The organism is Mesorhizobium sp. B1-1-5 (genome assembly GCF_006443065.1).
Classification (GTDB): Bacteria; Pseudomonadota; Alphaproteobacteria; order Rhizobiales; family Rhizobiaceae; genus Mesorhizobium.
Map to the genome: position 1 here is coordinate 1 of NZ_VFWS01000028.1, position 49,568 is coordinate 49,568.

The 49,568-nt window shown below is 64.5% G+C and carries 47 protein-coding genes, 1 tRNA gene and 2 pseudogenes; 25 read left to right on the forward strand and 25 right to left on the reverse strand.

The genetic code is table 11. The features are described from left to right. The first annotated feature begins 106 nt into the window (after positions 1 to 106). Positions 107 to 1,258, forward strand: a complete 1,152-nt coding sequence (locus FJ980_RS12160) for a gamma-butyrobetaine dioxygenase (RefSeq protein ID WP_140543127.1) — start codon at positions 107 to 109, stop codon at positions 1,256 to 1,258. Beyond that, on the forward strand, positions 1,255 to 1,845 hold the full coding sequence (locus FJ980_RS12165; RefSeq protein ID WP_140543128.1) for an HD domain-containing protein: 591 nt from the start codon (positions 1,255 to 1,257) through the stop codon (positions 1,843 to 1,845). Before FJ980_RS12160 ends, FJ980_RS12165 begins: the two co-directional genes overlap by 4 nt. 52 nt (positions 1,846 to 1,897) lie before the next feature. On the opposite strand, the gene FJ980_RS12170 is transcribed toward FJ980_RS12165, so the two are convergent. After that, the gene (locus tag FJ980_RS12170) at positions 1,898 to 3,706 is read right to left on the reverse strand and encodes an NAD(P)/FAD-dependent oxidoreductase (RefSeq protein WP_140543129.1); all 1,809 of its coding nucleotides are present in this window, start codon (positions 3,704 to 3,706) and stop codon (positions 1,898 to 1,900) included. 584 nt (positions 3,707 to 4,290) lie between these two features. Here FJ980_RS12170 and FJ980_RS12175 point away from each other — a divergent pair. The 10 genes from FJ980_RS12175 to FJ980_RS12220 all read left to right on the forward strand — a co-directional run bounded on the left by FJ980_RS12175 (position 4,291) and on the right by FJ980_RS12220 (position 16,228). Then, the gene (locus FJ980_RS12175) at positions 4,291 to 6,072 is read left to right on the forward strand and encodes an acetolactate synthase 3 large subunit (protein ID WP_140543130.1); all 1,782 of its coding nucleotides are present in this window, start codon (positions 4,291 to 4,293) and stop codon (positions 6,070 to 6,072) included. A gap of 24 nt (positions 6,073 to 6,096) precedes the next feature. Further along, entirely contained in the window at positions 6,097 to 7,083 is a 987-nt protein-coding gene (locus FJ980_RS12180) for a hypothetical protein (protein WP_140543131.1), read from the forward strand. Positions 7,084 to 7,139: 56 nt separating this feature from the next. After that, positions 7,140 to 7,715 (forward strand): acetolactate synthase small subunit, encoded by a 576-nt coding sequence (ilvN, locus tag FJ980_RS12185; protein WP_027169049.1) that lies wholly within the window; start codon positions 7,140 to 7,142, stop codon positions 7,713 to 7,715. 106 nt (positions 7,716 to 7,821) lie between these two features. Continuing rightward, entirely contained in the window at positions 7,822 to 8,418 is a 597-nt protein-coding gene (locus FJ980_RS12190) for a LysE family translocator (RefSeq protein ID WP_140543132.1), read from the forward strand. Positions 8,419 to 8,839: 421 nt separating this feature from the next. Next, the gene (locus tag FJ980_RS12195; protein WP_140543133.1) at positions 8,840 to 10,144 is read left to right on the forward strand and encodes an efflux RND transporter periplasmic adaptor subunit; all 1,305 of its coding nucleotides are present in this window, start codon (positions 8,840 to 8,842) and stop codon (positions 10,142 to 10,144) included. Then, on the forward strand, positions 10,141 to 13,293 hold the full coding sequence (locus tag FJ980_RS12200) for an efflux RND transporter permease subunit (RefSeq protein WP_140543134.1): 3,153 nt from the start codon (positions 10,141 to 10,143) through the stop codon (positions 13,291 to 13,293). The genes FJ980_RS12195 and FJ980_RS12200 overlap by 4 nt, the downstream gene beginning before the upstream one ends. Before the next feature lie 64 nt (positions 13,294 to 13,357). Beyond that, the gene (nthA, locus tag FJ980_RS12205) at positions 13,358 to 13,975 is read left to right on the forward strand and encodes a nitrile hydratase subunit alpha (RefSeq protein ID WP_140543135.1); all 618 of its coding nucleotides are present in this window, start codon (positions 13,358 to 13,360) and stop codon (positions 13,973 to 13,975) included. Then, a complete protein-coding gene (nthB, locus tag FJ980_RS12210; protein ID WP_140543136.1) occupies positions 13,972 to 14,631 on the forward strand; it encodes a nitrile hydratase subunit beta in 660 nt (219 codons plus the stop codon). The genes nthA and nthB overlap by 4 nt, the downstream gene beginning before the upstream one ends. Next, the gene (locus tag FJ980_RS12215) at positions 14,618 to 14,968 is read left to right on the forward strand and encodes a nitrile hydratase accessory protein (RefSeq protein WP_140543137.1); all 351 of its coding nucleotides are present in this window, start codon (positions 14,618 to 14,620) and stop codon (positions 14,966 to 14,968) included. The genes nthB and FJ980_RS12215 overlap by 14 nt, the downstream gene beginning before the upstream one ends. Positions 14,969 to 15,100: 132 nt before the next feature. Then, positions 15,101 to 16,228, forward strand: a complete 1,128-nt coding sequence (locus tag FJ980_RS12220; protein ID WP_140543138.1) for an ATP-dependent RecD-like DNA helicase — start codon at positions 15,101 to 15,103, stop codon at positions 16,226 to 16,228. Positions 16,229 to 16,343: 115 nt separating this feature from the next. Here FJ980_RS12220 and FJ980_RS12225 read toward each other — a convergent pair whose 3' ends face one another. Continuing rightward, a complete protein-coding gene (locus tag FJ980_RS12225) occupies positions 16,344 to 16,739 on the reverse strand; it encodes an STAS/SEC14 domain-containing protein (protein WP_181175949.1) in 396 nt (131 codons plus the stop codon). A gap of 109 nt (positions 16,740 to 16,848) precedes the next feature. Between FJ980_RS12225 and FJ980_RS12230 the strand changes: the two genes are divergently transcribed. The 3 genes from FJ980_RS12230 (at position 16,849) to FJ980_RS12240 (ending at position 21,647) form a co-directional block, all read left to right on the forward strand. After that, positions 16,849 to 17,589, forward strand: coding sequence for a pyridoxine 5'-phosphate synthase (locus FJ980_RS12230; RefSeq protein ID WP_140543139.1), 741 nt, complete (start codon positions 16,849 to 16,851; stop codon positions 17,587 to 17,589). 86 nt (positions 17,590 to 17,675) lie between these two features. Next, complete coding sequence (locus tag FJ980_RS12235; protein ID WP_140543140.1) at positions 17,676 to 19,589, forward strand: potassium transporter Kup; 1,914 nt, start codon at positions 17,676 to 17,678, stop codon at positions 19,587 to 19,589. 141 nt (positions 19,590 to 19,730) lie between these two features. Next, the gene (locus FJ980_RS12240) at positions 19,731 to 21,647 is read left to right on the forward strand and encodes a potassium transporter Kup (protein WP_140543141.1); all 1,917 of its coding nucleotides are present in this window, start codon (positions 19,731 to 19,733) and stop codon (positions 21,645 to 21,647) included. A 145-nt stretch (positions 21,648 to 21,792) separates the two neighbouring features. Here FJ980_RS12240 and FJ980_RS12245 read toward each other — a convergent pair whose 3' ends face one another. Then, positions 21,793 to 22,686 (reverse strand): SDR family oxidoreductase, encoded by an 894-nt coding sequence (locus FJ980_RS12245; protein ID WP_140543142.1) that lies wholly within the window; start codon positions 22,684 to 22,686, stop codon positions 21,793 to 21,795. A gap of 273 nt (positions 22,687 to 22,959) precedes the next feature. Here FJ980_RS12245 and FJ980_RS12250 point away from each other — a divergent pair, with 273 nt between their 5' ends. Both FJ980_RS12250 and FJ980_RS12255 read left to right on the forward strand, forming a co-directional pair. Next, positions 22,960 to 23,370 (forward strand): helix-turn-helix domain-containing protein, encoded by a 411-nt coding sequence (locus FJ980_RS12250; RefSeq protein ID WP_140543143.1) that lies wholly within the window; start codon positions 22,960 to 22,962, stop codon positions 23,368 to 23,370. 81 nt (positions 23,371 to 23,451) lie between these two features. Continuing rightward, on the forward strand, positions 23,452 to 24,681 hold the full coding sequence (locus FJ980_RS12255; RefSeq protein WP_140543144.1) for an NAD(P)/FAD-dependent oxidoreductase: 1,230 nt from the start codon (positions 23,452 to 23,454) through the stop codon (positions 24,679 to 24,681). Here FJ980_RS12255 and FJ980_RS12260 read toward each other — a convergent pair. Together FJ980_RS12260 and FJ980_RS12265 are read right to left on the reverse strand one after the other, a co-directional pair. Further along, positions 24,635 to 25,354, reverse strand: coding sequence for a glutathione S-transferase family protein (locus tag FJ980_RS12260; protein WP_140543145.1), 720 nt, complete (start codon positions 25,352 to 25,354; stop codon positions 24,635 to 24,637). The genes FJ980_RS12255 and FJ980_RS12260 overlap by 47 nt on opposite strands. Continuing rightward, on the reverse strand, positions 25,355 to 25,660 hold the full coding sequence (locus FJ980_RS12265; protein WP_140543146.1) for a Rieske (2Fe-2S) protein: 306 nt from the start codon (positions 25,658 to 25,660) through the stop codon (positions 25,355 to 25,357). Positions 25,661 to 25,756: 96 nt separating this feature from the next. On the opposite strand from FJ980_RS12265, the gene FJ980_RS12270 reads away from it, so the two are divergent. Beyond that, the gene (locus FJ980_RS12270) at positions 25,757 to 26,212 is read left to right on the forward strand and encodes a MarR family winged helix-turn-helix transcriptional regulator (RefSeq protein ID WP_140543147.1); all 456 of its coding nucleotides are present in this window, start codon (positions 25,757 to 25,759) and stop codon (positions 26,210 to 26,212) included. A 21-nt stretch (positions 26,213 to 26,233) separates the two neighbouring features. Here the strand turns inward: FJ980_RS12270 and FJ980_RS12275 are convergent, their stop codons facing one another. Continuing rightward, positions 26,234 to 26,665 (reverse strand): DUF1772 domain-containing protein, encoded by a 432-nt coding sequence (locus FJ980_RS12275; protein ID WP_181164842.1) that lies wholly within the window; start codon positions 26,663 to 26,665, stop codon positions 26,234 to 26,236. 121 nt (positions 26,666 to 26,786) lie between these two features. Between FJ980_RS12275 and FJ980_RS12280 the strand changes: the two genes are divergently transcribed. Together FJ980_RS12280 and ilvC are read left to right on the forward strand one after the other, a co-directional pair. Continuing rightward, complete coding sequence (locus FJ980_RS12280) at positions 26,787 to 27,440, forward strand: TetR/AcrR family transcriptional regulator (RefSeq protein WP_140543149.1); 654 nt, start codon at positions 26,787 to 26,789, stop codon at positions 27,438 to 27,440. A gap of 25 nt (positions 27,441 to 27,465) precedes the next feature. Continuing rightward, positions 27,466 to 28,485, forward strand: a complete 1,020-nt coding sequence (gene ilvC, locus FJ980_RS12285) for a ketol-acid reductoisomerase (protein ID WP_140543150.1) — start codon at positions 27,466 to 27,468, stop codon at positions 28,483 to 28,485. A gap of 184 nt (positions 28,486 to 28,669) precedes the next feature. Here the strand turns inward: ilvC and FJ980_RS12290 are convergent, their stop codons facing one another. Together FJ980_RS12290 and FJ980_RS12295 are read right to left on the reverse strand one after the other, a co-directional pair. Then, on the reverse strand, positions 28,670 to 28,954 hold the full coding sequence (locus FJ980_RS12290; RefSeq protein ID WP_140543151.1) for a PilZ domain-containing protein: 285 nt from the start codon (positions 28,952 to 28,954) through the stop codon (positions 28,670 to 28,672). A gap of 170 nt (positions 28,955 to 29,124) precedes the next feature. After that, positions 29,125 to 29,712 carry a BA14K family protein gene (locus tag FJ980_RS12295; protein WP_140543152.1) on the reverse strand — a complete coding sequence of 196 codons (588 nt, stop codon included), beginning with the start codon at positions 29,710 to 29,712 and terminating at the stop codon, positions 29,125 to 29,127. A gap of 167 nt (positions 29,713 to 29,879) precedes the next feature. Between FJ980_RS12295 and FJ980_RS12300 the strand changes: the two genes are divergently transcribed. Next, positions 29,880 to 30,992 (forward strand): endonuclease/exonuclease/phosphatase family protein, encoded by a 1,113-nt coding sequence (locus FJ980_RS12300; RefSeq protein WP_140543153.1) that lies wholly within the window; start codon positions 29,880 to 29,882, stop codon positions 30,990 to 30,992. 5 nt (positions 30,993 to 30,997) lie between these two features. Next, positions 30,998 to 31,714, forward strand: coding sequence for a hypothetical protein (locus FJ980_RS12305; protein WP_140543169.1), 717 nt, complete (start codon positions 30,998 to 31,000; stop codon positions 31,712 to 31,714). 73 nt (positions 31,715 to 31,787) lie between these two features. On the opposite strand, the gene FJ980_RS12310 is transcribed toward FJ980_RS12305, so the two are convergent. From FJ980_RS12310 to FJ980_RS12320, 3 genes are read right to left on the reverse strand one after another with little or no spacing between them, the layout of a single operon-like run. Then, on the reverse strand, positions 31,788 to 33,005 hold the full coding sequence (locus tag FJ980_RS12310; RefSeq protein ID WP_140543154.1) for an ABC transporter permease: 1,218 nt from the start codon (positions 33,003 to 33,005) through the stop codon (positions 31,788 to 31,790). Further along, complete coding sequence (locus tag FJ980_RS12315) at positions 33,002 to 33,706, reverse strand: ABC transporter ATP-binding protein (protein ID WP_140543155.1); 705 nt, start codon at positions 33,704 to 33,706, stop codon at positions 33,002 to 33,004. The genes FJ980_RS12310 and FJ980_RS12315 overlap by 4 nt, the downstream gene beginning before the upstream one ends. Before the next feature lie 4 nt (positions 33,707 to 33,710). Further along, the gene (locus FJ980_RS12320; protein WP_140543156.1) at positions 33,711 to 34,997 is read right to left on the reverse strand and encodes an efflux RND transporter periplasmic adaptor subunit; all 1,287 of its coding nucleotides are present in this window, start codon (positions 34,995 to 34,997) and stop codon (positions 33,711 to 33,713) included. Between the two features lie 133 nt (positions 34,998 to 35,130). Here FJ980_RS12320 and FJ980_RS12325 point away from each other — a divergent pair, with 133 nt between their 5' ends. After that, on the forward strand, positions 35,131 to 36,033 hold the full coding sequence (locus FJ980_RS12325; RefSeq protein ID WP_140543157.1) for a PhzF family phenazine biosynthesis protein: 903 nt from the start codon (positions 35,131 to 35,133) through the stop codon (positions 36,031 to 36,033). A 162-nt stretch (positions 36,034 to 36,195) separates the two neighbouring features. Further along, positions 36,196 to 36,271 (forward strand) — tRNA-Lys (locus tag FJ980_RS12330). Between the two features lie 36 nt (positions 36,272 to 36,307). On the opposite strand, the gene FJ980_RS12335 is transcribed toward FJ980_RS12330, so the two are convergent. From FJ980_RS12335 to cbiE, 9 genes and pseudogenes are all read right to left on the reverse strand, one after another. Beyond that, positions 36,308 to 36,568: a hypothetical protein gene (locus FJ980_RS12335; RefSeq protein ID WP_140543158.1), complete on the reverse strand. Its 261-nt coding sequence runs from the start codon at positions 36,566 to 36,568 to the stop codon at positions 36,308 to 36,310. A gap of 223 nt (positions 36,569 to 36,791) precedes the next feature. Further along, positions 36,792 to 37,802 (reverse strand): nicotinate-nucleotide--dimethylbenzimidazole phosphoribosyltransferase, encoded by a 1,011-nt coding sequence (gene cobT, locus FJ980_RS12340; protein WP_140543159.1) that lies wholly within the window; start codon positions 37,800 to 37,802, stop codon positions 36,792 to 36,794. A 24-nt stretch (positions 37,803 to 37,826) separates the two neighbouring features. Continuing rightward, entirely contained in the window at positions 37,827 to 38,594 is a 768-nt protein-coding gene (cobS, locus tag FJ980_RS12345) for an adenosylcobinamide-GDP ribazoletransferase (protein WP_140543160.1), read from the reverse strand. Continuing rightward, on the reverse strand, positions 38,591 to 39,907 hold the full coding sequence (locus FJ980_RS12350) for a cobyrinate a,c-diamide synthase (protein ID WP_140543161.1): 1,317 nt from the start codon (positions 39,905 to 39,907) through the stop codon (positions 38,591 to 38,593). The genes cobS and FJ980_RS12350 overlap by 4 nt, the downstream gene beginning before the upstream one ends. After that, positions 39,904 to 40,719, reverse strand: a complete 816-nt coding sequence (gene cobA, locus FJ980_RS12355) for a uroporphyrinogen-III C-methyltransferase (protein WP_140543162.1) — start codon at positions 40,717 to 40,719, stop codon at positions 39,904 to 39,906. The genes FJ980_RS12350 and cobA overlap by 4 nt, the downstream gene beginning before the upstream one ends. After that, complete coding sequence (gene cobM, locus FJ980_RS12360) at positions 40,716 to 41,480, reverse strand: precorrin-4 C(11)-methyltransferase (RefSeq protein ID WP_140543163.1); 765 nt, start codon at positions 41,478 to 41,480, stop codon at positions 40,716 to 40,718. Before cobM ends, cobA begins: the two co-directional genes overlap by 4 nt. Next, positions 41,477 to 41,623: pseudogene (locus FJ980_RS35930) on the reverse strand (cobalamin biosynthesis protein); the annotation flags it as partial. The pseudogene FJ980_RS35930 and the gene cobM, both read right to left, overlap by 4 nt. A 159-nt stretch (positions 41,624 to 41,782) precedes the next feature. Continuing rightward, positions 41,783 to 41,977: pseudogene (locus FJ980_RS35935) on the reverse strand (cobalamin biosynthesis protein); the annotation flags it as partial. Then, positions 41,974 to 43,215 (reverse strand): precorrin-6y C5,15-methyltransferase (decarboxylating) subunit CbiE, encoded by a 1,242-nt coding sequence (gene cbiE / locus FJ980_RS12375; protein ID WP_140543164.1) that lies wholly within the window; start codon positions 43,213 to 43,215, stop codon positions 41,974 to 41,976. The gene cbiE and the pseudogene FJ980_RS35935, both read right to left, overlap by 4 nt. A gap of 1 nt (position 43,216) precedes the next feature. Between cbiE and FJ980_RS12380 the strand changes: the two genes are divergently transcribed. Beyond that, positions 43,217 to 43,984 (forward strand): cobalt-precorrin-6A reductase, encoded by a 768-nt coding sequence (locus FJ980_RS12380; RefSeq protein WP_140543170.1) that lies wholly within the window; start codon positions 43,217 to 43,219, stop codon positions 43,982 to 43,984. Here FJ980_RS12380 and FJ980_RS12385 read toward each other — a convergent pair. From FJ980_RS12385 to FJ980_RS12405, 5 genes are all read right to left on the reverse strand, one after another. Beyond that, a complete protein-coding gene (locus tag FJ980_RS12385) occupies positions 43,948 to 44,712 on the reverse strand; it encodes a precorrin-3B C(17)-methyltransferase (RefSeq protein WP_140543165.1) in 765 nt (254 codons plus the stop codon). The two genes, FJ980_RS12380 and FJ980_RS12385, sit on opposite strands and share 37 nt — an antisense overlap. Further along, positions 44,709 to 45,458, reverse strand: a complete 750-nt coding sequence (locus FJ980_RS12390; protein WP_140543166.1) for a precorrin-2 C(20)-methyltransferase — start codon at positions 45,456 to 45,458, stop codon at positions 44,709 to 44,711. Before FJ980_RS12390 ends, FJ980_RS12385 begins: the two co-directional genes overlap by 4 nt. Then, a complete protein-coding gene (locus tag FJ980_RS12395) occupies positions 45,455 to 46,087 on the reverse strand; it encodes a precorrin-8X methylmutase (RefSeq protein WP_140543167.1) in 633 nt (210 codons plus the stop codon). Before FJ980_RS12395 ends, FJ980_RS12390 begins: the two co-directional genes overlap by 4 nt. After that, positions 46,088 to 47,563 (reverse strand): precorrin-3B synthase, encoded by a 1,476-nt coding sequence (gene cobG / locus FJ980_RS12400; RefSeq protein WP_140543168.1) that lies wholly within the window; start codon positions 47,561 to 47,563, stop codon positions 46,088 to 46,090. Then, positions 47,560 to 49,568 (reverse strand): cobaltochelatase subunit CobN (locus FJ980_RS12405; RefSeq protein ID WP_181181177.1); only part of this gene is annotated, 2,009 nt, incomplete at its 5' end. The genes cobG and FJ980_RS12405, both read right to left, overlap by 4 nt.

Here is a 49,568-nt window from a genome sequence, read left to right on the forward strand (position 1 = left end):
TGGTTTCACGGAAATGAACGGAAAATCTTGCACCAAGACAAACGGCAACCTTTCAAAATCCCTGTGTCGGAGAACTAGTGGCGGGTGAAGGATAGGAGCTTTCGGAATGTTGGGGACGGCAACGCTAGACGACGACGGACGCGTGATCGAGCTTTGCTGGAAGGACGGAACGGTGAGCCGCTTCCACGCGATATGGCTGCGCGACAACGCGCTGGACGACAAGACGCGCAGCGCCGGCAACGGACAGCGGCTGATCACCATCCTCGATATTCCCCCCGAGACGCGGATCGGCGCGGCCGAGATCAAGGGCGAGCTGCTCGAGGTCACGTTCGTTCCCGAAGGCAAGGTCGTCAGCTTTCCCTCAAGCTGGCTCCGCGCTCATGCCTATGATCGCAAGGAGGTGCGCGAGCCTGGCTGGACGGCAAGCGACATAGAGCGCTGGACGAAAGCCACGATGCAGAAATCCGTGCCGCGCGCCGCCTATGCCGATGCCAGCCGCGACAGCAACGTCTTGCGGCAGTGGTTGGCCGCGGTCCGCAGCTTCGGCTTGGCCGTGATGGACGGCCTGCCTGCCGAATCCGGCGCGCTGTGCAAGGTGGCTGACCTTTTCGGCTATATAAGGGAGACCAATTACGGGCGCTGGTTTGAGGTGCGGGCCGAGGTCAATCCGAACAATCTCGCCTACACCAATCTCGGCCTGCAGGCGCATACCGACAATCCCTATCGCGATCCGGTGCCGACGCTGCAGATCCTGGCCTGCATCGAGAACACGGTGGAAGGCGGCGAGTCCAGCGTCGTCGACGGGTTCGCGGTGGCCGCCGCGCTTCAGTCGGAAAACCCGGACGGATTCCGGCTGCTCTCTTCCTATCCGGCGCGTTTCGAATATGCCGGCTCGTCGGGCGTGCGGCTCAAGTCCAAGCGGCCGATGATCGAGCTCGGGCCCGATGGCGAGCTCATCTGCATCCGCTTCAACAACCGCTCGCTGGCCCCGACCGTCGATGTGCCCTTCGCTGTGATGGACAAATATTATGCGGTCTATCGCCGGTTCGCCGAGCTGATCGAGGATCCTGCCTTCGAGGTCACGTTCAAGCTCGAGGCGGGGCAATGCTTCATCGTCGACAACACCCGCGTCATGCATGCGCGCAAGGCGTTTTCCGGCAGCGGCAAGCGCTGGCTGCAGGGCTGCTACGCCGACAAGGACGGCCTGCTGTCGACGCTTGCGGCGATCGAGCATGGTTTCAAGGAGGCGGCGGAATGAAGCCGGACGAATTGAGCTCAGGCAACATCGTCGAATTCATCGCCGATATTTTCGAGCGTCGCGGCGCCGAATCCTATCTCGGCGAGCCGGTCACGATGTCGGAGCATATGCTGCAGGGCGCGCGGCTGGCCGAGCAGGACGGCGCGCCGGAGGAGCTTGTGGCGGCGGCGCTGCTGCACGACATCGGCCACTACACCAGCGAGTTCGGCACCTATTCGCCTGACGATGTCGAGGACAAGCACCATGACGAGGCGGGCGGTGAGGTGCTGGCGCCGTTCTTCCCGCCGGTCATCGTCGAATGCGTCAGGCTGCATGTCTCGGCCAAGCGTTATCTGTGCGCCACCGATCCGACCTATTTCGGCAAGCTGTCGCCAGCTTCGGTGCATACGCTGTCGCTGCAGGGCGGGCCGATGAGCGCGAAGGAGGTGGCTGAGTTCCGCAGCAATCCCTTCCACGACGAAGCGGTGCGGGTGCGTATCTGGGACGAGGGCGGCAAAGTCGCCAACATGAAGACGCGGACCTTTCGCGACTACGTGCCCTTGCTCGATCGGGTGGTGAAGAAGTTCGCGGCTGAAAAGGCGGCATAGACGGCAGAAGCCCGGCCCGTTGGGCTTCTGCCATCCGCGAGAGCGCCGTGCGTCAGCTCTTGTGGTGCACCTCCTGCAGCCCGTAGACGGGCGTCGGCAGGCCAACTTGGCGCGCCTTCAGCTGCAGCGACAGATACTGCGAATAGTGGCGCGACTGGTGCAGGTTGCCGCCATGGAACCAGAGCGCTTCCTGCTGCGTCGGCTTCCACATGTTGCGCTGCTCGCCTTCCCAGGGACCCGGGTCTTTCGTCGTGGCGGAGCCGAGGCCCCAGACTTTGCCCACCTTGTCCGCTACCTCCTCCGAAATGAGGTCGGCGGCCCAGCCGTTCATCGAGCCGTAGCCGGTGGCATAGATGACGAGGTCGGCCGGCAATTCGGTGCCGTCGACGAATTTGACACCGGTTTCGGTGAGTTCCTGCACAGCGGCGCCCGGTCCGCTCTTCAGCTTGATCGAGCCGTCGATGACGAGGTCGCAGGCGCCGACATCGATGTAGTAGCCGGAGCCGCGGCGCAGATATTTCATGAACAGGCCCGAGCCGTCGTCGCCCCAATCGAGCATGAAGCCAGCCTTTTCCAGGTCGTCGTAGAATTTCGCGTCGCGCTCCCTCATCTGCCGGTAAAGCGGGATCTGGAACTCATGCAGGATGCGGTAGGGCAACGAAGCGAAGATCATGTCGGCCTTGCCCGTCGTCATGCCGTTCTCCACCGCCTGCTCGGAGTAGAGCGCACCAAGCCCGACATCCATCAGCGTGTCCGACTTGACGATGTGGGTCGACGAGCGCTGCACCATGGTCACATCGGCGCCGCCTTCCCACAGCGCCGCGCAGATGTCGTGGGCCGAGTTGTTGGAGCCGATGACCACCACCTTCTTGCCGCGGTATTTGTCCGGTCCGGGATGGGTCGAGGAGTGCTGCTGCTCGCCCTTGAAGATGTCCTGGCCTTTGTATTTCGGCCAGTTCGCCTTGCCCGACATGCCGGTCGCCAGCACCAGTTGCTTCGGCTTCAGCACGATCTCCTTGCCGCCGCGCTCGACGACGATCGTCCATTCCTTGGCCTTCTCGTCGTATTTGGCGGATTTGGCGGTGGTGGAAGACCAATAGTTCAGCTCCATCACCTTGGTGTACATTTCCAGCCAGTCGCCGATCTTGTCCTTGGGCGCGAAGACCGGCCAGTTCTTCGGAAAGTCGATATAGGGCAGGTGATCGTACCAGACCGGGTCGTGCAGGCAGAGCGACTTGTAGCGCTTGCGCCAGGAATCGCCCGGGCGCTCGTTCTTCTCGACGATGATGGCCGGCACACCGAGCTGCTTCAGCCGGGCGCCGAGCGCGATACCGCCCTGGCCGCCGCCGATGATCACGACATAGGGTTGCTTGGTGTGGCCGAGTTCGGCGATCTCGTCGTCGCGCTCCTCACGCCACGTCTTGCGGCCCTTGCCGTGGCCGTGCTTGGCGCCGAGCGGGCGGGTGAAGCCGGCCTTCTCCTCATGGCCTTTCAGCTCCGCCATGGTGGTGAGCAGGGTCCAGATCAGGTCGCCCTTGAACCGCACGAGGCCAAAGCCGCGGGCAACGCTCGTCTCGAAGGTGATCCAGGCAGTGGTGACGCCGCTGTCCTCGCTCGCTTCCTCGTCCTTGGCCACCGCCCATCCGGTCGGCCTGGTGCTGGCCAGCGTCGCCTGCAGCATGTCGCGGATCTGGTCCTGGCCCTCCATCGTCTTCAGGTTCCAGGTGAAGGTGACGAGGTCGCGCCAGTAGCAATCGGCCTGGAAGCAGTTGACGGCGCTGTCGATGTCGCCGGCTTCCAGCGCCTTGCCGAACTTGTCGAGCAGCGCCTGCGCCTTGGTGGTGGGTGTTCTCTCGAGCATTTGTTCTCCTCCACTTTGCTAGAGTCCGGCATGAGCAATAAGCAGCCTGCCAACCGCGACGCTCATGAGCGATTGCAATGAAATCAATCTGTTAGGGCGATATGGGCTTCGATCGGCCGTGCCGGGTCGAGTCGATGGGTACCGATGCAGCGCGGCCAGGATTGAACTATGACATCGTCGCGAGACGATCGCACGCCGGACACGACCTGCTCGATCTCGCGTATGTGCTCGCCAGCCATGCGTCCTCCTCGCACGTCTTTTGCCAGCGTATAGTGGTGCGTCGGAGAGCGACGCTCAACTGTACTATGGTAGCTGTGGGGTGGTAGCGCGCAGGTACCGTCTCTCACAGGCGAGTGAATTCGCGCTGGACCCCATTGACGAGCCCGCGTTTTGGCCCTTATTGTCCGCGCCCATGAAAACGGCACTCATTCTCGTAGGCTGGCGCGTGGGCAAGGCGGTGTAACCGCCGGGCGAAAACCTCCCATGCGCACCACACAGGCTCCCTCGGGGGCCTTTTTTATTGCCTTGAACACGACTAAACGACCAGCAAATCGCCAGGCGGCGAACATTACGGGACCAGACCGATGAGCAACGGACAGAACGAGCGGCGCGAAATGACGGGCGCCGAAATGGTGGTGCAGGCGCTGAAGGACAACGGCGTCAAGCATGTGTTCGGCTATCCGGGCGGTGCCGTGCTTCCGATCTACGACGAGATTTTCCAGCAGGACGACGTCGAGCACATTCTGGTGCGGCACGAGCAGGGCGCCGGCCACGCGGCCGAAGGCTATGCGCGCTCGACCGGCAAGGCCGGCGTCATGCTGGTGACGTCGGGCCCAGGCGCCACCAACGCGGTGACGCCGTTGCAGGACGCGCTGATGGATTCGATCCCGCTGGTCTGCCTGACTGGCCAGGTGCCGACCTCGCTGATCGGCTCCGACGCCTTCCAGGAATGCGACACGGTCGGCATCACGCGACCCTGCACCAAGCACAACTGGCTGGTGAAGGACGTCAACGAGCTCGCCGCCACCATCCATGAGGCCTTTCATGTCGCGACGACCGGCCGACCCGGCCCGGTCGTGGTCGATATTCCGAAGGACGTGCAGTTCGCCAAGGGCATCTACGTGCCGCCGCAGACGGCGCCGCGCACCAGCTACCAGCCGAAGGTCCAGGGCGACCTGGAAAAGGTGAAGGCCGCCGTCGAGCTGATGGCCGGCGCGAAGAGGCCGATCATCTATTCGGGCGGCGGCGTCATCAATTCCGGCGCGGAAGCCAGCCATCTGCTGCGCGAGCTGGTCGATCTCACCGGCTTTCCGATCACCTCGACGCTGATGGGCCTCGGCGCCTATCCGGCATCCGGCAAGAACTGGGTCGGGATGCTCGGCATGCACGGCACCTACGAAGCCAATATGGCCATGCATGACTGCGACGTGATGGTCTGCATCGGCGCGCGCTTCGACGATCGCATCACCGGCCGGCTCAACGCATTCTCGCCGAACTCGAAGAAGATCCACATCGATATCGACCCGTCGTCGATCAACAAAAACGTTCACACAGAGGTGCCGATTATCGGCGATGTCGGCCGGGTGCTCGAAGATATGGTGCGGCTGTGGCGGGCGACCGCCAAGGTCGACAAGAAGGCGCTCTATCCGTGGTGGGAGCAGATCGCGAAATGGCGGGCGCGGGATTCGCTCGCCTACAAGATGAACAACGACGTGATCATGCCGCAATACGCGATCCAGCGGCTCTACGAACTGACCAAAGATAAGGACACCTACATCACCACCGAAGTCGGCCAGCACCAGATGTGGGCGGCGCAGCACTATCATTTCGACAAGCCGAATCGTTGGATGACGTCCGGCGGTCTCGGCACGATGGGCTACGGCCTGCCGGCCGCGCTCGGCGTGCAGATCGCGCATCCCGACGCGCTGGTCATCGACATTGCCGGCGACGCTTCGGTGCAGATGACCATGCAGGAAATGAGCTCGGCGGTGCAGTATGAGGCGCCGATCAAGATCTTCATCCTCAACAATCAGTATATGGGCATGGTGCGCCAATGGCAGCAGCTGCTGCACGGCAACCGGCTGTCGCATTCCTATACCGAGGCGATGCCGGACTTCGTCAAGCTGGCGGAAGCCTATGGCGGCCACGGCATTCGCTGCGACAAGCCGGACGAGCTCGACGACGCGATCCGCGAGATGATCACGGTCAAGAAGCCGGTGTTGTTCGACTGCCGCGTGGCGACCTTGGCCAACTGCTTCCCGATGATCCCGTCGGGCAAGGCGCATAACGAGATGCTGCTGCCCGACGAGGCGACCGACGAGGCGGTGGCCAACGCCATCGATGCCAAGGGCAGGGAACTGGTGTAGTTATTTCCACACACGGGGTTCCACATGAAGAAGTCGGCAGGAACGTTTTGCTTAACGCTACCCCTCATACTAGCGGTGCTGGGCGCATTAGCGATCGTTCTTGTCGTCAACGACAAGTCAGTAGCTCAAGAAATCCGCAACGTGCGGGGAACAACCGTATCTTTGGCGCCGCCGGAAGGTTTTGAGCCTGCGACAGATTTTGCCGGTTTTGTGAACAATGGGATAAAGGGAACAATTTCTGTTACCGAATTGCCAAAAGAAGCATTCGGTGAGATGTCGGCACTTTTTTCAGATGTCCACAAGGTAAACGCAAAATTTTCTCAAGGCGGTATCAAAGTAAATACCCTTGAGTGGCTAGCAACAAATTCAGGGGAAACCATCCCGCTCATACACGGAACGCAGGACACCTTGGATGGCCGTTTTGACAAATGGATGGCTTTGTACGGTGGCACCAAGACAGCACTGGTCACTCTACAGGTTTGGGAACAAAACCGTCTCGAGGCTTCCATAGTAAGGGAAGTATTCGCCTCTGCAAAAACTGGACCTATCGCGTCTGAAGATGAGCAGCTTTCGCTCCTGCCGTTTCATCTCGATGTAAGCAAGCCTTTTCGGCTCGTGGGCACGCCCGCAGGGGCGGGAGCATTGCTCACAGTAGGTCCAAACGATGTGAACTCCGGCGATGTGCAACCAATCCTCGCTGTGGTTCACCAGACGGGGTCGATATCGGCGGGCAGTCTGGAAAAGATGGCGGAAACTCAACTTAGGATTACGTCAAGTTTCCGGGCAGCTGAGATTCGGTCTACCAAGCGGATAGAGTTTGCCGGTTCCGAAGGAGTTTTACTTGAGGGTACGGTAATGCTGAGCGGAAGTGTCAAGCAATTCTCTCAGCGCTTCAGTATTAGCAAAGATGGTTTCTTTTTGCGTATGATTGTGGTGGGCAATGAGGCGCAAATGCAGGAATTACATGATGCAGTCGAGCGGATTGCATCGTCAGTCACCTTCAAGAGCTGAGCATACTCGTCCTAGCCCTTTTGGATACAGAGAAAAACCGAGATAGAAAGTTATCCATGAACGCACAGCACCTTCAACCGACCGGCTCCGCCTATTTTATCGCCAAGGAAACCGAGAAGCCGGAAACGCACACGCTTTCCGTGCTGGTCGACAACGAGCCGGGCGTGCTTGCGCGCGTCATCGGCCTGTTCTCGGGCCGCGGCTACAACATCGAAAGCCTTACCGTTTCCGAGACCGAGCATGAGAAGCATCTGTCGCGCATCACCATCGTGACGCGCGGCACGCCGCATGTGATGGAGCAGATCAAGCATCAGCTCGAGCGCATCGTGCCGGTGCACAGGGTGGTCGACCTGACCGTGCGCTCGCATGAGCTAGGCCAGGAGCGGCCGCTGGAACGGGAGCTGGCGCTGGTCAAGGTCGCCGGCACGGGCGACGCCCGGGTCGAGGCGCTGAGGCTCGCCGACGCGTTCCGCGCCAGCGTGATCGACGCCAACACCGAGCATTTCATCTTCGAGATCACCGGCAAGGGGTCCAAGCTCGACCAGTTCATCGCCATCATGAAGCCGCTCGGCCTGGTCGAGATCTGCCGCACCGGCGTCGCCGCGATGAACCGCGGCCCGCAGGGAATGTGAAACAGGACGACCATCCTGTTTTCAAGCTTTGGCCCGGCGGTTGCCCGGTTCTGGCTTTTGCGCATTCGCTAAAGGACAGTAAGGCTGACATATCCGGGAGGATAACATGTCGCTCGACACATTCCTTGCCCTGTTGGTCTATGCCTTCGTGACTTCGATCACGCCGGGGCCGAACAACCTCATGCTGCTGGCTTCCGGCGTCAATTTCGGTATCGCCAGGACGGTTCCGCACATGCTGGGCATCAGCATCGGCTTCCTGGTCCTGCTGCTGGCCGTCGGCTTCGGGCTCGGCGCGGTGCTGACCGCGGTGCCGGCGCTGCATACGGCGCTGAAGATCGCCGGCGCCGCCTACCTGCTCTACCTCGCCTGGAAGATCGCCATGTCGCGCTCGATAAGCGACGGAAAAGGAGCGGAGGGGCGGCCGATGCGCTTCATCGACGCCGCCGCATTCCAGTGGGTGAACCCCAAGGCATGGGTGATGGCGATCACCGCGATGGCTGTCTACACCAATGCCGATCACCCGTTCGTCTCGGTGGCGCTGATCTCGATCGCCTTCACCATCGTCAACCTGCCCAGCGTTTCGGTGTGGGCCGGCTTCGGCACGGCGCTGCGCGGCTTCCTGTCGGATCCTGTGCGGCTGAAATGGTTCAATATCGCCATGGGTGTGCTCTTGGCGGCGACTCTGTGGCCAATGCTCCGTTAGATGTGCCGATATTCAGGTGAGGCCGGCCTGCAAACGCTGGCTTTCTGCGCTTCCGGTGCTCACGTACGAAAAGTACGCTCCGCTCCGGCCTTCGCCGGCCGAAGCCCTCATAAGTGTCTCCGCCCTATGAAGGCTACGGCTGGCGTAGGCCGGTTCTCGAAAACCATCGTTTTCGACTCGGCCTGACCTGAATCTCAACACATCTGACAGTTTTCGGACGGTCGCAGAGGCGTTCGTTGGGTTCGTTTGCCGGCTGCTTGGCTATTGTGCAGTGCACATTAAATCTTCGTAATGCCCCGTTTTGGCCCTTTTCGGCCAAAGCCTTGTCCTATCTACTCCACGAAAATCGCGGCACGAGGTCGTGAAGCGAGCTAGAATGGACCACCGGGATCGGCGTGTCGGGTAGAAGGCTTATTTGTCGATGCGCGGAAAAATTGCCTTTGCAGTTGTTGCGGTCGCCTGCCTGGCGGGCGCCGGGCTCTATCTTTCGCCCACGACGTTGGCCAAGGTCCAGCAGCTGATTTCGGGCAAGCAGGCTGGCGTGACCGCCGCGGACAAGACATCGAGCGGCGATAAAGCGGCCGGTGCCCCGGACAATGCGAAAAGCGACAATGCGAAAGGCAGTGGTCCGCGTTCGGCCTCGATCGTCTCCGCCACCGCGACGACCGCCGATTTTCCGATACGCCGCTATGCCATCGGCTTCGTCTCCTCACCGGAGGTGGTCAATATCAACGCCCGTGTTTCCAGCCAGATCGTGTCGATCGCGGCGAAGGACGGGCAGATGGTCAAGGCCGGCGATCTGCTCATTTCGCTCGATGACCGGGCGCTGAGGGCGCAACTCGCCAAGGATCAGGCGCAGCTCGCCAAGGACCAGGCGATGCTGGTGAGCGCCCAGGCCGATCTGCAGCGCGCCAAGGACCTCGTCGCCAAGCAGGCCGGCACGCAGCAGACCTACGATCAGGCGCTGGCGGCGCAGAAAGCCGCTGCCGCCACCATCGACGCCGACAAGGCGACCATCGATGCCGACACCGTGCAATTGAGCTATGCAGCGATTACGGCGCCGATCTCGGGCCGGCTCGGCGCGGTCAACGTCTCGGTCGGCGATCTCGTCACCACCAGCAACGGCAGTTCGAGCAGCTCGACGCCGCTGGTCACCATCACGCAGATGGATCCGCTGCAGGTGAACTTCACGCTGCCCGAGAGCAACCTTGCCCTGTTGCACAAGGCGCTCTCCGATCCACAGCAAGGCGACGTGACGCTGACCAAGACCGGCGATCCCACGCCGATCGGCAAGGGCACACTCGATTTCGTCGATTCCAGCGTCGATACGGCCTCCGGCACCATCGCCACGCGGGCGAGCATACCGAATTCGGATCTTTCGCTGTGGCCTGGGCAATATGTGAACGTGGTGCTCGAGGCCGGCATGATGCCGCAGATGACCTCGGTTCCGACGGTCGCGGTGCAGTCCAGCCAGAAGGGGCCGTTCGTCTATGTCGTCAAGCCGGACAACACCGTCGAGATGCGGCCGGTGCAGGTGGCGCTGACGGAGGGCCAAAACAGCGCCATCAGCGACGGTCTCAAGAGCGGCGAGAAGGTCGTCGTCGAAGGCCAGACACGGTTGAAAAACGGCGCGGCGGTGCATGAAGGCAAACCCGCCGCGGGATCCGGTGATCAGGCATCGCCCAAGGTCGCGGAGGCCGACAAGGCCGGCGGGGCGAGCCGATGATCTCCGAATTCTGCATCCGCAAGCCTGTCGCCACCCTTCTGATGTCGTTCGCACTCATCCTGGGCGGTATTTTTGCCTACAAGTTCCTGCCGGTGGCGGCGCTGCCCAGCGCCGAATTCCCGGTGGTCAATGTTTCGGCCAGCCTGCCCGGCGCTTCGCCGGAGACGATGGCGACATCGGTGGCGACGCCGCTGATCAAGCAATTCGCGACGATCGCCGGCATCGATTCGATCTCGACCACCAATTCGCTCGGCCAGACCTCGATCGCCATCCAGTTCGTGCTCAACCGTGACATCGATGCCGCGGCCGCGGACGTCCAGGCGGCGATCGCGCGCACGCAAAGATCGCTGCCGCCGGAAATGACCTCGCCGCCAAGCTATCGCAAGGTCAATCCGGCCGACGCGCCGATCCTCCTGATGTCGCTGGTCAGCGACACGATCCCGCTGACCGACCTCGACGCCTTCGCCGAAAATGTCATCTCGCCCTCGCTGTCGACCATCGACGGCGTGGCCCAGGTCTCGATCTTCGGCCAGCAGAAATATGCCGTGCGCATCCAGATCGATCCGACCGCGCTGGCCGCGCGCGGCATCTCGATCGATCAGCTGCAGGCCGCCATCACCTCGGCCAACAGCAACACCCCGCTCGGTGTTTTGCAGAACAACAAGCAGCAGCTGACGATTACCGCCAACACGCAGCTTACCGACGCCGCAGGCTTCTCCAACCTCATCATCGCCACCAAGAACGGCCGCCCGGTGCGGCTGGGCGACGTGACGCGCGTCGTCGATTCCGTGCAGACCACGACGACGGCGAGCTGGTATGATGGCACGCGCGCGATCATCATGGCCGTGCAGCGCCAGCCCGACGCCAACACCGTCGACGTCGTCGACAAGGTCAAGGCGATGCTGCCGTCCTTCCAGGAGCAGATGCCGGCCGCTGCCCAGATCAAGCTGCTCAACGACCGCTCGACATCGATCCGCCAGGCCGTCGACGACGTCCAGTTTACGCTGCTGTTGACCATCGCGCTTGTGGTGCTGGTGATCTTCGTGTTCCTGCGCAGGGTGACGGCGACGATCATCCCGGCGGTGGCGGTGCCGATCTCGCTGATCGCCACGCTTGGCGCGATGTTCCTGTTCGGCTTCTCGATCGACAACATCTCGCTGATGGGATTGACTTTGGCCGTCGGTCTTGTCGTCGACGACGCCATCGTCATGCTGGAAAACATCTTCCGCCATATGGAAGAGGACGGGCTGTCCGCCTTCGACGCTTCGCTGAAGGGGGCGCGCGAAATCGGCTTCACCATCATCTCGATCTCGATCTCGCTGGTGGCGGTGTTCATTCCGGTGCTGCTGATGGGCGGCGTCATCGGCCGCATCTTCAACGAATTCGCCGTCGTGGTGACCGTCGCCATCCTGGCCTCGATGTTCGTGTCGCTGACGCTGACGCCGATGCTCTGCTCGCGCCTGTTGTCGGTGACCAAGGCCGATCGCGAAAAGCATGCCCCCGGTCATAAGCCGGACCTCATCACGCGCGGCTACGACCGGATCCTGGGCTTCTGCCTGCGAAACACCTTCCTGGTGTTCCTCGTCTTCATCGCGACCGCCGCGGCGTCGGTGTGGGTGATCCAGGTCTCCCCGAAGGGCTTCTTTCCGCAGGAGGATATCGGCCAGATATCGGTGAGCACGATCGCGCGCCAGGACATTTCGTTCGACGCCATGGCGAAGCTGCAAGGGCAGGTGGCCAGCGTGTTTTCGAAGTCGCCCTATGTCGACCATGTGGCCTGGTCGGCGGGCAGCGGCAACAACGCGCTCAACCAGGGTCAGCTCTTCGTCCAGCTTAAGGGCAAGGACCAGCGGCCCAACATCGAGAAAGTGCTCTCCGATCTGAGACGCCAACTGGCGGGCGTGGCGGGCATCGAGACCTATATGCAGCCCGTGCAGAACCTGCGGCTCGGCTCGCGGTCGTCGGCAAGCGCCTATCAGCTCGTGGTGCAGGGGCTCGACACCGGCCAGACGGATATCTGGGCGCAGAAGCTGAACGACGCGATGGCCGCGGATCACACGAAATTCACCGATGTCACCAGCGACCTGCAGAACAACGCATCGCAGGCCTCGCTGGTGATCGACCGCGACAAGGCCGCCCAGCTCGGCATCGACACCAACACGCTGCGTTCCGCCCTCTATGGCGGCTTCGGCACCGACCAGGTTTCGACGATCTTCGGTTCGGCCGACAGCTACGAGGTCATCACCGAGCTCGATCCCAAGATCGAGTGGTCGCCCGAACGGATGCTCGCCATCCAGATGCGCACGGCGAGCGGCAGCCTTGTGCCTCTCGGCGCCTTCGCCCATGTCGACCGCACGGCCGGCGCGCTGACGATCAATCAGCTCGGTCAGCTTCCGGCGGTGACGATCTCCTACAACCTGCCGCAAGGCGTCTCGCTCGGCGACACGGTGACCCGCATCGACCAGCTCAAAGAACAGATCGGCATGCCGAAGGAGATCTCGACGAGCTTTGCCGGCACGGCCAAAACCTTCCAGGATTCGCTTGCCAACCAGGGCCTGCTGATCGGCGGCGCGATCCTGACGATCTATATCGTGCTCGGCATGCTTTATGAGAGCTTCATCCACCCGCTCACCATCCTCACCGGCCTGCCGTCGGCGGTGCTGGGCGCCGTGGTAGCGCTGCGCTTCGCAGGCATGGATCTGTCGGTGATCGCGGTGATCGGCATCCTGATGCTGATCGGCATCGTCAAGAAGAACGGCATCATGATGGTCGACGTCGCGCTGGAGCTCAGGCGGCAAGGCATGTCGGCGAGGGACTCCATTCACAAAGCCTGCCTGATGCGCTTCCGGCCGATCATGATGACGACGCTTGCCGCGTTGATGGGCACGTTCCCGATCGCGCTCGGCACCGGCGCCAGCGCCGAATTGCGCCAGCCGCTCGGGGTCGCGGTGGTCGGCGGCCTGCTCGCCTCGCAGGCGCTGACGCTGTTCGTGACGCCAGTGATCTACGTCTATTTCGAGAATTTCTCCGGCTGGCTGCTCGGCTTCTCGTCGAAGAAGAGCCGGCCGGCGCTGCATGTGGTGGAAAACGGCGAGCAACGCTCGCTGTTCGATGGCGAACCCGAGCCGCAGAAGACGGCAGCCGAGTAGATCGCTCCGACTGGCCCAAGCCGTGGCGCTTGCCGCCGGCCGCAGCCGATCCTAGTCTGTGGCCATGTCCCATGATCATGATCACGACAACGAGCTCGATCCGTTCGCGGCGCGCGTGCGCGCGCTGGAGACGATCCTGACCCAAAAGGGCCTGATCGACCCTGCGGCCATCGACGTCATCGTCGACACCTATGAGACGAAGATCGGTCCGCGCAACGGGGCGCGGGTGGTGGCGAAGGCCTGGAACGATCCTGACTATGCCGAATGGCTCAAGCGCGACGCGACGGCGGCGATCGCCTCGCTGGGCTACACCGGCCGCCAGGGCGAGCACATGCAGGCCGTGTTCAACACCGGGGAGACGCACAACCTCGTCGTCTGCACGCTCTGCTCCTGCTATCCGTGGTCGGTGCTTGGCCTGCCGCCGGTGTGGTACAAGGCGCCGCCTTACCGCTCCCGGGCGGTGATCGATCCGCGCGGCGTGCTGGAGGAGTTCGGACTGACACTGCCGGCGCAGACGAAAATCCGCGTCTGGGATTCCACCGCCGAGCTTCGCTACCTCGTGGTGCCGATGCGTCCCAAGGGAACCGAGGGCTGGAGCGAAGAGCAGCTCGCCGGGCTGGTCAGCCGCGACGCGATGATCGGCACCGCGCTTGCCAAAGAGCCGGAAGGGGAGCTGGCATGAACGGACCGCAGGATCTCGGCGGGCAGATGGGTTTCGGGCCGGTCGCGCCCGAGAAGGACGAGCCCTATTTCCATGCTGCTTGGGAAAAGCGGGCGCTGGGTGTGACGCTGACGGCCGGTGCCATGGGCGCCTGGAATATCGACGAAAGCCGGCATGCGCGGGAATCGCTGCATCCCGCCGACTATTATTCCTCGAGCTACTACCAGATCTGGATCAAGGCGCTGGAAACGCTCCTGAAACGCCACGGCTTCATCACCGAGCGCGACCTTGCCGCCGGCAAGGCCGTCGATCCCGCCGCGACGCCGAAGAGAGTGCTGAAGGCGGCGGATGTGCCCGCGGTGCTCGCCAAGGGCGGGCCTTGCAACCGGCCGGTCGCCACGCCGGCGCGTTTTCAGCCGGGCGATCGCGTGCGGACGAAGAATTTCAACCCGACCGCACATACGCGCCTGCCGCGCTATGCGCGCGGCAAGCGCGGGAGGATCAAGGCGGTGCGGGATGGTTTCGTCTTCCCCGACAGCAATGCGCACGGCAAGGGCGAAAACCCGCAATGGGTCTACACCGTGGTCTTCGACGGGGGCGAAATCTGGGGCGAAGGCGCCGATCCGACGCTCAGCGTCTCGATCGATGCCTGGGAGAGCTATCTTGAGCCGGCATGAAGGTGCGTTGCCGGCCGGTTTCGACGAGCCGGTCTTCGCCGAGCCGTGGCAGGCCGAAGCCTTCGCCCTGACGGTTGCGCTGCACGACAAAGGCCTGTTCTCGTGGAGCGAATGGGCGGAGGCGCTTTCGGCCGAGGTGAAGCAGCCAGGCGCGGCAACGGACGGTCACGATTACTACGAGCATTGGCTGGCGGCGCTGGAGAAGCTGTTGTCCAGGAAGGGTGTCGCCCGCAAGGGTGAGGTCGACGAGCTCGCTGCCGCCTGGGAACGTGCCGCGCATGCGACGCCGCATGGCAAGCCGATCCTGTTGGAGAATGATCCAGGCGCAGTCCGATAGATCGTCTTTGTTCTCTTTACGTTCCGGTTGGCGCCTGATAGCCTGAGTTGACGAGGCTCGCGCTCGCAGCCGGCAACGGTCGAGATGGCGGCCAATCTTGTCTTTCGTCAGCGAATCCGGTCTGTCGCACTGATGGAATTTTCTCCCCAACAGGACGAGGCTCTGAAGGCGGTCGGGCGCTGGCTCAAAGAGGGCCGGCCACAGGTCTTTCGGCTGTTCGGCTATGCCGGCACCGGCAAGACGACGCTGGCGCGCTATTTCGCCGAGCATGTCGACGGCCAGGTACAGTTCGCCGCCTTCACCGGCAAGGCGGCGCAGGTGCTGCGCTCGAAAGGGGCGACCAACGCCCGCACCATCCATTCGCTGATCTATAGGCCGAAGGGCGAGGAATCGGTCGAGGACGAAGTCACCGGCAAGACATCGATGTCGCCGACCTTCTCGCTCAACCGGCAAAGCCCGATTTCGCGCGCCAAGCTCGTCGTCATCGACGAATGCTCGATGGTCGACGAGCAGCTCGGTCGCGACCTGCAGAGTTTCGGCACGCCGATCCTGGTGCTGGGCGATCCGGCGCAGCTGCCGCCGATATCGGGCGGCGGCTTCTTCACCGAACACGAACCGGATGTGCTGTTAACCGAAATCCACCGCCAGGCGCGCGACAATCCCATCATCCGGCTGGCGCTCGATGTGCGCGAGGGCCGCGAATTCATGCATGGCGACTATGGCGCGGCGCAGGTGATCGGCAGGGAAGCTGTCAACCAGGAGCTGGTTCTCAAGGCCGACCAGGTGCTGGTCGGCACCAACCGCACGCGCAGGCGCTACAATCAAAGGCTGCGCGAGCTGAAAGGGTTCAATGCCGACTTCCCGCAAGCCGGCGACAAGCTGGTCTGCCTGCGCAACGATCCGGCCAAGGGGCTGCTCAACGGTTCGCTGTGGAAGGTGATGACCTCGTCGCGCGAGACGGTGAAACCTGGCATCAACCTTTTGGTCTCGCCGGAAGAGGACGACCCCGACCGCGGCGTCGCCAAGATCAAGCTGCTCAAGGCGGCATTCGAGGATCCCGATGCCGAGATCCCCTGGCAGCAGAAGAAACGCTTCGACGATTTCGACTACGGCTATGCGCTGACCGTGCACAAGGCGCAGGGCTCGCAATGGAACGACGTGGTGCTGTTCGACGAGAGCTGGGCGTTCAAGGAAACCAGGCAGCGCTGGCTCTACACCGCCATCACCCGGGCCGCCGAGCGGCTGACGGTGGTGCGCTGACGACTAAAGCGGTTCACCGTTTCACGGAAACGGCGAACCGCTCCATCTCCTTGTTTTGGCGCAATTCCGGACGGAAAACCGCTGCGCACTTTTCCTGGAATTGCCCCAGCGAATGTCATGTCGGGCGCGCGCCAAGCCATTGCCAGGCGGCTTCCTCGTCGTCGACGCCAAAGCGCCTGAATTCGAAAGGCAGCGTCTTGGGGAAAAGGCCGGCGACGAGGGGGGCCCAACTCGGCTCGCCGATGGCCGCGCAGCGCACGACATGTTGCATCGCGTCGGCCACGCCCTGCTTGAGCGTGTCTTGCTTGATATTGGCCCAGTCGACGCTTTCCTCGTCGGTCAACCTGACCAGCACGTCGATCCTGGGATGCAGCGCGTAGGCGGCCTCCAGCAGTCCGAACAGGTTTTCCGCATCGGCCGGCGAGACATCGCCGACGACGTCGATGGCGAAAAGCGCATCGCGGTTGGTCTCGATGCGGCGGATCGCCGGCACGGCTTCGAGGAAATTCACTGGCAATTCCTTATGTTAGCCTCCATCTATCCCCTGGAACACGCGAAACCCTCTATCTGTTCCCGTCAAAGGCGCTATAGATGCGCGCCGATCCACTGGACCTCAGTTCATGCCCGCCAAGCTTTCGGTCAATCTCAACGCCGTCGCCATGCTGCGCAACCGTCGCGACCTGCCATGGCCGAGTGTGACCGGACTTGGCCGCATAGCGCTTGCCGCCGGCGCGCACGGGCTGACGGTGCATCCCCGCCCTGACGAGCGGCACACCAGGCATTCCGACCTGCCGGAGATCAGGGCGCTGATCGATGACGAGTTTCCGGGCGCGGAGTTCAACATCGAGGGCTATCCGACCGAGGATTTCCTGGCGCTTGTCGAAAAGAACCAGCCCGAGCAAGTGACGCTGGTGCCGGACGACCCTGCGCAGGCGACATCTGACCATGGCTGGAACTTCGTCGCCCAGGCGGCGTTCCTCACTCCGATCGTCAAGCGGTTGAAGAAGGGCGGGTTTCGCGTGTCTTTGTTCTCCGACGCCGATCCTGATGGGGTGAACGCGGCGCGCGATACCGGCGCCGACCGCATCGAGCTCTATACCGGGCCATATGGAGGTTACCATTCCGATTCCGCAAAGGCGGCGAAAGAACTGGAAAGGTTGGGAAAAACCGCTGATGCGGCGTTCGCGGCCGGGCTCGGTGTCAATGCCGGCCACGATCTGACCGTGAAGAACCTGCCGCCGCTGGCCAAACGCATTCCGGCATTAGCCGAAGTATCGATCGGACATGGGTTGACAGCGGATGCGCTGGAGTATGGCATGGCCGGCACTGTCGGGCGGTTCTTGAAGGCCTGCGGATGGTAGGGCGCCTTGCGTAACTCCGGCAGTTTCGGTGCGTCCCGCGCGTTGCGGCGACGTCGAAGCGTGGCGAATCTGATGAAATGGGGTTCATGGTGCTAGCCAACGCCAGCGAGACGGAATCCCTCGAACGCTCGGGCCATGCCGAAACCGAGCGGCAGCACAGCACCAAGGTTCTCATGCTTGGCGCGCTGGGCGTCGTCTACGGCGATATCGGCACGAGCCCGATCTACGCCTTCCGCGAGGCGCTGCATGCCTCGTCGAGCTCGGTCGCCCGCTATGACGTGCTCGGCGTGCTGTCGCTGATCGTCTGGGCGCTCACCATCATCGTCACGATAAAATATGTCGCCTTCGTGCTCAGGGCCGACAACAAGGGCGAAGGCGGCACGCTGTCGCTGATGTCGCTGGCGCGCAGCGCCTACCCCCCGGGCTCGCGTCTCATCCTGGTGATCGGCCTTTGCGGCGCGGCATTGTTCTTCGGCGATTCGATCATCACGCCGGCGATCTCGGTGCTTTCGGCGGTTGAGGGCCTGAAAGTCGTCACCCCGGCGCTCGACGCCTACGTGGTCCCGATCACGCTGGTCATCCTGGCCGTGCTTTTCGCCGTGCAACGCTTCGGCACGGGCAAGGTGGCGGCGGTGTTCGGACCGGTGACGGCGACATGGTTCGTGGCCATCGGAGCGGCCGGCATCTATCATATCGTCGATGACCCGTCCGTTTTCCTGGCGATCAATCCCTATTACGCGATCTATTATCTCGCCACCACGCCGACGGGCGCCTTCGTCACCGTGGGTGCCGTGTTCCTGGCCGTCACTGGCGCTGAGGCGCTCTATGTCGACCTCGGCCATTTCGGCCGCAAGCCGATCGTGATGGCCTGGTTCGCAATCGTTTTCCCTTGCCTGCTCCTGAATTATTTCGGGCAGGGCGCCTTCGTGCTCTCGCATGGCGGCAAGCCCACCAACCCGTTCTTCCAGATGCTGCCCGAATGGGCGCTGATGCCGATGGTGGGCCTGGCGACCGCGGCCACCGTCATCGCCAGCCAGGCCGTCATTTCCGGCGCCTTCTCGCTGACAAGGCAGGCGGTGCAGCTCAACCTTCTGCCCCGTATCGAGGTGCAGCATACTTCCGAGATGCAGAGCGGCCAGATCTATATGCCGAGGGTCAATCTCCTGGTGGCGCTCGGCGTCATGCTTCTGGTCGTCGGGTTCGGCAGCTCGAGCGCGCTCGCCTCGGCCTATGGCATTTCGGTGACCGGCGAGATGCTGATGACGACGATCCTTTTGTTCGTCGTCATGCGCTGGCTCTGGAAATGGCAGGTTGCGGCCGCACTAGCGCTGGCATTGCTGTTCGGCGTCATCGATCTCGGCTTCTTCTCGGCCAACGTCGTCAAGATCGTCGAAGGCGGCTGGGTGTCGATCACCGTCGCCTGCCTCATGGGCCTGATCATGTGGACCTGGATCCGCGGAACCCGCTACCTCTTCGACAAGACGCGCCGCAACGAGATCCCGCTCGATTTCCTGGCGGGGAACCTATTGAAGAAGAAGCCGCAGCTCGTCTCGGGCACCGCCGTGTTCCTGACCAGCGATCCGCTGAGCGCCCCCACGGCTCTGATGCACAGCCTGAAGCACTACAAGGTGCTGCACGAAAAGAACGTCATCCTGTCGGTGGTGACGGCGCCGCAGCCGGTCGTGCCGGACAGCGAACGCGTGAAGCTGGAGACGGTCAACGAGCTGTTCATGCGCGTGACTTTGACATTCGGCTACATGGAGCAGCCCAACATTCCGCGCGCGCTGGCCATCTGCCGCAAGCAGGGCTGGAAGTTCGACATCATGACGACGTCGTTCTTCCTCTCGCGTCGCTCGCTTAAGGCCTCGCCCAATTCCGGCATGCCGGTCTGGCAGGACCGCCTGTTCATCGGCCTTGCGCGGACGGCAGCGGATGCAACGGAGTATTTCCAGATTCCGACCGGACGCGTGGTCGAGATCGGCACGCAGGTCGCTATCTGACGTTTCTATCGGATGACGATGCCAACGCGCTCCGTACGCAGTGAAGCAGTGCGTCGGCGGCATGGGAGCCCTCACGCTAGGGCACTTGATATTGCACTGCAGCAAGCGTAGAGCACCGCGCATTTTATCGGAGTGTCGTCCATGGCCCTTGCCAATGGTGCTGAGGCAGAACCCGTCGACCAATCGAGCCATCCAGAGATCGAACAGCACAGCACCAAGGTGTTGATGCTGGGGGCGCTCGGCGTCGTCTACGGCGATATCGGCACGAGCCCGATCTACGCCTTCCGCGAGGCGCTGCACGCCTCGTCGGGCGGCGACGTGGCCAACCGCGCCGACATTCTCGGCGTGCTGTCGCTGATCATCTGGTCGCTTACCATCACGGTCACGGTAAAATACATCATGTTCGTGCTGCGCGCCGACAACCGCGGCGAGGGCGGCGTGCTGTCGCTGATGGCACTGGCGCGCGGCACTTTTCCGACACGCTCGGCGATCGTGCTCGGCATCGGCATCGTCGGCGCGTCGCTGTTCTTCGGCGATGCCGTCATCACGCCGGCCATCTCGGTGCTGTCGGCGGTCGAGGGCATGAACGTCGTCACCCCCGCCTTCCAGCCCTATGTGGTGCCGCTGACATTGCTCATTCTCGCCGCCGTGTTTGCCGTGCAGCGTTTCGGCACGGGCGGTGTCGGCCTGGTGTTCGGGCCGGTCACCGCCATATGGTTCCTTGCCATCGGCATATCCGGGCTGAAGCACATCATCTCGGACCCGGAAATCCTGTGGGCGATAAGCCCGCATTACATCGTGGCCTTCTTCATCAATTCGCCCGACGTGTCTTTCGTCACGGTCGGCGCCGTCTTCCTAGCCGTCACCGGCGCCGAGGCGCTCTATGCCGATCTCGGCCATTTCGGCCGCAAACCGATCGTGCTGGCCTGGCTTGCGATCGTTTTTCCCTGCCTGCTTTTGAACTATGCCGGGCAGGGCGCCTATGTGCTTGCCAAGGGGGGCACGGTCGGCCACCCGTTTTTCGAGATGAATGAGGGCTGGGCGCTCATCCCCATGGTGGTCCTTGCGACCGCGGCGACCGTGATTGCCAGCCAGGCTGTCATCTCCGGCGCCTATTCGCTGACCAGACAGGCGGTGCAGCTCAACATGCTGCCGCGGCTTGAAATCCTGCATACGTCGGAGAAGCAGTCCGGCCAGGTTTATATGCCGCGCGTCAACATGCTCCTGGCGCTGGTGGTGATGCTGCTGGTGGTTGGCTTCGGCGAATCCAGCAGGCTCGCCTCGGCCTACGGCATTTCCGTCACCGGCAACATGCTGGTGACGACGACGCTGCTGTTCATCATCATGACGCGCATCTGGAAATGGAACATCTGGCCGGCGATCGGCCTGACGGCGCTGTTCGCCCTGATCGACATTGGCTTCTTCGCCTCGAACGTCGTCAAGGTGTTCGAGGGCGGCTGGGCCTCGCTCGCGGTCGCCTTCGCCATCATCCTCGGCATGTGGACCTGGGTGCGCGGCAGCCGCTACCTCTTCGACAAGACCCGCCGCAACGAGATTCCGCTCGATTTCCTGGCGGCGAACCTGTTGAAGAAAAAGCCGCAGCTCGTCTCGGGCACCGCCGTGTTCCTGACCAGCGATCCGCTGAGCGCCCCTACGTCTCTCATGCACAGCCTGAAGCACTACAAGGTGCTGCACGAAAAGAACGTGATCCTGTCGGTGGTGACGGCGCCGCAGCCGGTCGTGCCCGACAGCGAGCGCGTGAAGTTGGAGACGGTCAACGAGCTGTTCATGCGCGTGACGCTGACCTTCGGCTACATGGAGCAGCCGAACATTCCGCGCGCCCTGGCCATCTGCCGCAAGCAGGGCTGGAAGTTCGACATCATGACGACGTCTTTCTTCCTGTCGCGTCGTTCTCTGAAGGCCTCGCCCAATTCCGGCATGCCGATCTGGCAGGACCGGCTGTTTATCGGCCTGGCGAAGACGGCGTCGGACGCGACCGAGTATTTCCAGATTCCCACCGGACGCGTGGTGGAGATTGGCACGCAGGTCGCGATCTGAGAGGATGGGCCGTGCCGGCCTCGGCTGGACACCGCATCTCGGAAAGGCGCGCTTGTCGCGACCGGTGAAAGCCCGATCCGGCTCGGATGCCCAAGAAATCGAAGTGAAGCGCGCCGGGGGGACGACCTCCCAGGCGCGCCAGACTTCAGCCGAGCAATGCGGCCTTGTTCGCTTCGAGGAACTGCCTCAGCGTCCGCGGCTTGCGGCCTGAGAGCTTCTCGACGGCATCGGTCACCTCGCCTATGCGGCCGGCGCGGGTGTTGGCATCGAAGGAGACGATGATGCGGGCGAAGTCCTCGGGAACGCCTGCCGCCTTGACGCCTTCGGTCAGCGCCTCGTCCGGCAACTGGATGACCTCCAGCGGCTTGCCGGTGACTTCGCTCACCAGCGCGGCGATCTCGCTTGTCGTGTAGGCCTGCGGGCCGGTCAGCGTATGGATTTCGCTCTGCTTCGAGCCGGAAGCGAGGCCGGCAGCAATGGCCGCCGCCATGTCGTCGCGCGCGCCGTGAGCGACGCGGCCGTCGGCGGCAGAGCTGTACCACTTGCCCGACGCAATGGCGTGCGGCAGCGACATGAACAGGTTCTCCTGGTACCAGCCGTTGCGGAAGAAGGTGTAGGGGATGCCGCTCGCCTTGATCGCTTCTTCGGTGCCGTAATGGTCGCCGGCAAACAGCACCGGCGAGCCGGGCTCCGGATTTGGCATCGAGGTGTAGAGCAGGTGCGAGACCTTGGCCGCCTTTGCCGCCGCCACCGCTGCCTGGTGCTGCTTCAGGCGCCGGTCGCTTTTCAGGTCGAGCTCGCCGGTCGAGATGACAAGCACCCGGTCGGCGCCCGTGAACGCTTCTTCCAGCGAAGCCTTATCGTCGAAGTCGGCGACTCTCACAGCGACGCCCCGCGCAGCCAGATCGGCGAGGTTTTCCGGGTTGCGTGTGGTGGCGATGATATTGGCTGGCGCGACTTTCCGTTCGCCAAGCAGATGATTGACGACGGCGCGGCCAAGATGGCCGGAAGCACCGGTTACGAGAAGGGTTTCGGTCATCGGGTATCCCTTAAAAATTGCCAATGGCGGGTCTGGTTGGCGGTCTCAAAAAGAGACCAGCGCTAAAATAGGAATTGACCGCAGGCCGTAAAGAAGGCAGTTTTTCGGGAGGTAGGCACTGCGAGGGAACCACCCCGGCCGGCCTAAAGCGCGTCGCGATCTTTCAGATTCGCTCCATGCGCTTTAGGTTTTTGATTTTTACGCATGTCTTTATCCTGAAACCGGTTCCCGCTTTCGGGAGACATGCTTTAGTTTCGATCAGCGGATGTCGCGATGGACAGCAAGATCTTCAATCTGAAAGCCAAGCTCGAGGTCTACAAGGCCATGACGAACGGCGCCAATTTCGCCGATTGTCCGGTCCGCGACGTGATCCAGGGTATCAGCGGCAAATGGAGCTCGCTGCTGGTGATGGCGCTGGCCGAGAAGCCCTATCGCTTTGGGGAGCTGCGCCGGTTGGTTCCCGACATCTCGCAGCGCATGCTCACGCAGACGCTCCATGATCTGCAGCGGGACGGATATGTGCACCGCGAAGTATTCCCGACCAAGCCGCCGAGTGTCGAATATAGCCTGACAGATCTTGGACGCTCGATGTTCCTGCCTCTGCAACAGCTCGTTCAATGGGCCGAACTCAACCATGACGCGGTGCGCGATGCGCGCGCCGCCTTCGACGCCGCCCAAGGCTGATCTCTCGACAAGCGTCAAAGCGCCCGATTGATCCGGCGCGTTCCAAGCGGGATTGTCCCCGTAGGGTCGGGTTGGGGGACGATGGGCAAGTCTTACGAGATCGCGATTGCTGGCGCTGGTCCGGCCGGGCTGGCTGCAGCGCTTTACCTCAAGCGGGCCGGACACAAGGTCACCATTTTCGAGCGTTTCGACACGCCGAAACCTGTCGGCTCAGGCCTGATCCTGCAGCCGACCGGGTTGACCGTGCTCGCCGATCTCGGCCTGCTCGACGAGATCCTTTCGCTTGGCAGCCGCATCGAGCGGCTGCACGGCACTGACGCCGGCAGCGGGCGCACGGTGCTCGAAGTCCGTTATGACGCGCGGCGCGGCCGCCGCTTCGGCCTCGCCGTGCATCGGGCGGCGCTGTTCGGGGTGCTCTACCGCGCCGCCTTGCGCGAAGCGGTCGCCATCGAAACCAATGTCGAGGTCGAAACGCTGAAAGTCGGCGAGCGGGCGACGCTGGTCGGCGGCAATGGCAGCCGGCTCGGACCCTTCGACCTCATTGTCGATGCCAGCGGCGCGCGCTCAACACTGCGGCGCTATCTCGGCGATGCCGCCATGCCGCGGCCGCTCGCCTATGGCGCATTCTGGGCGTCGCTCGGCTGGCGGGGCGGCTTTGACAAGCGGGCGCTGCTGCAGCGCTATGACAAGGCGAGCGTCATGGTCGGCGTGCTGCCCATCGGCCGGCCGGAGCCCGGCGCGCAAGAGATGGCGGCCTTCTTCTGGAGCCTCAAGCCGGCCGATGCCGAACAGATAAAGGCGAAGGGCCTCGATGCCTGGAAAGCGAGGGTGGTCTCTGTGTGGCCAGAGTGCGAGGCTTTCACCAGCCAGATCGACAGTTTCGAGCAGCTCTCGCTCGCCCGTTATGGCCACCACACGATGACACTGCCCGCCAGCCGGCGGCTTGCCGTCATCGGCGATGCCGCGCATTCGACCAGCCCGCAGCTCGGGCAAGGCGCGAACATGGCGCTGCTCGACGCGGCGGCGCTCAGCCATGCGCTGGTGCACGCGAAAGGTCTCGACGACGCGCTCGACACCTACGCGAAAGCGAGGCGCTGGCATGTGCGCGTCTTCCAGGCGCTGTCGCTGTCGCTGACGCCGTTCTACCAATCGGACTCCGCGGCCTTGCCCTTTGTCCGCGACCGTGTGGTCGCGGCGCTGGCGAGAGTTCCGCCAGGGCCGCAATTCCTTGCGGCCATGGTCGCTGGTACGGTAATCGATCCGTTCAGGCGGATCGGGCTTGCGGAGTTGCAATGGCCTGCAGCCGGATGACCTCGGACAGGTAAGATCCCTTTGCCCGAAGGAAGGCCTGCAGCCGCTGCGGATAGTCCAGGCCGACGGCTTCCTTCACCGACCGGCGTTTGCTCAAGGCCGCGCGCCATGCCTGGACGAGCGGCTTGCCGTCGAGAATGCCGAAATCGCCGATGCTGTCGAACGTGTCGAAATAGCGGAAGACCGGTCCGTAGACGGCGTCGACCAGCGAGAAACGATCTCCGGCGAACCAAGGACCGCTTTGCCTTGCCGCGAGTTCTGCTTCCACACGCGCGAACATCCCGGACAAGCCTGCGCTTTCATGGAGGAAAGCGGCTTCATCGGCAGCGGAATAGAAACGGCCGATGGCATTGAGGATCGCCGAGCCGAATTCGATCCAGGCGCGATGCCTGGCCCGCAGCAGCGGATCGGCAGGGTGCAAGGGATTGGCCTCCGTCTCCTCGAGAAATTCGAGGATAACGGCGGATTCGAAGATGATTTCCTGCGCGTCGCCATGCCGGACGCGCAGCAGCGGCACCTTGCCAAGCGGCGAGACCGCCTTGAACCAGCCGGGCTTGTTGGCAAGGTCGACATCGACCCGTTCGAACGGCACGCCTTTCTCGGCAAGCGAGATCGCGGCGCGCTGGACGTAGGGGCAGAGGTGATGGCTGACGAGAGTGAGCCTGGCGGTCATCTATTCCCCCCAGACGTAGTTCAGCGCGCCGTCTTCGACGCGGGTCGACAGGAACATCAGGCGGGAGCCCTTCGGCGCCGGGCCTTCCAGGTGTTCGCCGCTTGCGATGTCGAACTTCGCGCCATGCCATTGGCAGACAAATGAGCCGTCCTTGCATTCCAGCGGCCCGCCGAAATGCAGGCAGGCATTGGCCGCGGCGCGGATGCGCTCGCCGCTGCGCCAGACATGGACCTCGCGGCCGAAGAACGGCGCGATCAGGCTGCCGGTTTGCGGGATATCAGCGATCTTGCAGATTTCATGTTTCATCGGAGAACTCCATATCGATGCGTTTGCATCTATATGGATGCACTCGCATCGATCGTCAAGCTTGATGCATTTGCATCTATCCGCTAGGCTGCGCCGATGACGAAGAAATCCCCATCGCCCGAAGCCGTCGCCGCCTGGGCGCGCCTCATGCGCGTCTCGCGCCAACTGGTCGAAAAGACCGAGGACGCGCTGAAGGCCAGCGGGCTGCCGCCGCTAGGCTGGTATGACGTGCTGCACGAGCTGGCGGAAGCGGGCGAGGGAGGGCTGCGGCCGTTCGAGCTGATCGATCGCGTTCTGTTGGCGCAGTACGGCGTTTCAAGGCTGCTGGCCCGGCTGGAAGCGGATGGCCTCGTCGAAAAGCTCCCCGTTTCGGATGACGGCCGGGGCCAGACCGTGCGCATCACGCCAAGCGGTCGGGACATGCGCCGCCGCATCTGGGCCGTCTATGGCGCCTCGATCGCGGAACTGATGGGCGACAGGCTGTCAGCCAAAGAGCTGGAGATGCTTGCCGGGTTGCTCGGGCGGCTGCGCGATCCGCCTGTCACGGACTGAAATCCATGAGCCGACGAGCTTTCAGGGCAGGCGCAAGGCCCATAGAAATGCGATCGTCGCCAGCCCGCCCAGTGCGACACGGACCAGATGCATCTCGCCCCACCTGACGATCAATGACCTCGCCTGAGAATTGGCGGCCTCGGCATCCATCGCCTCCAGCATCCGGTTCGTCGGCATCATCACCAGCAGCGTCCATGGCCAAGGCAGAATGATGAACAGCGCACCGGCCAGATAGGCCGACGCGCCCGTCAGCCACCAAGCGATCAAGCCGAGAACGCAGGCGACCATGGCAATCGAGGCCTGCATGGCGGCGCCGCGCTTATAGGAGGGCTGCCATTCGCGCAGCAACGCCTGGTCATCGAGGCCAAGCCGCGCAGGCTGCTCCGCGACGCTGACATAGACAGCGGCACCGGTGAAAGCGGCGGCCACAGCCAGGGCGAGCAGACCGACCAGCATCGTATCCCTCCGGCAAGGAAATGGAAAATAGGGCTTGCATGACGTCCGGCAATACGGCATAGAACCGAACCGTAACGTACGGTACGCACCGGTCTTGTTGACGTAGCCGAGGGCAAACGTGTTGCACAGCGTGCAGGATATCGACAACAGCGAGACGCTCACCGAGCGCCAGCAGGCCGTTCTGGATGCGGCGCTTCGCCTGCTGGTCGAGGAGGGCGACAACCTGACCATGACCGCGGTGGCGCGGCGGGCAAGCTGCTCCAAGGAAACGCTCTACAAATGGTTCGGCGACCGCGACGGGCTGCTGACGGCGACAGTGCAGTGGCAGGCGTCTAAAGTGCGCGTGGCGCCGGTCGATCGCAAAGGGCTCGACCTTGCTTCGTTGACCGCGAGCCTCGAACGCTTCGCATCCGACTGGCTCAAGGTGATTTCCAGCGACACCTCGATCGCGCTCAACCGTGTCGCGGTCAGCCATGCCGGCTCGGGCAAGGACGATCTCGGCGCCGTCGTGCTGCAGAACGGCCGCTTTGCCTTGGCGAAGCGCCTGAAGCCTGTGCTCGAAGCCGGACGGCAGGCAGGACTGCTCGATTTCGAGGACGCCGAGACGGCGTTCCGGACCTTTTTCGGCCTGGTCGGCCGCGACGTGCAGATACGTCTGCTGCTCGGCGATCGGGTGGAATTGACTGGGGCGACGATCGGCGGCGATGCCCGCCGCGCGACGCAACAGTTTCTCGCTCTCTTCGGAGCAAACAACCGGCTGCAAAGCCTCTGATCTTCAAAAGGGAAGGAAGACCACAATGCGTGTCTATTACGATCGTGACGCCGATCTGAACCTCATCAAGGGCAAGAAGGTTGCCATCATCGGCTATGGCAGCCAGGGCCGGGCGCACGCGCTCAACCTCAAGGATTCCGGCGTCAAGGAGATCGCCATCGGCCTGAAGGCCGGCTCGGCAACCGCCAAGAAGGTCGAGGCCGACGGGCTCAAGGTGATGACCGTGGCCGACGCCGCCAAATGGGCCGACCTGATGATGATGGCCACGCCCGACGAATTGCAGGCCGACATCTACAAAAACGAGATCGCGCCGAACATCCGCGACGGCGCCGCGATCGCCTTCGCGCACGGCCTCAACGTGCATTTCGGCCTGATCGAGCCGAAGGCGTCGGTCGACGTCGTCATGATCGCGCCGAAGGGCCCGGGCCACACGGTGCGCGGCGAATACCAGAAGGGCGGCGGCGTGCCGTGCCTGGTGGCCGTCAATCAGGACGCTTCGGGCAACGCGCTCGACCTCGCGCTCTCCTACGCCTGCGGCGTCGGCGGCGGCCGTTCGGGCATCATCGAGACCAATTTCCGCGAGGAATGCGAGACCGACCTGTTCGGCGAGCAGGTGGTGTTGTGCGGCGGCCTGGTCGAGTTGATCCGCGCTGGTTTCGAGACGCTGGTGGAAGCCGGCTACGCGCCGGAGATGGCCTATTTCGAGTGCCTGCATGAGGTGAAGCTCATCGTCGACCTGATCTATGAAGGCGGCATCGCCAACATGAACTACTCGATCTCGAACACCGCCGAATGGGGCGAATATGTCTCGGGTCCGCGCATCATCACCGCCGAGACCAAGGCCGAGATGAAGCGCATCCTGAAGGACATCCAGACCGGCAAGTTCACCTCGGAATGGATGCAGGAATATCGCGCCGGCCTGTCGCGCTTCAAGGGCATCCGCCGTGGCAACGACAGCCACCAGATCGAGGAAGTCGGCGCCAAGCTGCGAGCCATGATGCCGTGGATCGCCAAGAACAAGCTCGTCGACAAGGCGAAGAACTAAGGCGATCCACATCTTTTTGCCTGCGCGTCCTCGGGCTTCGCCCTGCGGTCGCGCGGGTGATCGCCAAGAACAAGCTGGTCGACAAGGCGAAGAACTGATCTTCGATTTCACCGTTGCATTCCATAGGCCGGCGGAGCGATCCGCCGGCCTTTCTTTGCCAAGCAAGCTGGTCGGGTCCGGGAATTTAGCCGTAATGCCAGTGCGGCTTGGGCTCGGTGCCGGTGAACTCGACGCCGATGCGGTCCTCGCGGCGCCAACGCACCACCGCCCTGTAGCCGATGCCGTCGACCGGCACATAGAGAAGGAATTCGTCCGGCACGCGTGCATCGATCGGCACTTTCAACTCTGCGCCGTTAGCATGCATGTTGCGCACCGTGCATCTGACCTCGGAATTGTTGATGCCGGTCAGGATCGCCGCGCCTTTGAGCACGCGTTGCCTGTGTTGGTTTCTGTGTTCGTTTTCGGCCATGGCGTGCACGTCTCGCACCCCGTTCGCGCGAATCGTCATATTGGGGGACAACGGCGTGGATGAATAGCCGCCGCCGATGAATTTAGGGTTATCGGCCGATGGCGGGCACAGGTTCGGCAAAATAAAACGGCGCCGCGAAGGGCGCCGTCTCATCCTTCCTGCCGAAGGGCTCAGATATAGGGCGAGATGCACTGCCGGCGCGGGCCGTAGTTGGGCTGGAACGTATTGTCCCAGGCCCGATAGGACCGGTAACGGTCGTAGCACCATTGGACATGGGCCCTGGAAAGCCGCTCGGTCCGGTAGATGCGCCGCGGCTGAACGTAGCGCGGGTAAGGGTCGTAATAGTATGGATCGTAGTAGTTGTTGTAGGCGAGGCTACCCAGGCCCAGGCCTAGGCCCAGCCCCAGAAGGGCGGCGTCACCATTGTCGAAACCCCGATGATGGCGATGATGCCGCCAGCGCCAGTCGCCGCCGCCGCCCCAGTTGCGGGAGAAATGACGAGAGCGGAAGTCGTCGCCGCGCCATCTGAAATCCCGGCCGCGCCAGTCGCCGCCGCGCCGCCAGCGCCAATCATACATCCCCCGCCGGTCGTTGCCGCCGGCCCAGCTGTCGCGGACGGGTATGATGGTTGCCGCCGTGCTGGTTGCGGTCGACAGATCGGGTTGCAGGATCGGTCCAGCGACCGATGGCGCCGTCACGCCGGTAACGAGGCCCAAGACCAGGAGGCCGGATCTCATGGAAGAAAAAAGCGGTTTCATTTCACTCTCCAAGGAGCAAAGGCCCCACGCCCAGCACAACTCGGGAAGAGGCCCATTGTTGGAACTTTCCGTCTGAACGGAGGATGAACGGAAAGGTTCCATCAACCATAACGAGTATCGCGCCTGGCTCTTGTTTTCGTCCCCGCTTGCGGGCAAAGGTCACGGCCATGTCGCTGCGGCTTGCCACCTTCAACGTCGAGAACCTGATGAGCAGGTTCGATTTCTCGGGCTATCGCAACCAGCTCAATGAAGACCGCACGCTGGCGCTGTTCGATATCCAGAGCGAGGCCGAATACCGGTTTCTCGAGCAGGCCCGTGCCATCGCCCAGTCCGACGACACGCGCCAGCTGACGGCGCTCGCCATAGCAGCCACCCGCGCCGACATCATCTGCATGCAGGAGGTCGACAATATCGAGGCGCTGAAGGCTTTCGAATATGGCTATCTGTTCAAGATGATCGGCCAGGGCTACCGGCAGAAATACACCACCGCCGGCAACGATACGCGCGGCATCGATGTCGCGGTGATGATGCGCAACGAAACAGCGCAAGGGCAGCCGATCGACTTCGTGCGCATGACCAGCCATGCCTATGTCACCTTCGAACAGTTCGGCCTGTTCACGCCGGAGCTCGCCGCGCTCGGCTATCTCGCCAATGAGCGTGTCTTTCGCCGCGACTGCCTGGAGATCGACCTGAGGGTCGGCGGCGTGCCGTTGACGCTCTATCTGGTGCATTTCAAATCGATGGGGCCGCCGCGCAACGGGCTGGATGGCCGCCAGGCGTCGATGCCGCTGCGCATCGCGGAAGCGCAAGCCGTGCGCCGCATCGTCGAGGAGCGTTTCGGCAAGGACCATGCCGCCGACAAACGCTGGGCGATCTGCGGCGACATGAACGATTACCGGCAACGCGTCAAGATCGATGGCGACGCCATCGACGGCTATCATTTCAAGGTCATCGACGAAGCCCGGTCCTCGACCGATGTGCTCACCGCAGGGGGCTTTTGCGAGAATGTTGTCGAGCGGCGTCCGGAGATGGACCGCTGGAGCTTCTACCATACGCGCGGCCCGGAGGAGCGGCATCTTTGCCAACTCGATTATATCCTGCTGTCGAAGGCGCTGGCCGCGAAGAATGCCACCGCCGTTCCCGACATCATCCGCAATGGCCAGCCCTGGCGCACCATCTTTCCGCCCGGACAGGAGGTCGAACGTTTCCCGCGCGCGGGCTGGGACAGGCCGAAAGCGTCGGACCACTGCCCGGTGGCGATCACACTGGACATGGCATGACGCTGTTGAGCTTCGACCTGCCGCGCAACGTCATTCTTCCGGTCGATGCGGTCGATGTCCGCCTCGATCCCGGCCCGCATCCCTTCGCGCTGAGCAATGCGGCAGCCATCGCCGAGAACTGGCGGCGGGAGATCGCCGCCAATCCGGCATTGTTCGACGGCGCCGTGGTGCTGCTTTCCGAGCTTGCCTACCGCGACGGCCGCCTCGTCGGCCGCTGCCATGCGGTGAACTATTCGACCTTCATGCTGTGGCGCAAGCGGCGCGAGAATTCCGGCGCCGAGCACGCCTACGCGCATGCCGTGCTGGTCGCCGGCGACAATGCGCTGGTCGCGATCCGCATGGGGCCGCATACGGTCAATGCCGGCCGCGTCTATTTCGCGGCAGGCTCGTTCGAGCCGATCGATTTCCGCGACGGGCTGGCCGATGTCGACTTCAACATGATCCGCGAGGTGAGAGAGGAGACCGGGCTCGATCTTTCCGCGGCCGAGCGCGGACAGCGCTATCACGCGCTATCGATGGCAAGCGGCACGGTGATCTTCCGCCGCTACCGGGTGGCCGAGCCGGCTGACGAGCTGGCGCGCCGCATCAGTGCCTTCGTCGCCGCCGAGACAGAGCCGGAGATCGAAGGGCCGGTCATCATCCGCAATGCCGCCGATCTGCCCGACGGCCTGATGCCGCACATGAAGCCGCTGGTCGAGTGGCATTTCGCCGGCGATCGTTAGCAGCACCCGTCTGCTCTTTCAGCGCTTCGTCACCGCAAGATCGGGGGGCACAGCTGCAGAACGCTGCCTCTGACTATTCGTGCCGCAGCGCGTCGATCGGGTCGAGCCTGGCGCCGCGCAGCGCCGGGAAGAACCCGAACACCATGCCGATCAGCGCCGAGAAGCCGACGGCGAGCACGATGACGGCGGGGCTTGGCGCGAACGGTATAGTCAGCGTCATCGAGGCAAGGCCGGCCAGCGAAAGCCCGGTCAGGATGCCGATGATACCGCCAAAGAGCGACAGCACCGTCGCCTCGACCAGGAATTGGATGAGGATATGTTTTTCATGCGCGCCGATGGCCAGCCTGATGCCGATCTCGCGCGTGCGTTCGGTGACCGAGACCAGCATGATGTTCATGATGCCGATGCCGCCGACCAGCAGGCTGACGCCGGCGACGGCGCCCAGCATGCCGGTCATTGTGGTGGTGGCGCTGGTCATCGCATCGGCGATCTGGGTCATGTCGCGGATGGCGAAATCGGGATCGCGGTCGGGCGTGATACGGCGTGTGTCGCGCAAAATGTCCTCGACGCGCGGCTGTAGCTCGGAGGTCGGGGTGCGGTCGTCGGCGGCGATATAGATGTTGTCGATGTCGCGGTTGCCGGCGATGCGCCGTTGAAAGGCGTGCAGCGGCATCAGCACGACATTGTCCTGGTCCTGGCCGAAGCCGGTATAGCCCTTGGGCTCGAGCAGGCCGATGATCTTGCAGGAGGTGCGGTTGACGCGGATGATCTCGCCCTCCGGATCGCCGGCGCCGAAGAATTGCTGGCGCACGGTTTCGCCGATCAGGCACACACCCGCGCCGGCGCGCGTTTCGGAATCGCTGAAGGATCGTCCGGACACCAGTTTCCAGTCGCGGGCGTCGAGATAGGCGCTGTCGGTGCCGGTCACGCCCGAGGTCAGGCTTTCGGTGCCGAAGATGACGCGGACCTGCTTTTGCGAGGCCGGCGAAATCGCGCGCGCGCCGCTCAGATGCGCGACGAGCGCGGCGACATCCTTTTCGGCCAGCGGCCGCACCGCCTGGTCGAGCCCTCCCGGTCCGCCGGGGCCCGCCGGGCGGCCGGCGCGAACGACAAGCAGGTTGCTGCCGAGCTTGGAAATATCGGCCTTGACCTTCTCCGTCGTGCCGGAGCCGATGGTGAGCATGGCGATGACGGCCGCGACGCCGATGACGATGCCAAGCAGGGTCAGGAACGAGCGCAATACGTTGCGGCGGATTGAGCGCAGCGAGAGGCGCACGGTCTCCCAGATCATGCCGCTTGCTCCGCTAAGGTGTCGGAGGCGACATGGCCGTCGAGGAAACGGATGGTGCGGCCGGCATAGTTCGCGACGTCGGCCTCATGCGTGACCATGACGATGGAGAGCCCGAGCTCCGCATTGAGCCTGGTCAGCAGCTCCATGATCTCGTGCGTGCGCGCCGTGTCGAGATTGCCGGTTGGCTCGTCGGCAACGAGCAGCGTCGGCCTGGTGACGATGGCGCGGGCGATCGCCACGCGCTGCTGCTGGCCGCCGGAAAGCTCGGCCGGCGTGTGGTGCTCGCGCCCGACAAGTCCGACCTCGGCCAGCGCCTGCATGGCGAGATCGCGGCGCTCGCGCGCGGCAACGCCGCGATAGATCAGCGGCAGCTCGACATTTTCCGCCGCGGTGGTGCGCGGCAGCAGATTGTAGCCCTGGAAGACGAAGCCGACATAGAGGTTGCGCAAAAGCGCGCGGCGGTTGCGGTCGAGGCGGCCCGCATCGATGCCCATGAAACAGTAGGTTCCGGCCGTCGGCGTGTCGAGGCAGCCGATGATGTTCATCGCCGTCGACTTGCCCGAGCCGGAAGGACCCATGATGGCGACGAATTCACTTCTGCGGATGGCGAGATCGACGCCGGCCAGCGCGTGCACGCGGGCCTCGCCCTCGCCGTAGCTCTTCCAGACCTTGTCGAAACTGATGAGAAGAGGAGCCGACATTTCGTCAGCTCCGCTGCTGCGCGCCGGTGACGATCTCAGCGCCCTCATCGAGGCCGGATGTGATCTCGGTCAACTCGCCGTCGGTCGAGCCGATTCTGACATTGACCGGATGCGGCCGGCCGTTCTCCAGCACATAAAGCGTGCGCGAGCCGTCGGTCGGCGCCTTCGTTGCCTCGGCTTGCCGGTTGGGGCGGCCCATTCGGCCGGTGAAGAGGTCGCGCAGGCTCCAGCCGCGTGCCTGCTGTTGCATCGGGCGGTAGCGGAAGGCGGTCGACGGGACGGTAAGCACGCCTTTGGCCTGCCGGGTGACGACCGAGACGGTCGCCGTCATGCCGGGCCGCAAGAGCAGCTCGCCATTGTCGACTTCAAGCCGCGCTTTATAGGTGACAACGCCGTCGGTGGTGACCGAGGCATAGGAGATGTCGCGGATCTCGGCGTCGAACGGGCGGTCCGGGAAAGCGTCGACGGTGAAGCGGGCATGCTGGCCGGGCTTGACCTCGCCGATATCGGCCTCGTCGACCGCAGCCTGCAATTCCATGTTGCGAAGGTCGGCGGCGATGACGAAGAGCACGGGTGCCTGCAGCGAGGACGCGACCGTCTGGCCGGGATCGACCGAGCGCGTCAGCACGATGCCGTCGATCGGCGCATAGATGGTGCTCTTGGCGAGATCGGTCTGCTGCGCCTTGAGATCGGCCTGAGCAATGGCGAGATTGGCTTCGGCGCTGTCGAGCGCCGCCTTCGAGCGATCGCGCGTTGCGGTCGCCGCTTCGAGCGACTGGTCCGTCGCCATGCCGCGCTTGGTCAGCGCGCTTGCGCGCACAACCGCGTTCTCGTTCTCCTGCAAGGTAACCTTGGCGTTCTCGACGGCGGCTGCCGCCGCCATGGCGGAGGCGGTGGCGCGCTCGATCTGGACTTCGAGCTTGGCGGTGTCGAGCCTCGCCAGCACGTCGCCCCTCTTGACCTGCTGATTCTCGTTGACCGCGACCGATCGGACGATGCCGGAAAGCTCGCTGGAGATATCGACCTGGGTCAGCGGCTGCAGCGTGCCGGTGGCCGATACCGCGACGGTGAGGTCGGCGATCGCCGCGGGCACGGTGGTGTATTCGATCCTGGGAGGTGCTGCGGCATACGACCGATAGACGGCAATGCCGGCCGCGATGATCGCCATCGTCAGCAGCGCGTAGAACCAGAAGCGGCGACGCTTGCGGCTTACGCCCTTGCGGTCGAGCCCGAGCGCTGCCTCTATGGAAGTACCGGATTCCGCGTTTGGCGGATTGACAAGCTGGTCCACGCCGGACCCCTATGCTGAAAATGGATGTCCCTGATCCGTCCACAAATCAGGCCTTAAGGTTCGAATTTCAAATTAAATTTCCCTCATGTTGGGATTGAGGCAGAAATTCGGGGCGAGGCGAAAGGTTTTCTCCATGGCGCGCAATTACTTGCTTTACGATGTGTTTACTACCGAAGGGCTGGCCGGAAATCCGCTTGCGGTGGTGCTCGACAGCGATGGGCTCGACACTGGCGGCATGCAGGCGATCGCGCGCGAATTCAATCTGTCCGAGACGGTGTTCGTGCTGCCTCCCGACAATCCGAAGCATCGCAACCGCATACGCATCTTCACGCCCGACTATGAAATGCCTTTCGCAGGCCATCCGACGGTCGGCTCGGCGATCGCGCTGGCCGAACTCGCCGGCGAGGCGACCGGCATCTTCGTGCTGGAGGAGAATATCGGGCCGGTGCGCTGCGCGGTGAGCAAGCATGACGGCTCGACCTTCGCCGAGTTCGACCTGGCGAAATTGCCGGAACCGCTGGAGCTCAAGGCTGACCCCGACGCGATCGGCGCCGCGCTCGGCCTTGCCCCGCACGAGATCGGCTTCGAGAATCACCGCGTCGCCTTCTGGTCGGCCGGCGTGCCTTATGTGACGATTCCCGTTGCCGGGCTGGGGGAGGCCGCCAAGATCCGGCTCGACAACCAGGCGTGGTCGGAATTGGCGCCGCGCAAGAGCGAATGGGCCTTCGCCAGCCCCTATGTCTATTGCCGCGAGCGGGTCCATCACGACAGCGCCTTCCATGTCCGCATGATCGTGCCCGGCACGCCGTCCTATGAGGATCCGGCGACCGGTTCGGCCGCGGCCGCCTTTGCCGGCGCCGTCATGCATTTCGACGCCCCGACCGACGGCATCTCGCAGCTCTGGATCGAGCAGGGGCTGGAAATGGGCCGGCCGTCGCGCATCCGGCTCGAGCTCAATGTCGAAGCTGGAAAACTGGCATCCGCACGCATTGGCGGCCATGCGGTCAAGGTGGCTGAAGGCAAGCTATTCGTGTGACACCTGCGGGCTTCTTGGGCAGGCATGATCTTTTTCCGAAAACCGGAATCCACTTTTCGGGATCATGCCGTGACGATTTGTCGGGAAATGATCCGGCAGGGCCTAGACACAGCCGAAAGCGGCGGCTATATGCGCCGCCGACGCTGAGTTTTCCGGCGGTGTGGGTGTGTAGCTCAGTTGGTAGAGCAGCTGACTCTTAATCAGCGGGTCCACAGTTCGATCCTGTGCACACCCACCAAATCTTCTCATGAAAACAACGAAGCCGCAGCGGCGCCTATTGTGCCGTCTTGCTGAGGCTCGACTTGAACCTGACCTTCATCGTGATCTGGCCGCTCACCGTGAGCTGCGATCCGCCGTAACCGCCGATGTTGCGGTCCCTGGCATTGAGATTGGTGCTCATGCCGGCAAGTTCGCATGTGTCGGCGACGGTCTCGAGCACCATCGCGCAACTGCCGGCCGCCACTTTGTAGAAGGAGCGAAGCGCGACTTGCTGCTGAGCGGCAGCGTCGTCGTCATCCTTGACCGGAAAGGTCATCGAGATGGACGATTGGATCCTGGCCGAGCCGTCTTCGCCCGGACGGAGCGGCCGAACATATTGGTCCTGAGATACGGCCGGCGAAGCTGCGACAACAAGAATCGCAGCAGATATTAGATACTTGAAATACATCGAATGATCTCCCGTGAGACTTCTACGTCTCATGGAATAATCAAGATGACGTTATTTCGATGTTTCAACAGTGTTGAAATTTCGACCGATTTTATTTTTCAGAAACGCCGGCCTCGGCAAAGCTCGCCATCTTCGCGTGGCATTCCAGTGCCGAACGCACGATGTTGACGGCAAGGCAGGCGCCGGAGCCTTCGCCGAGCCGCATGCCGAGATCGAGCAGCGGCGGCAGGCCGAGCGCCTCGAGCAGGCGGCGGTGGCCGGCTTCGGCCGAGACATGGGCCGCGATTGTGTGGGCTAGCCCGGTCGGATGCAGCCTGGCCAGCGGTGCTGCGGCCGCGGTGCAGACGAAGCCGTCAAGCAGCACCGGCACGTTGTTCTTGCGCGCGGCGAGCGTGGCGCCGAGGATTGCCGCCAGCTCGCGCCCGCCAAGGGCGGCAGCGATCTTCAGCGGGTCGGAGAGCGCATCGGCATGGCGCTTGAGGCCGGTCTCGATGGCCACGACCTTGCGCAGCAGCCCGGCATCGTCGACGCCGGTGCCGCGGCCGGTCCATTTTTCCGCGCCGCCACCGAAAAGCGCCGTCGAGATCGCGGCCGCCGGCGTCGTGTTGCCGATGCCCATCTCGCCGAAGCAGACGAGGTCAAGATCCTTGGTCACCGTGTCGTAGCCGGCCGAGACGGCGGCGAGGAACGCCTTTTCGTCCATCGCCGGCACTATCGTGAAATCGCCGGTCGGATGGTCGAGATCGAGCGGGATGACGTCGAGCTTGGCGCCGGCCATGCGGGCAAGCTGGTTGATGGCCGCGCCGCCGCCGGCGAAGTTCGCCACCATCTGTACGGTGACTTCCGAAGGATAGGCCGACACGCCCTGCGCGGTGACGCCGTGATTGCCGGCGAAGACGACGACCTTCACATGGTCGAGTTTCGGCATGTCGCGGGCCTGCCAGCGGCCGAGCCAGGCAGCGATCGTTTCCAGCCGTCCGAGACTGCCCTGCGGCTTGGTCAGCGTGTCCTGGCGCCTCGCGACGGCGCTGGCGGCCGCATCGCTGCCGGTGGGGAGGTCAAGGCAGGCGGCGCGAAGGTCTTCGAGGGATTTGAAGCTCATGGGGGCAAGGTCTCCGAAAGTGAATCAGGAAAGGCAGACGGATGCGACGAGCAGCACGGCGATCTCGCCGAGCTGCTGCAGCGCGCCGATCGTGTCGCCGGTCTGGCCGCCGATCTGGCTGAGGCAAAGCGCGCGGAACGCCATGAAGACCAGGCCGAGCAGGATCAGCGCCGCGATCGCGCCGCCAAGGCCGAGCGCCAGCAGCGCCACCGCGCCGAGCGCGGCGCCGATGACTGCGGTTTCGGTGGTGACGGTGCCGGCGCCCGCCGACAGGCCGTCGCTGCGTGCCGGCGGCAGAAGATGCATGAAGGCGCCGAACAGGCCACGCGAGCCGGCATGCGCAGCAAGCAGCGCCAGGAACACGTGGCCCGGACCGGCGAGTTCGGAAAGCGCGCTCCAGCGGATGAGCAGCGACAGCCCAAGCGCGGCGGCGCCATAGGCGCCGATGCGGCTGTCGCGCATGATCTCCAGCTTCCTGTCGCGCGTCCTGCCGCCCCAAAAACCATCGGCGATATCGGAAAGCCCGTCCTCGTGCAGGCAGCCGGTGACGAGCATCGTCGCGGCGAGCGTGAGCGCCGCGGCCGGTGCTGTGGCGAGGCCGAAGACGGCGGCGATCGCATAGACAAGCGCGCCGATGATCGCCACCGCAAGACCGGCGAAGGGCGCTGCCCAGATCGCATCCGCCAGGCTGCGGCCGCCGAAGTCGCTCGAGGGTAACCTCAATCTGGTGAAGAAGACGAGACTGAGGCCGATATCGTCAAGCACTTGCCGGGGCGCGGAAGGGCCGCTCATGCGCCCCTCGCAATGGCATGGAAGAAGGTGCCGCTGACATGGCCGCGCCAGTAGCCGGAGGCGCCGAGCGGATTGCCCTGGCCGTCGGCGAGATCGGCCAAGGGCTCGTCATTGCCGGCAGCAAGCATCTGCGCGTAGTGGAATTCGTGACCGCGGATCAGCGTACCCTCCGGTCCCAACGGACAGGCGGCGCGCAGCCGCGCCTCGCGATAGCCGAGATTCATCTTGCGTTTGGCGAAGCTGGTCGAATGTCCGAGCAGGCCAAGCATCTTGTGGCTCTCGCCGTCCGCGTCTTCCAGCACTTCGCCCAGCACCATGAAGCCGCCGCACTCGCCGTGAACCGGCTTCGTCGCCGCGAACCGCGCCATTCCGGCTTGGAAGTTGGTCGCGGCCGCAAGTTTTCCGGCATGCAGTTCGGGATAGCCGCCCGGCAGCCAGCAGACGTCACAGCCCTGTGGGGGCGCCTCGTCGGCGAGCGGCGAGAAGGGCACGATCTCGGCGCCTGCCTTGCGCCAATGCGTGGCGACATGCGGATAGAGGAAGGTGAAGGCCGCGTCTTCCGCCAGCGCGATGCGCTGCCCGGGCGGCTGCAAGGCATCGCTGAAGTCGCCGGCCGCCGGCTCCAGCGGGCATGCCAGCGCCAGGATGGCGTCGATGTCGAGCGACTTCTCGACCATGTCGGCCAGCCGGTCGAGATGCGCCATCAGGTTCTCGTATTCGCCGGCCTGGACGAGGCCGAGATGCCGCTCCGGCAGGTTGAGTGTCGGATCGCGCAGGATGGCGCCGACCACGGGCAGGCCGATCGCCTCGATAGCGTCGCCGGACAGGCGGCGATGGCGTTCGCTGCCGAGCCGGTTGAGCACGACGCCTGCCATGCGGACATCCGGGTCATAGGTCGCGAAACCCTTGGCCACCGCCGCCGCCGTGGTCGATTGGCCGGAAACGTCGAGCACCAGGAACACAGGCAGGCCGTAGAGCCGGGCGAGATCGGCGGCCGAGCCGGAGCGGCCTTCCGGCGCGGGGATGCCGTCGAACAGGCCCATCGCGCTTTCGAGAATGATGTATTCGGCGTCGCCCGCGGCCTGGGCCGCCAGCGCGTTGAGCAAGGACGGCGACATCGCCCAGCTGTCGAGGTTGACGCCGGACAGGCCGGTCGCGGCGGCGTGGAAGCCCGGGTCGATATAATCCGGTCCGGACTTCGCGCCGCGCACCTTCAGGCCGCGTCGGGCCAATGCGCGCAGCAGGCCGATCGTGACGCTGGTCTTGCCCGAGCCGGAGCGCGGCGCGCCGACGATGATCGCGCGCGCCGTCATGCCTCGCCCGCCAGTGCCGCGCGCATGGCGACGATGCCGCCGACCACGATCAGCGCCGGCGAAGCGAGCCCGGCGGCCGCGGCCTCCTCAGCGATGGTGGTGAGCGTGGCGACGACGATGCGCTCCTGCGGCGTGGTCGCCGCGACGATCACGGCGGCCGGGGTCGACGGCGCTAGGCCGCCACTGAGCAGCTTTGCCGCGATGACCGGCAGATTGGCCATGCCCATATAGATGACGACCGGCTGTCCGGTGCGGGCGAGCGCGGCCCAGTCTATGTCGTCATCAGTGCCCGCCGCGTGGCCGGTGGCGAGGATGACCGCCTTGTTGATGCCGCGCATGGTGGCCGGAATGCCGGTGGCGGCCAGCGCGCTGAGGCCCGAGGTGAGGCCGGAGAGCACCCGGAACGGAATTTCTTCGCCGGCGAGCGCCAGAGCCTCTTCGCCGCCGCGGCCGAAAATATAAGGATCGCCGCCCTTCAAGCGCACGACACGGCGGCCTTCGCGCGCCAGGCGCACGAGAAGGGCGTTGATGTCGTCCTGCTTCATCGAGGGCTGGCCGCCGCGTTTACCGGCGTAGAAAAGCTCGGCACCTTGAGCGACCGCCACGACGTCGGGCGAGACCAGCGCGTCATAGACCAGCGCGTCGCATTGCCCGAGCGCGGCCAGCACCTCCAGCGTCAGGCAGCCGGGGTCGCCGGGGCCGGCGCCGGCCAGCCAGACATGGCCGGGCTCAAGCTCGCGCGGCTTGAAGTTCAGCCGCGCCAGCGCCTGCTCCACATTTGCCCGTCCGTTCGTATTGGCGCTGCCGTTCACAATCCGTCCCGTCCGCGAAAACGCCGCTGGTAGTGGGCGTCGTACAATGAGCTTTCGCCGAAATCCTGCGCTGCGAGCGCGCTGCCGACGAAGATGATCGCCGTGCGCTCCATCGGGTTTTCCGCCAGCTGTGCTTCGATGGTGCCCAGCGTGCCGGTCAGAATGCGCTCGTCCGGCCAGGAGGCGCGAAAAACGACCGCGACCGGGCATTCGGCGCCGTAGAGCGGCGTCAGATCCGCGACTATGCGGTCGATGGCATGGATGGCAAGATGAATGGCAAGCGTGGCGCCGGTGCGGCCGAAGCCGGCCAGCGTCTCGCCCGGCGGCATTTTCGAGGCGCGGCCGGAGACGCGGGTCAGCACCAGGCTTTGCGCGAGCTCGGGAATGGTGAGCTCGCGGCGAAGTGCGGCCGCCGCCGCCGCGAAGGAGGGCACGCCAGGTGTCAGCGTGTAGGGGATGCCGTGCTTTTCCAGCCGCCTGATCTGTTCGGCCACCGCGCTCCACACCGAAAGGTCGCCGGAATGCAGACGGGAGACGTCGTGCCCGGCCTTGTGCGCGGCGAGATATTCGGCCTCGATCTCGTCGAGCGACATCGGCGCGGTGTCGATCAATTTGGTGCCTGGCGCGCAATGCTCGAGCAGCTCCGGCGCGACGATCGAGCCGGCATAGAGGCAGACCGGGCAAGATGCGAGCAGCCGGCTGCCGCGCAAGGTGATGAGGTCGGCCGCGCCCGGGCCGGCGCCGATGAAATGGACCGTCATGGCGCATCTCCGCTGATGGCGATGGCGCAGGTGACCGGACCGAGCACCGTGCGGGGCCCGAGCAGTCTCGCGCCGGCCCCGGCAACCGCGAGGGCCGACGCCTCCGAAACCGACGGTGTGCCGGCGAGTTCTTGCGAAAGGTTGCGTGAGGCGGCCCCCTCATCCGGCCCTTCGGGCCACCTTCTCCCCGGTGGGGAGAAGAGACTGGCGCCAGCGCTGGTAGCCTCCTCTCCCCTCGGGGAGAGGTCAGCCGAGCGAAGCGGAGGCTGGGTGAGGGGGAGCGGTGGTTCGGAGCCAGCGGCATCCACCACTATCACCGGGAGGCTGAGCCTACGACCGGCAGCAAAAATGGCTTCTTCGTTGCGTTTGAATTCGGTTGTCGCCAAGGCGGACAATGCCGTTATGGTCAGGCCATGCGCTTCGAGCGCGGTCTCGATCGCCGCCAGCACTTCTTCGACGCTCACACCTTTGCGGCTGCCGATGCCCGCGACCATCATGGTTTCACCCAGCTCCACTGCGTGATCGGCATGGCCGGACGCCATGCCTGCATCGAGCCGACAGGCGCCGCGCGCGAGAGCGCAATTCGGGTGAGGTCGCCGCCACGCCTGTTGTGCTGGTCGAGCAGCAGCATCTCCATCTCCAGCGTTACCGCATTGGCGACCAGCCGGCCGCCGGGACGCAGCGCCTTGATCGCCTTCTCCAGCACGCCGGCATCGCTGCCGCCGCCGCCGATGAAGATGGCATCGGGCGTTTCGAGCTTGGCGAATGCCTTAGGCGCGGCGCCTTCGACCACGACGAGACCGGGCACGCCGCAATGCGCGGCGTTGCGGTGGATGCGGGCGGCGCGCTCGCTGTTGGCTTCGATGGCGATGGCGCGCAGAGAGGAATGAACCAGCATCCACTCGATGCCGATCGAGCCGGAACCGGCGCCGATATCCCACAGCAGCTCGCCGCGCCGTGGCGCCAGCGCCGACAGTGTGATGGCGCGGATCTCGCGCTTGGTGATCTGGCCGTCATGCTCGAACAGATGATCGGCAAGGCCGACGGTCAGAGGCAGGATGCGCGCATCCGGCGTCGATCGAATTTTGAGCGCCAGCACATTGAGCGGGTTGATGTTTTCGAGATCGAAGGCATCGGCGCGGGAGATCCGAAGCGCCTCATCCATACCGCCGAGCGCTTCGAGGACCGTCAAGCGCGAAGGGCCGAAACCAAGTTCGTCGAGCAGTGCGGCGATAGCCGCCGGCGCGTCGGCGTCGGAAGTGAGCGCCAGGATGCGCGCACCGGGATGAAGCAGGGGCCGGATCAGGTCGATCGAATGGCCGTGCAGCGAGATGGTCTCGACGTCCTGCAAGGCCCAGCCGAGACGGGAGGCGGCCAGCGACAGAGACGAGGGCGCCGGCAGGACGAGCATTTGCTCCGGCTTGACCTTGCGGGCCAGCGTGACGCCGACACCATGGAAAAACGGGTCGCCGGACGCGAGCACGCAGATTTTTTTGCTCTTGAGCGCCAGCACGTCGCGCATTTCGGCATCGAATGGCGTCGGCCACGGGCGCGCTTCGCCCTTGGCCAGCGATGCGACAAGGCTGAGATGCCGCTTGCCGCCGAAGACGATCTCGGCCTCGGCAATCCGCTGCTTGGCCTCGTCGCCGAGACCCGCTACACCGTCCTCGCCGATGCCGACGATGGTGAGCCATTTTGAGGCTGGCTTGGCGGCGCGCGGACCCTTAGCAGGCATGATGACCCACCATATCCTGATCCTCGGCGGAACGACGGAAGCCCGGCAGCTGGCGGGGGAGCTCGTCCGTCGCTCGGATTTGTCGGTCACACTGTCGCTTGCCGGCCGCACCGAAAACCCGGTCGCGCAAGGCGTGCCGGTGCGTGTCGGCGGCTTTGGCGGCGCCGACGGGCTGGCTGCCTATCTTCGCAAAGAACACGTCGATCTGCTGATCGACGCCACGCATCCATACGCCGCGCGTATTTCGGCCAATGCCGCCGAAGCGGCAAGGCAGGCTGGCGTGCCGATCCTGGCGCTGCGGCGTCCCGGATGGGAGCCCATGGCCGGCGATCGCTGGACGCTGGTGGACAATGTCACGGAGGCGGCGAAGGCGCTTGGCGAGACGCCGCGTCGCGTCTTCCTGGCGATCGGCCGGCAGGAGGCAGGCGGCTTCGAAGCCGCTCCGCAGCACCGCTACCTGATCCGCAGCGTCGACCCGGTCGAGCCGAAGCTTGCCGTGCCCGATGCGCTCTACCTGTTGGCGCGCGGGCCGTTCCCGGAAGCGGACGAACGGGCGTTGCTCGAAAAATATGGCATCGACGCCGTCGTTTCCAAGAACAGCGGCGGCCAGGCGACCTATGGCAAGATCGCCGCTGCGCGGGCGCTCGGCATCGACGTGGTCATGATCCGCCGACCGCCTTTGCCGGACGTTCCTTCGGCCGAAACCGTCGATGCGCTGGCGGCAAAAGTCGATCATCTTTTCGACCCCGTTGCCGAACGCGGCGTGTAGACCAGCGCGGGTTTTTCGCCGCGCTTGATGATGCGGGTCTCGGGCGAGCCGATGATGATGCAGGTCGCCATGTCGGCCTTTGCCGCATCGGCATCTGCCAGCAGGAAAACCTCGATACGCTCGTCGGGCCGGCCGGCGGCGCGGCCGAAGATCACCGGCGTGGTGCCGGGCAGGATCGCCTTCAGGCATTCGAAGGCGCGGCCGAGCTGCCAGGGGCGAGCCTTGCTGATGGGATTGTAGAGCGCGATGACGAAGCCGGCCCCGGCCGCCGCCAACAGGCGCAGCTCGATCAGCTCCCAAGGCTTCAGATTGTCGGAGAGCGAGATGGCGCAGAAATCATGGCCGAGCGGCGCGCCGATGCGGGCGGCAACAGCAAGCATGGCGGTGACGCCGGGAACGACCGACAGGTCGATGGCGCGCCATTCGGCCGGGCCTGCTTCGATCGCCTCGCAAACCGCCGCCGCCATGGCGAAGACGCCGGGATCGCCGCCAGAAACGACGGCGACGTTGTGGCCTTCTGCGGCCTTGGCCAGCGCTTCGTTGGAGCGGGCGAGTTCCTCGCGATTGTCCGAAGCGATGCGGGTCTGGTCCTGCCGCAGCTTCAGCCGGTCGAGATAGGGCTTGTAGCCATAGAAGAAGGAAGCCTCGGCGACGGCATTGGCAGCCTGCGGCGTGACCTGGTCGGCATTGCCGGGTCCGAGACCGATGACGGTAAGGCGGCCGCTCATGGCTTGGCACCCGGGCGAGCCGACCAGCCGGCAACCAGCACGATGGCAAAATAGGGCGCCTTGTCGTCCGGTTTCTCGGCGAGCCGCATCGAGACGCTGCCCGGCATGGTGCCGCGCTCGACATAGACGGCCTTCGCCAGCTTGCCGGTCGCTTCCAGCGCGCGGCGGATTTTTGGCAGGTTGCGACCGACCTTCATGATGACGGCGGCATCGGTGTCGGCGAGGCGACGGGTCAGCTCGAATTCGCTCATGGTGCCCGGCAGCACACTCAGCACGTCGTCACCCTGGACGATCGGCAGGCCCGTGCTCGACCAGCAGCCCGACATGGCGGTGATGCCAGGAATGACCTCGGTCGGGAAGCGGTGCGCCAGGCGCACATGCAGATGCATGTAGGAGCCATAGAACAGCGGGTCGCCCTCCGACAGCACCGCCACCATCCTGCCGGCGCCGAGATGCCCGGCGACCTGTTCGGCCGATTGCTCGTAGAAATCGGCGATCTGCGCGCGGTAGTCGTCGTGATCTTTGTCGATCTCCGTCGTCACCGGATAGAGCAGCGGCAGCTCGATCATGTCCGGCCGGAAGCGCGCCTCGACGATGGCACGCGCGTTGCTGTTGTTGCCGCGCTTGGCGAAATAAGCGACGACGTCGGCCTCGGCCAGCACGCGCGCCGCCTTCAGCGTCAGAAGCTCCGGATCGCCAGGGCCGGTGCCGACGCCGACGAGACGGCCTTTCATGATCGCGTTCACAGGCCAGGCCTCGCCAACGAATTGAGCGCGGCGGCGGTCATGGCGCTGCCGCCGAGCCTGCCGCGCACGATGGCGTAGGGCACGCCATAGGAATATTCGGCCAGCGCATCCTTGGATTCGGCGGCACCGACGAAGCCGACCGGCATGCCGATGATCGCGGCCGGCTTCGGCGCGCCGTCGCGCAGCTTCTCAAGCAGATAGAAGAGCGCGGTCGGCGCGTTGCCGATGGCGACGACAGAGCCGGCCATGCGCTCGCCCCAGAGGTCGATCGCGGCGGCCGAGCGGGTGTTGCCGATTTCCCTGGCGATCTCGTGCGTGCGCGGGTCGCGCAGCGTGCATATCACCTCGTTGCCGGCCGGCAGACGGGCGCGGGTGACGCCGTGCGCCACCATCTCGGCATCGCAGAAGATCGGCGCGCCCGCGGCAAGCGTCGCGCGGGCCGCGTCGACGAAACCGTCGGAGAAAACGAAATGGCTGGCGGCTTCGACCTGGCCGCAGGCATGGATCATGCGAATCGCGACATCGGCCTCCGCTTCTGAAAAGCGCGACAGATCGGCCTCGGCGCGGATGATGGCGAAAGAGCGCTCGTAGATCGCCGTCCCGTCGTGGATATAGTCGTAGCCGGCCATTCACTGGTTCCGTCGATAGAGTTCGGCGATGCCGGCAGCGCCAAACCTTGCCAGGCAGGCGGCGGCGGTTTCGCCGGGATGTCGTGCGTTTTGGAGCGCCACCGCAATACTGGCGACCCCGCGCGCGGCGTCATAGCCCGGCCTGTACGCGGCAGGAAGGGTCTTTGCCGTCCCGTCCACGACAAGTCCGGCTCCGTTTTCGTCGCCGACCAGGGTGAGCGCGGTGGTGCCGGGATGCGCGCAGCCCTTGGCGCAGCCGGAGATGTGCAGGGTCAGCGAGGCGTCGAGAAGGTCCGCGCTTTCCTTTGCGATGGTTTCGGCGACGGCGCGGGTGGCGATGCGGCCGGACGCGCAAGCCGGCGTGCCGGGGCAGGCGGCTATGCGGGTGCGCGGATCGGCAGGGTCGGTGACGAAGCCGAGAGCGGTGGCGGAGGATTGGAGAGAGGAGGGGGCGGAGAGGCCGAGGAAGAGCAAGGCGCGGCCGGGTGCGAGGCGGATTTCGGTGGCGCCGAGGTGCAGCGCTTGGGTGGCGAGATCGATGAGGTTTTGCGCCGGCATGCTGCCGTAGGGCAGGGCGATGCCTAGGGCGTGGGTGTGGGTGAGAGTGAAGGTGCCAATGGGGCTTCTTGTAGGTTGCTGCTCTACGGCGCCCCCCTCTGTCCTGCCGGACATCTCCCCCTCTAGGGGGGAGATTGCCTTGTCACCGCGGCTTTCGCCAATTTCCAACGCTGAAAGTGGAGAGCCGGCGCGGGAACTGCCAATCTCCCCCCTAGAGGGGGAGATGTCCGGCAGGACAGAGAGGGGGGCGAAGGAATGCCAGCCTGCGAGAGAATCGCGCTGCCGCTCCGACAGATCCCGGGTATGCGCCTCGCGACCTTTTTCGGCGACCATCCGCAGAGCCGCCACGGCAATGTCGCGCGCCGCATTTTCATCGACCGCCGCGAGCGGCTTCGCACTCCGCCCGTCGCCGGCAATCGACACGCTCCACCAGATGCCCGCCGCAGCCCGCACCGCCTTCAGCCTTAAATCGGCCGTCAGCGCATCCATCGTCAGCTGCCCACCTCCATCGACAACCACCGACACTTTCGGCCCCAGCCGCGGCGTCAACCCGGCCTCTTCAATCGCCGCCCTGATCCGCTCCGCCACCGGCCGCGGATCGGCGTTCTCTTCCGGATCGATCCCAGCCAGCGGCCCTGTCTCGACCGGCACCCCCGTCCGCACTTCGATCCCCAGCGCATCTACTTCGTCCGCCAGCAGCCGGGCGCTTTCCGCCGTCAGCCCGCGGATCTGCAGGCTGCCGCGCGCCGTCACCTCCATGATGCCGTTGCCGTGGCGCAGGGCGGATTCACCGAGCCCGATCAGCGACTTCGGCGAAATTCCTCCAGCGACCGGGTTGAGCCGCACCAAAAGGCCGTCGCCGGTCTGCATCGGGGCGCTCAGCGCCGGGCAGGCGCCGCGGCGCGAAAACGCGTTCATGCCGCCACCTCGCTTGCCTGGGCTTCGGCGATCAAGGCCGCGAGATCGTCGTCGACGGAATTCCTGAGCGGATGCCAGAGACCGCGCCGACGCGCGGAGAGAAGCCGCTCGGCAATGACCTTCGCCGCCGCCGGATTCTCGCGCAGCAGGAAGGCACGGACGTCCGGGTCGCCAACATAGGCGTCGTGCACCGCTTCGATCAGCGCGCCGGGAATCGCATGGGTGGTTTCGGCGAAGCCGACCAGGCGGTCGACCGTTTCGGCGAATTCGGACGCTCCGCGCGGGCCGTGGCGCATCTGGCCGGCGATGAAGCGCGGGTTGACGGCGCGGGCGCGGACCACGCGCGATACCGCTTCTCCGACCGAACGCGGCTTCGGCTTCTTCGGGTCTGTCGTGTCGAGCACGATGACGTCGGCATTCCGGCCAAGTGCTGCAAGGGCGGCCGAAAAGCCGCCGATGAAGGCGACGTCGGCCGAGCCTTCGAGGATGTCACGGCCCGGGTCGTCGCCGGTGTGGACGAGAAGATCGGCTTCGGCGATCCGGCCTTCGAAAGCGCCGGGCGCGGAAATTGCCTCGCCCTCGGCGCCGCCATAGGCGTGCGAGGTGGCGTCGAGATAGGCGCGGCCGATCTCTTCGCGCGCGCCCCATTCGCCGCGCGACAGCAGGTCCTCGACGCCGGCGCCATAAGTTCCCGGCGAGGTGCCGAAAATGCGCGGGCTGATCTTCCCCTGAGCCCGCGTCGCCGCGGCGAGCGGGTTCTCGGTATCGTCCTCGTCGCGGCTGGCGACCGCGTTGGCGGCGGCGTCGATCAGCGCGATCTGGGTCGGGAACATGTCGCGGAACAGGCCGGAGATGCGCCAGGTGACGTCGACGCGCGGGCGGCCGAGCGCGGCCGGCGGCAGCACCTCGATGCCGGTGACGCGGCCCGTCGCGCCATCCCATTGCGGCCGGCAGCCCATCAGCGCCAGGCCTTGCGCGATCTCTTCGCCGCCAGTGCGCAAGGAGGCGGAGCCCCAGAGGTCGATGACCAGCGAGCGCGGCCAGTCGCCATGGCTTTGCATATAGCTGCGCACCACTTCTTCCGCCGCCGCCTGGCCGAGGTCATAAGCGGTTGGCGTCGGCATGGCGCGCGGATCGGAGGTGAAGAGGTTGCGGCCGGTGGGCAGCACATCGGAGCGGCCGCGCGCCGGCGCGCCGGCGGGGCCGGCCTTGATATGGCGGGCGTCGAGCGCGGCAAGCAGGGCTGCTTTTTCCGCGTCCGCGCTTTGCCGGCGCAGCGGATCGGCCTCGTCCTGCGGGGCGCGGCCATAGACATGCAGCCCGTCCTTGACGGCGAAATCCTTGAGGTCGCAGAGCCAGGCGTCGATGCGGCGCAGCGCTTCGTCCGGAGCGTCTGCGCCGGCAACGCCTGCTTCAGAGGCAAGGCCGGTCCTTTGCGCCGTCTCGACAATCAATTTGGCCAGACGGTCGCGGCGGCGGCGGTCGAGCCCGTCGGCCTGGGCATATTCGTCGACCAGCCTTTCGAGCTTTTGTTGCACCTCGTCGAGACCGGCGCCGGTCAGCGGCGGCGGCAGATGACCGAGGGTGACGGCCGAAATGCGGCGCTTGGCTTGCGCCGCCTCGCCGGGATTGGAGACGATGAAGGGATAGATGACGGGCAGCGATCCGGTGACGATCTCGGGGAAGCAGGTTCCGGAGAGGGCCACCGTCTTGCCCGGCAGCCATTCGAGCGTGCCATGCGCGCCGACATGGATGATAGCATGCACGCCGAGCGATTTCTGCAGCCAGAGGCCGAAAGCGATCAGCTCGTGGCGGGGAGGCAGCGTCGGGTCGTGGTAGTCGGCGCGGCGATCGGCAGAGCGGCCGCGGTCGGGGGCCAGCGCCACGGTGACGTTGCCGAAGATCGCGGCGCGGAAGGGATAGTGGTTGTAGGAGCTGGCCTGCGAAGGTAGGCGTTCTGTCACCCCCCTCTCTGTCCTGCCGGACATCTCCCCCTCAGAGGGGG

What these genes read in the sequence shown, in the direction of transcription:
- FJ980_RS12165 (WP_140543128.1), top strand. Translation starts at nt 1,255, where the DNA reads ATGAAGCCGGACGAATTGAGCTCAGGCAACATCGTCGAATTCATCGCC.
- FJ980_RS12235 (WP_140543140.1), top strand. Translation starts at nt 17,676, where the DNA reads ATGGTGCTAGCCAACGCCAGCGAGACGGAATCCCTCGAACGCTCGGGC.
- cbiE (WP_140543164.1), bottom strand. Translation starts at nt 43,215, where the DNA reads ATGCCTGCTAAGGGTCCGCGCGCCGCCAAGCCAGCCTCAAAATGGCTC.
- FJ980_RS12270 (WP_140543147.1), top strand. Translation starts at nt 25,757, where the DNA reads ATGACGAAGAAATCCCCATCGCCCGAAGCCGTCGCCGCCTGGGCGCGC.
- nthA (WP_140543135.1), top strand. Translation starts at nt 13,358, where the DNA reads ATGTCCCATGATCATGATCACGACAACGAGCTCGATCCGTTCGCGGCG.
- FJ980_RS12190 (WP_140543132.1), top strand. Translation starts at nt 7,822, where the DNA reads ATGTCGCTCGACACATTCCTTGCCCTGTTGGTCTATGCCTTCGTGACT.
- FJ980_RS12335 (WP_140543158.1), bottom strand. Translation starts at nt 36,568, where the DNA reads ATGACCTTTCCGGTCAAGGATGACGACGACGCTGCCGCTCAGCAGCAA.
- FJ980_RS12395 (WP_140543167.1), bottom strand. Translation starts at nt 46,087, where the DNA reads ATGGCCGGCTACGACTATATCCACGACGGGACGGCGATCTACGAGCGC.
- FJ980_RS12385 (WP_140543165.1), bottom strand. Translation starts at nt 44,712, where the DNA reads ATGAGCGGCCGCCTTACCGTCATCGGTCTCGGACCCGGCAATGCCGAC.
- FJ980_RS12200 (WP_140543134.1), top strand. Translation starts at nt 10,141, where the DNA reads ATGATCTCCGAATTCTGCATCCGCAAGCCTGTCGCCACCCTTCTGATG.
- FJ980_RS12300 (WP_140543153.1), top strand. Translation starts at nt 29,880, where the DNA reads ATGTCGCTGCGGCTTGCCACCTTCAACGTCGAGAACCTGATGAGCAGG.
- FJ980_RS12170 (WP_140543129.1), bottom strand. Translation starts at nt 3,706, where the DNA reads ATGCTCGAGAGAACACCCACCACCAAGGCGCAGGCGCTGCTCGACAAG.
- FJ980_RS12240 (WP_140543141.1), top strand. Translation starts at nt 19,731, where the DNA reads ATGGCCCTTGCCAATGGTGCTGAGGCAGAACCCGTCGACCAATCGAGC.
- cobG (WP_140543168.1), bottom strand. Translation starts at nt 47,563, where the DNA reads ATGAACGCGTTTTCGCGCCGCGGCGCCTGCCCGGCGCTGAGCGCCCCG.
- FJ980_RS12310 (WP_140543154.1), bottom strand. Translation starts at nt 33,005, where the DNA reads ATGATCTGGGAGACCGTGCGCCTCTCGCTGCGCTCAATCCGCCGCAAC.
- FJ980_RS12230 (WP_140543139.1), top strand. Translation starts at nt 16,849, where the DNA reads ATGCCCGCCAAGCTTTCGGTCAATCTCAACGCCGTCGCCATGCTGCGC.
- cobS (WP_140543160.1), bottom strand. Translation starts at nt 38,594, where the DNA reads ATGAGCGGCCCTTCCGCGCCCCGGCAAGTGCTTGACGATATCGGCCTC.
- ilvN (WP_027169049.1), top strand. Translation starts at nt 7,140, where the DNA reads ATGAACGCACAGCACCTTCAACCGACCGGCTCCGCCTATTTTATCGCC.
- cobT (WP_140543159.1), bottom strand. Translation starts at nt 37,802, where the DNA reads ATGAGCTTCAAATCCCTCGAAGACCTTCGCGCCGCCTGCCTTGACCTC.
- FJ980_RS12175 (WP_140543130.1), top strand. Translation starts at nt 4,291, where the DNA reads ATGAGCAACGGACAGAACGAGCGGCGCGAAATGACGGGCGCCGAAATG.
- FJ980_RS12315 (WP_140543155.1), bottom strand. Translation starts at nt 33,706, where the DNA reads ATGTCGGCTCCTCTTCTCATCAGTTTCGACAAGGTCTGGAAGAGCTAC.
- FJ980_RS12255 (WP_140543144.1), top strand. Translation starts at nt 23,452, where the DNA reads ATGGGCAAGTCTTACGAGATCGCGATTGCTGGCGCTGGTCCGGCCGGG.
- nthB (WP_140543136.1), top strand. Translation starts at nt 13,972, where the DNA reads ATGAACGGACCGCAGGATCTCGGCGGGCAGATGGGTTTCGGGCCGGTC.
- cobM (WP_140543163.1), bottom strand. Translation starts at nt 41,480, where the DNA reads ATGACGGTCCATTTCATCGGCGCCGGCCCGGGCGCGGCCGACCTCATC.
- FJ980_RS12290 (WP_140543151.1), bottom strand. Translation starts at nt 28,954, where the DNA reads ATGGCCGAAAACGAACACAGAAACCAACACAGGCAACGCGTGCTCAAA.
- FJ980_RS12265 (WP_140543146.1), bottom strand. Translation starts at nt 25,660, where the DNA reads ATGAAACATGAAATCTGCAAGATCGCTGATATCCCGCAAACCGGCAGC.
- FJ980_RS12160 (WP_140543127.1), top strand. Translation starts at nt 107, where the DNA reads ATGTTGGGGACGGCAACGCTAGACGACGACGGACGCGTGATCGAGCTT.
- FJ980_RS12220 (WP_140543138.1), top strand. Translation starts at nt 15,101, where the DNA reads ATGGAATTTTCTCCCCAACAGGACGAGGCTCTGAAGGCGGTCGGGCGC.
- ilvC (WP_140543150.1), top strand. Translation starts at nt 27,466, where the DNA reads ATGCGTGTCTATTACGATCGTGACGCCGATCTGAACCTCATCAAGGGC.
- FJ980_RS12195 (WP_140543133.1), top strand. Translation starts at nt 8,840, where the DNA reads ATGCGCGGAAAAATTGCCTTTGCAGTTGTTGCGGTCGCCTGCCTGGCG.
- FJ980_RS12325 (WP_140543157.1), top strand. Translation starts at nt 35,131, where the DNA reads ATGGCGCGCAATTACTTGCTTTACGATGTGTTTACTACCGAAGGGCTG.
- FJ980_RS12250 (WP_140543143.1), top strand. Translation starts at nt 22,960, where the DNA reads ATGGACAGCAAGATCTTCAATCTGAAAGCCAAGCTCGAGGTCTACAAG.
- FJ980_RS12380 (WP_140543170.1), top strand. Translation starts at nt 43,217, where the DNA reads ATGACCCACCATATCCTGATCCTCGGCGGAACGACGGAAGCCCGGCAG.
- FJ980_RS12245 (WP_140543142.1), bottom strand. Translation starts at nt 22,686, where the DNA reads ATGACCGAAACCCTTCTCGTAACCGGTGCTTCCGGCCATCTTGGCCGC.
- FJ980_RS12180 (WP_140543131.1), top strand. Translation starts at nt 6,097, where the DNA reads ATGAAGAAGTCGGCAGGAACGTTTTGCTTAACGCTACCCCTCATACTA.
- FJ980_RS12350 (WP_140543161.1), bottom strand. Translation starts at nt 39,907, where the DNA reads ATGACGGCGCGCGCGATCATCGTCGGCGCGCCGCGCTCCGGCTCGGGC.
- FJ980_RS12260 (WP_140543145.1), bottom strand. Translation starts at nt 25,354, where the DNA reads ATGACCGCCAGGCTCACTCTCGTCAGCCATCACCTCTGCCCCTACGTC.
- FJ980_RS12295 (WP_140543152.1), bottom strand. Translation starts at nt 29,712, where the DNA reads ATGAAACCGCTTTTTTCTTCCATGAGATCCGGCCTCCTGGTCTTGGGC.